The organism is Fibrobacter sp. UWB11, assembly GCF_900143015.1.
Classification (GTDB): Bacteria; Fibrobacterota; Fibrobacteria; order Fibrobacterales; family Fibrobacteraceae; genus Fibrobacter.
The window spans coordinates 346,029-403,699 of the sequence record NZ_FSRT01000003.1; the positions used below are offsets into that span (position 1 = coordinate 346,029).

General features: G+C 48.4%; 49 protein-coding genes and 1 tRNA gene (2 of these 50 cut by a window edge). 20 read left to right on the forward strand and 30 right to left on the reverse strand.

What is annotated here, in order from left to right; translation table 11 throughout:
• The 8 genes from BUQ91_RS13590 to BUQ91_RS13625 all read right to left on the reverse strand — a co-directional run.
• Positions 1-652, reverse strand: partial view of a fibrobacter succinogenes major paralogous domain-containing protein gene (locus BUQ91_RS13590; RefSeq protein ID WP_074209661.1) — the 5' portion only. Its footprint begins 1,685 nt before the window's first position; the window shows 652 of its 2,337 coding nt (coding positions 1-652); it begins with the start codon at positions 650-652; the stop codon falls past the left edge of the window.
• Between the two features lie 8 nt (positions 653-660).
• A complete protein-coding gene (locus BUQ91_RS13595; RefSeq protein ID WP_083601285.1) occupies positions 661-1,524 on the reverse strand; it encodes a TIGR02147 family protein in 864 nt (287 codons plus the stop codon).
• Positions 1,525-1,755: 231 nt separating this feature from the next.
• Positions 1,756-2,916, reverse strand: coding sequence for a sodium ion-translocating decarboxylase subunit beta (locus tag BUQ91_RS13600; RefSeq protein ID WP_014546278.1), 1,161 nt, complete (start codon positions 2,914-2,916; stop codon positions 1,756-1,758).
• A 14-nt stretch (positions 2,917-2,930) separates the two neighbouring features.
• Positions 2,931-3,293 (reverse strand): acyl-CoA carboxylase biotin carboxyl carrier protein subunit, encoded by a 363-nt coding sequence (locus BUQ91_RS13605; protein ID WP_074209663.1) that lies wholly within the window; start codon positions 3,291-3,293, stop codon positions 2,931-2,933.
• 48 nt (positions 3,294-3,341) lie between these two features.
• The gene (locus BUQ91_RS13610; protein WP_074209664.1) at positions 3,342-4,181 is read right to left on the reverse strand and encodes a hypothetical protein; all 840 of its coding nucleotides are present in this window, start codon (positions 4,179-4,181) and stop codon (positions 3,342-3,344) included.
• A 78-nt stretch (positions 4,182-4,259) separates the two neighbouring features.
• Entirely contained in the window at positions 4,260-6,377 is a 2,118-nt protein-coding gene (locus BUQ91_RS13615) for a histidine phosphatase family protein (RefSeq protein ID WP_254842368.1), read from the reverse strand.
• Between the two features lie 44 nt (positions 6,378-6,421).
• Positions 6,422-8,416 carry a histidine phosphatase family protein gene (locus BUQ91_RS13620; protein WP_074209666.1) on the reverse strand — a complete coding sequence of 665 codons (1,995 nt, stop codon included), beginning with the start codon at positions 8,414-8,416 and terminating at the stop codon, positions 6,422-6,424.
• A gap of 141 nt (positions 8,417-8,557) precedes the next feature.
• Entirely contained in the window at positions 8,558-10,045 is a 1,488-nt protein-coding gene (locus BUQ91_RS13625) for an acetyl-CoA hydrolase/transferase C-terminal domain-containing protein (RefSeq protein WP_074209667.1), read from the reverse strand.
• Between the two features lie 26 nt (positions 10,046-10,071).
• On the opposite strand from BUQ91_RS13625, the gene BUQ91_RS13630 reads away from it, so the two are divergent.
• Entirely contained in the window at positions 10,072-10,494 is a 423-nt protein-coding gene (locus BUQ91_RS13630; protein WP_072830718.1) for a GtrA family protein, read from the forward strand.
• On the forward strand, positions 10,487-10,609 hold the full coding sequence (locus tag BUQ91_RS15975) for a hypothetical protein (RefSeq protein ID WP_256375032.1): 123 nt from the start codon (positions 10,487-10,489) through the stop codon (positions 10,607-10,609). The genes BUQ91_RS13630 and BUQ91_RS15975 overlap by 8 nt, the downstream gene beginning before the upstream one ends.
• 262 nt (positions 10,610-10,871) lie before the next feature.
• On the opposite strand, the gene BUQ91_RS13635 is transcribed toward BUQ91_RS15975, so the two are convergent.
• Positions 10,872-12,974, reverse strand: coding sequence for an OmpA family protein (locus BUQ91_RS13635; protein WP_072830720.1), 2,103 nt, complete (start codon positions 12,972-12,974; stop codon positions 10,872-10,874).
• 12 nt (positions 12,975-12,986) lie between these two features.
• A complete protein-coding gene (locus tag BUQ91_RS13640) occupies positions 12,987-13,370 on the reverse strand; it encodes a hypothetical protein (protein ID WP_074209668.1) in 384 nt (127 codons plus the stop codon).
• 227 nt (positions 13,371-13,597) lie between these two features.
• On the opposite strand from BUQ91_RS13640, the gene BUQ91_RS13645 reads away from it, so the two are divergent.
• From BUQ91_RS13645 to BUQ91_RS13660, 4 genes are all read left to right on the forward strand, one after another.
• A complete protein-coding gene (locus BUQ91_RS13645) occupies positions 13,598-14,377 on the forward strand; it encodes an ABC transporter ATP-binding protein (RefSeq protein ID WP_074209669.1) in 780 nt (259 codons plus the stop codon).
• Positions 14,374-15,579 carry an ABC transporter permease gene (locus tag BUQ91_RS13650; protein ID WP_072830726.1) on the forward strand — a complete coding sequence of 402 codons (1,206 nt, stop codon included), beginning with the start codon at positions 14,374-14,376 and terminating at the stop codon, positions 15,577-15,579. Before BUQ91_RS13645 ends, BUQ91_RS13650 begins: the two co-directional genes overlap by 4 nt.
• 96 nt (positions 15,580-15,675) lie before the next feature.
• On the forward strand, positions 15,676-18,915 hold the full coding sequence (locus tag BUQ91_RS13655; RefSeq protein WP_074209670.1) for a glycoside hydrolase family 9 protein: 3,240 nt from the start codon (positions 15,676-15,678) through the stop codon (positions 18,913-18,915).
• A 94-nt stretch (positions 18,916-19,009) separates the two neighbouring features.
• Positions 19,010-19,651, forward strand: a complete 642-nt coding sequence (locus BUQ91_RS13660) for a bifunctional 4-hydroxy-2-oxoglutarate aldolase/2-dehydro-3-deoxy-phosphogluconate aldolase (protein ID WP_074209671.1) — start codon at positions 19,010-19,012, stop codon at positions 19,649-19,651.
• A gap of 107 nt (positions 19,652-19,758) precedes the next feature.
• Here the strand turns inward: BUQ91_RS13660 and BUQ91_RS13665 are convergent, their stop codons facing one another.
• Entirely contained in the window at positions 19,759-20,628 is an 870-nt protein-coding gene (locus BUQ91_RS13665; protein ID WP_074209672.1) for a GGDEF domain-containing response regulator, read from the reverse strand.
• Positions 20,629-20,675: 47 nt separating this feature from the next.
• Complete coding sequence (locus BUQ91_RS13670) at positions 20,676-21,497, reverse strand: menaquinone biosynthetic enzyme MqnA/MqnD family protein (RefSeq protein WP_074209673.1); 822 nt, start codon at positions 21,495-21,497, stop codon at positions 20,676-20,678.
• An 88-nt stretch (positions 21,498-21,585) separates the two neighbouring features.
• Between BUQ91_RS13670 and BUQ91_RS13675 the strand changes: the two genes are divergently transcribed.
• The 3 genes from BUQ91_RS13675 (at position 21,586) to BUQ91_RS13685 (ending at position 24,054) form a co-directional block, all read left to right on the forward strand.
• The gene (locus BUQ91_RS13675) at positions 21,586-21,876 is read left to right on the forward strand and encodes a hypothetical protein (RefSeq protein ID WP_072830736.1); all 291 of its coding nucleotides are present in this window, start codon (positions 21,586-21,588) and stop codon (positions 21,874-21,876) included.
• A gap of 48 nt (positions 21,877-21,924) precedes the next feature.
• Complete coding sequence (locus BUQ91_RS13680; protein ID WP_074209674.1) at positions 21,925-22,998, forward strand: glycoside hydrolase family 5 protein; 1,074 nt, start codon at positions 21,925-21,927, stop codon at positions 22,996-22,998.
• 222 nt (positions 22,999-23,220) lie between these two features.
• Positions 23,221-24,054, forward strand: a complete 834-nt coding sequence (locus BUQ91_RS13685) for a nuclease-related domain-containing protein (RefSeq protein WP_074209675.1) — start codon at positions 23,221-23,223, stop codon at positions 24,052-24,054.
• A gap of 155 nt (positions 24,055-24,209) precedes the next feature.
• Here the strand turns inward: BUQ91_RS13685 and BUQ91_RS13690 are convergent, their stop codons facing one another.
• The 6 genes from BUQ91_RS13690 to BUQ91_RS13715 form a co-directional block, all read right to left on the reverse strand.
• Entirely contained in the window at positions 24,210-24,668 is a 459-nt protein-coding gene (locus BUQ91_RS13690; protein WP_074209676.1) for a hypothetical protein, read from the reverse strand.
• A 152-nt stretch (positions 24,669-24,820) separates the two neighbouring features.
• The gene (locus tag BUQ91_RS13695) at positions 24,821-25,972 is read right to left on the reverse strand and encodes a glycosyltransferase family 2 protein (protein WP_072830745.1); all 1,152 of its coding nucleotides are present in this window, start codon (positions 25,970-25,972) and stop codon (positions 24,821-24,823) included.
• A complete protein-coding gene (locus BUQ91_RS13700; RefSeq protein ID WP_254842370.1) occupies positions 25,969-26,439 on the reverse strand; it encodes a thioredoxin family protein in 471 nt (156 codons plus the stop codon). The genes BUQ91_RS13695 and BUQ91_RS13700 overlap by 4 nt, the downstream gene beginning before the upstream one ends.
• A complete protein-coding gene (locus tag BUQ91_RS13705; RefSeq protein WP_254794501.1) occupies positions 26,439-26,762 on the reverse strand; it encodes a hypothetical protein in 324 nt (107 codons plus the stop codon). The genes BUQ91_RS13700 and BUQ91_RS13705 overlap by 1 nt, the downstream gene beginning before the upstream one ends.
• Before the next feature lie 13 nt (positions 26,763-26,775).
• Complete coding sequence (ftsY, locus tag BUQ91_RS13710; protein ID WP_072830751.1) at positions 26,776-27,696, reverse strand: signal recognition particle-docking protein FtsY; 921 nt, start codon at positions 27,694-27,696, stop codon at positions 26,776-26,778.
• On the reverse strand, positions 27,696-28,277 hold the full coding sequence (locus BUQ91_RS13715; RefSeq protein WP_072830753.1) for an ATP-dependent Clp protease proteolytic subunit: 582 nt from the start codon (positions 28,275-28,277) through the stop codon (positions 27,696-27,698). The genes ftsY and BUQ91_RS13715 overlap by 1 nt, the downstream gene beginning before the upstream one ends.
• 88 nt (positions 28,278-28,365) lie before the next feature.
• Between BUQ91_RS13715 and BUQ91_RS13720 the strand changes: the two genes are divergently transcribed.
• The 4 genes from BUQ91_RS13720 (at position 28,366) to BUQ91_RS13735 (ending at position 31,186) form a co-directional block, all read left to right on the forward strand.
• Positions 28,366-29,127 carry a type I 3-dehydroquinate dehydratase gene (locus BUQ91_RS13720; RefSeq protein ID WP_072830755.1) on the forward strand — a complete coding sequence of 254 codons (762 nt, stop codon included), beginning with the start codon at positions 28,366-28,368 and terminating at the stop codon, positions 29,125-29,127.
• 77 nt (positions 29,128-29,204) lie between these two features.
• Entirely contained in the window at positions 29,205-29,669 is a 465-nt protein-coding gene (locus BUQ91_RS13725) for a PTS sugar transporter subunit IIA (protein ID WP_072830757.1), read from the forward strand.
• Between the two features lie 44 nt (positions 29,670-29,713).
• Positions 29,714-29,788: transfer RNA gene (locus BUQ91_RS13730), tRNA-Val, on the forward strand.
• A 99-nt stretch (positions 29,789-29,887) separates the two neighbouring features.
• Positions 29,888-31,186, forward strand: a complete 1,299-nt coding sequence (locus BUQ91_RS13735) for a TolC family protein (RefSeq protein ID WP_074209678.1) — start codon at positions 29,888-29,890, stop codon at positions 31,184-31,186.
• A 207-nt stretch (positions 31,187-31,393) separates the two neighbouring features.
• Here BUQ91_RS13735 and BUQ91_RS13740 read toward each other — a convergent pair whose 3' ends face one another.
• On the reverse strand, positions 31,394-32,548 hold the full coding sequence (locus BUQ91_RS13740) for an NYN domain-containing protein (RefSeq protein ID WP_072830761.1): 1,155 nt from the start codon (positions 32,546-32,548) through the stop codon (positions 31,394-31,396).
• Between the two features lie 305 nt (positions 32,549-32,853).
• Here BUQ91_RS13740 and BUQ91_RS13745 point away from each other — a divergent pair, with 305 nt between their 5' ends.
• From BUQ91_RS13745 to BUQ91_RS13755, 3 genes are all read left to right on the forward strand, one after another.
• Positions 32,854-34,365, forward strand: a complete 1,512-nt coding sequence (locus tag BUQ91_RS13745) for a T9SS type A sorting domain-containing protein (protein ID WP_074209679.1) — start codon at positions 32,854-32,856, stop codon at positions 34,363-34,365.
• Between the two features lie 194 nt (positions 34,366-34,559).
• A complete protein-coding gene (locus tag BUQ91_RS13750) occupies positions 34,560-36,089 on the forward strand; it encodes a T9SS type A sorting domain-containing protein (protein WP_074209680.1) in 1,530 nt (509 codons plus the stop codon).
• Positions 36,090-36,291: 202 nt separating this feature from the next.
• Positions 36,292-37,764, forward strand: coding sequence for a T9SS type A sorting domain-containing protein (locus BUQ91_RS13755; RefSeq protein WP_074209681.1), 1,473 nt, complete (start codon positions 36,292-36,294; stop codon positions 37,762-37,764).
• A gap of 175 nt (positions 37,765-37,939) precedes the next feature.
• Here BUQ91_RS13755 and glmM read toward each other — a convergent pair whose 3' ends face one another.
• The 5 genes from glmM to lysA all read right to left on the reverse strand — a co-directional run bounded on the left by glmM (position 37,940) and on the right by lysA (position 43,032).
• Positions 37,940-39,280, reverse strand: coding sequence for a phosphoglucosamine mutase (gene glmM / locus BUQ91_RS13760; RefSeq protein ID WP_074209682.1), 1,341 nt, complete (start codon positions 39,278-39,280; stop codon positions 37,940-37,942).
• 21 nt (positions 39,281-39,301) lie between these two features.
• Positions 39,302-39,634 carry a cupin domain-containing protein gene (locus BUQ91_RS13765; RefSeq protein WP_072830770.1) on the reverse strand — a complete coding sequence of 111 codons (333 nt, stop codon included), beginning with the start codon at positions 39,632-39,634 and terminating at the stop codon, positions 39,302-39,304.
• Positions 39,635-39,695: 61 nt separating this feature from the next.
• A complete protein-coding gene (locus BUQ91_RS13770) occupies positions 39,696-40,466 on the reverse strand; it encodes a lysoplasmalogenase family protein (RefSeq protein WP_072830772.1) in 771 nt (256 codons plus the stop codon).
• A gap of 113 nt (positions 40,467-40,579) precedes the next feature.
• A complete protein-coding gene (locus tag BUQ91_RS13775; protein WP_139299753.1) occupies positions 40,580-41,479 on the reverse strand; it encodes a hypothetical protein in 900 nt (299 codons plus the stop codon).
• 293 nt (positions 41,480-41,772) lie between these two features.
• On the reverse strand, positions 41,773-43,032 hold the full coding sequence (gene lysA / locus BUQ91_RS13780) for a diaminopimelate decarboxylase (protein ID WP_073425305.1): 1,260 nt from the start codon (positions 43,030-43,032) through the stop codon (positions 41,773-41,775).
• 401 nt (positions 43,033-43,433) lie between these two features.
• On the opposite strand from lysA, the gene BUQ91_RS15980 reads away from it, so the two are divergent.
• Together BUQ91_RS15980 and BUQ91_RS13785 are read left to right on the forward strand one after the other, a co-directional pair.
• On the forward strand, positions 43,434-43,559 hold the full coding sequence (locus tag BUQ91_RS15980) for a hypothetical protein (protein ID WP_256382323.1): 126 nt from the start codon (positions 43,434-43,436) through the stop codon (positions 43,557-43,559).
• A 102-nt stretch (positions 43,560-43,661) separates the two neighbouring features.
• The gene (locus BUQ91_RS13785) at positions 43,662-46,862 is read left to right on the forward strand and encodes an InlB B-repeat-containing protein (protein WP_175566643.1); all 3,201 of its coding nucleotides are present in this window, start codon (positions 43,662-43,664) and stop codon (positions 46,860-46,862) included.
• Between the two features lie 86 nt (positions 46,863-46,948).
• Here the strand turns inward: BUQ91_RS13785 and BUQ91_RS13790 are convergent, their stop codons facing one another.
• Positions 46,949-47,383, reverse strand: a complete 435-nt coding sequence (locus tag BUQ91_RS13790) for a glycogen-binding domain-containing protein (RefSeq protein ID WP_074209685.1) — start codon at positions 47,381-47,383, stop codon at positions 46,949-46,951.
• Positions 47,384-47,451: 68 nt separating this feature from the next.
• Here BUQ91_RS13790 and rpe point away from each other — a divergent pair, with 68 nt between their 5' ends.
• Together rpe and BUQ91_RS13800 are read left to right on the forward strand one after the other, a co-directional pair.
• Positions 47,452-48,108: a ribulose-phosphate 3-epimerase gene (gene rpe / locus BUQ91_RS13795; RefSeq protein ID WP_074209686.1), complete on the forward strand. Its 657-nt coding sequence runs from the start codon at positions 47,452-47,454 to the stop codon at positions 48,106-48,108.
• Between the two features lie 512 nt (positions 48,109-48,620).
• Positions 48,621-50,084 (forward strand): bifunctional chorismate-binding protein/class IV aminotransferase, encoded by a 1,464-nt coding sequence (locus tag BUQ91_RS13800; RefSeq protein WP_254842371.1) that lies wholly within the window; start codon positions 48,621-48,623, stop codon positions 50,082-50,084.
• Between the two features lie 89 nt (positions 50,085-50,173).
• On the opposite strand, the gene BUQ91_RS13805 is transcribed toward BUQ91_RS13800, so the two are convergent.
• The 5 genes from BUQ91_RS13805 to BUQ91_RS13825 form a co-directional block, all read right to left on the reverse strand.
• On the reverse strand, positions 50,174-51,610 hold the full coding sequence (locus tag BUQ91_RS13805) for a hypothetical protein (protein ID WP_083601287.1): 1,437 nt from the start codon (positions 51,608-51,610) through the stop codon (positions 50,174-50,176).
• 135 nt (positions 51,611-51,745) lie between these two features.
• On the reverse strand, positions 51,746-53,506 hold the full coding sequence (locus BUQ91_RS13810; RefSeq protein ID WP_072830786.1) for a glycoside hydrolase family 9 protein: 1,761 nt from the start codon (positions 53,504-53,506) through the stop codon (positions 51,746-51,748).
• A 463-nt stretch (positions 53,507-53,969) separates the two neighbouring features.
• Positions 53,970-55,025 carry a glycoside hydrolase family 18 protein gene (locus tag BUQ91_RS13815; RefSeq protein WP_074209687.1) on the reverse strand — a complete coding sequence of 352 codons (1,056 nt, stop codon included), beginning with the start codon at positions 55,023-55,025 and terminating at the stop codon, positions 53,970-53,972.
• 17 nt (positions 55,026-55,042) lie between these two features.
• Positions 55,043-55,708: a hypothetical protein gene (locus tag BUQ91_RS13820; RefSeq protein WP_074209688.1), complete on the reverse strand. Its 666-nt coding sequence runs from the start codon at positions 55,706-55,708 to the stop codon at positions 55,043-55,045.
• A gap of 12 nt (positions 55,709-55,720) precedes the next feature.
• Positions 55,721-57,671, reverse strand: partial view of a hypothetical protein gene (locus BUQ91_RS13825; RefSeq protein ID WP_072830792.1) — the 3' portion only. 170 nt of this gene lie beyond the right edge of the window; 1,951 of the gene's 2,121 nt are visible here — the last part of the coding sequence; its start codon lies off the right edge, out of view; its stop codon occupies positions 55,721-55,723.

Here is a 57,671-nt window from a genome sequence, read left to right on the forward strand (position 1 = left end):
CCGTAAGCGTTTTCACATCGGCATCGCCTTGCATCAGCACGCTTATAGCAAGGAGAGTCGCATCGGCATCGCTTGTTCCAAAAATATCCAAATCTTCAAATTCGGCCGATTCACCAGCCATCCCGAATGCGGCAAGCACTTCCCTTTCAGCCAAATCCTTCGCCTCGTCAAAACTCTTGCCCTTTTCAGTCACATAGTACATCACGCGTTCGTATTCCAAGTTCGTAAGCAAGTTGACATTCACATGCGTACGGTCCTTGAGATTCGTCAACGCACGGAGCGTCAATTTGTCAGAGACCTTTTTCCCGGTCATTTCGCTACGGTATTCGCCCGTTACTTCAACAACAGCGCAAGTCGTTGACAAGTTCACTTTTTCAACAACAAATTCACCCATGTTGTTTTTGACTTCCCCCTCAAAAACCTCGTCCGTGAATTTCATTGTCTTGCAGTTGATTCCCTGCACCGTCACCGCAGAGCCCTTCACGAACGGGCCCTTTTGGGAAACGCCAGCAATATCCAAGTTCTTGATGGCGTAAAGGCCTTCGCTCTGTTCGTCCGTACCGGCCGTCTTATCACCAGAACAAGCCCAAAAAGACGTCCCAAATACAAGAGCCGCCAAAAGATTCCATTTCGTCATTGTTTTAGTGAGCATAATTCTAGTCACTCCCCTTTATTTTTTGATAACACATTCATATCGCCATATTCAATCTTTTCCGTCAGCGGGAAAAGCTGCATGTTCAAGCGGCAAACTTTTTCAATGTTCTTATCGGCAGAGACAATCGACACAATGCGCTTGCGGCACTCCGCCAATTCTTCCACCACCTTCTTGTAGCTTTCGGCGGTCATGCCCATCGTGATGCCGCTAAAGTGGCGTTCCGAAATAGGCAATTTATCCAAAGCGTCAAGCGCAAACTCGCCCATCTGGCGCAACAGCGAATGCACCGCCACGGCCACCACATTCAAATTTCCCGTCGAAAGCGAAGTACTCGTCTGATGATAATTCCCTTTGATATCGCGAGTCAAAAGCCCAGCCTTGAGCAAAAAGCGCAAGCTATCACTGACATCCGCAGCAGAAATCGCAGGCTTGCACATTTTGGCAATTTCGTTCGGCTTTGCGCCCGGCATAGCCACAGCCAATTCACGAACAACAGAATGCTTCCAAGTCTCGTAGTAAGTGTACATCTCGCTGCCGAGAATTTTCACGCGATTCGCTTCACCAAGCGCCTGCATTTCCTCAAAGCACTTCTTCTTTTCCTGTTCCGTCTTTGCTCCCTCATAACGTACCAGCAAAACGAAGTAATCCAATTCATAGCCAAGTAAGCCCATTGCAAGTGCAGTCTTTTTCGCTCCTTCTTCGCGAAGACGCGTCTTGCCATCACATACAAGTTTCAGGTACGAACCCGACGCAAATCCAGCCACCTTCGCAAATTCTCGCCACGTAAACGCAGAACAACGCTTGCGTTCCTTGTAGTAGTCGAGAATATACTCGCGATAGTTTTTGTATTCTGTAACCGTTTTCATGATATTAAAAATAGAAACACTGGATTAAGCATGCAATAGCATTTAATATTTTTTCAAAAACAAAAATGGCGATTTTAAGCATATTTCAGCACTTTTCAAAAGTGATTAAAGAAAATTCAAAAACATAAAACAAAAATTGAATTCTATAGAACAAAAAAAATCCCCCGGCAAAAGCCGAGGGAATTTAAAGGCGATCCCGGAACGGAGTCCGGGATGACACTGTAAGCAAACGACTTACGAAAGACGGCTGATCATATAACCAGCGCAAACTGCCGTACCAATCACGCCGGACACGTTCGGGCCCATAGCGTGCATGAGGAGGAAGTTCTGCGGGTCATACTTGGCACCTTCAACCTGAGAAACACGGGCAGCCATCGGCACAGCGGAAACGCCTGCGGAACCGATAAGCGGGTTCACCGGGTTCTTCGGAGAGCACTTGTTCATGATCTTTGCGAGGAGCAAACCGCCGAAAGTGGAGAAGCCAAAGGCAACCACACCCATAGCGATGATCATGAGAGTCTGCGGCTTGAGGAAGATGTCTGCAGACATCGTGAGACCCACGGACGTGCCGAGGAAGATCGTCACAATGTTCATGAGTTCGTTCGAAGAAGTCTTCACGAGGCGTTCAACGACACCAGCTTCCTTGAAGATGTTGCCCATCATAAGCATGATGATAAGGGCAGAGGCATCCGGCACGACGAGCACGCAAACGATCATCACCATCACGGCAAACACGATGCGTTCGGCCTTGGAAACCTGGCGGAGAGCCTTCATGCGAATCTTGCGTTCAGCGTCGTTCGTCATAGCGCGCATAATAGGCGGCTGGATGAGCGGCACGAGAGCCATGTAGGTGTAAGCAGCAACGGCGATGGGGCCGATGAGGTGCTTAGCAAGCTTGTTCGCAGTGAAGATGGACGTCGGACCGTCAGCACCACCGATGATACCGATGGAAGCTGCTTCACCGAGCGTAAAGCCACCGAGAGCGACAGCTGCAAACATGGTCATGAACACGCCAAACTGCGCGCCACCACCGAGGATGAGCGTACGCGGATTAGCGATAAGCGGTCCAAAGTCCGTCATGGCACCCACGCCCAAGAAGATGATGGGCGGGAAGAGTTCCAGATGGATACCCTGGCTGATGTAGTAGTAGAGACCGCCAGTCGGGCTGAACATACCTTCGATGCTCCAGCCACCGTCGTAGAACGCGACGGACGGGATGTTCACCGCAAGTGCACCGATAGCAATCGGCAAGAGCAGAAGCGGTTCGTATTTTTTGACAATCGCAAGGAACATCAACACGAAGCTCACGATCCACATGATTACCATCGGAACGGTAATCTGCGCGAATCCAGTGCTCGAGGCGAAGTCCGCGACTGAGTTAATAATTCCACTCATTGACTTTTACCTCATTAGGCAATGGTCATCAAGACCTGGCCATCAGTAACAGTGTCGGTTTCCTTGACGGAGATAGAAGTGACCTTGCCTGCGCACGGAGCGACGACCGGGTTTTCCATCTTGAGGGCTTCGATAACAGCCACTTCCTGGTTGGCAGCAACAGTGTCACCAACGTTAACCTTGAGCTTGAACACAGAGCCAGCGAGCGGGCTCTTGACTTCGGTGCCACCAGCGACGGCCGGAGCCGGAGCAGCAGCAGGAGCCGGTGCCGGAGCGGCAACCGGAGCAGCAGGAGCTGCAGAAACGGCGGAATCAAGAACTTCTACTTCGACGTCGTAGGTCTTGCCTTCGAAACTGATACGGACTGTTTTCTTCATTTTTATTTTTCCTGGCTTAAAAGCCTGTTAAGTTTTAAAAGTTGAACCTTACTTGACGATCGTCCAAGCAGGGGAGTTAATGTTTCTGTAAGCGGTCACGCGGCAGGGCTGACCAAGAGCCTGCGTTGCAGCAGCGGTAGCAATCACGAGGAACTGTTCGTTTGTAAGTCCCGGATGTTCTTCGAGAGCGGCGACAGCGGCAATGCCGAGGAACGCCTGGAGTTGCTTGTTGGTGAATCCCGGATGGATGCTCTTTGCATTCGGATCCCAGTCGCAGTGTGCCGGAGCACGAACCGCAGGAGCCGGAGCGGCAGCAGCTGCGGCCGGAGCAGCCTTCTTAGCAGGAGCCGGAGCCTTGACCTTGTCCAAGCCGAGCTTCTTCATGATTGCGCTCATGATAGTGCAGAGGACGAGGAGGCCAATGATCACAGACATCACGACGATGAGGCCTGTTGCCTGGAATTCGACGAGCTTGCCAAGGGTGAACTTCTGGACTTCACCATGGCACTTGCCACCTTCCATCTTGCCTTGGCAGTATTCGCTACCGAGCTTAGCCTTAGCAATCGGGAGCACGGCAGTACCGTTGGCATTTTCGACGGAATCGCGAATATCGCGGGCGCGAACGGACTGTTCGTATGTCTTATAAAGAATGGAATAGCCACCACCGTGAGTTTCCACAATCTGGAAAACAGTAGATTCATCCATCCACTTGAGCTGTTCCTTGAGCGGGGCAGCAATGGAGTCCGGCATCAGAGCAATCTGCTCGTCAAAACGGCCAACCTTTGCAGCCTTGGAAGCAGCAGGTTGAGCTACGATTTCAGACGCAAAGGCAGCGGAAACCGTTGTCACTGCGGCAAAGACCATAGCTTTCTTTAGTGTATCATTCATATCGGAATGCGTCCATGTTTAATTAAGTGAACTGTTTGATAAAAATCAACGCGCGTGAATATAGCAATTTTGACGAAATTACATCGTCATTGTGCCAGAAGGAAGGCCCTTCACAGGCACATAGCGAAGCGTTCCGTCAACACCCATGATAATTGCCACACCGGCAAGGTAATTGATCCACTGTTTCGTGTCGAAATAGCGCAAATTCACCTTTCCCTCTGTGCAGAACGCTGTCAGCGGAACCACGAGCATATCATGAGAAATCCAGACCGCCATTTTAGAAACCTTTTCAAAACGCGGCACCACCACTTCGGTCATAAATTCTTCGCCACGAGACTTCAGCGGATAGTACGCATCGCTATAATTTCCTTTGTATGCATATTCCGAAGTCACGACCCAACCGCCGCCATTGCTGTTCTTGTAATTTTCAAACTTGTCATTGTCCTTTACGAACCATTCGCCGTCCAGCTGCGGAATCGTATCGTTCCCCATTTCAGTAATTCCGGCACCCAGAGCCACGTTTTCGCAAGTCTCGTAGCTGCGCGTGTAAGTCGAGTTTGCAAAGTAAATATTTTCACCCTTGAACTTTTCGCCCACGGTTTGCGATTGTTTCTTTCCGTTACTCGTCAGGTGACCATTCTTACCAGTATCATCTGAACGCTCCGCATGGCGCAAAATAAAGATGACTTTTTCACCGGCGGCAACGGTCTTCAAAACATCGCCAACATCTTCAAATTCAAGAATCTCGCCCGGCTCGGGTTCACGCCAGGTCTTTTTACTCTGGTCATAAATGTAGGACTTGTCCTGATTGATTTTTCCGCTCTTAATTTGCCCATCATAATCACCAGCACCCAAGCCATACGTATCTTTTTCAAGGTCTGTCGCCACGCGCCAATTCTTAGTCGTCCTGTCGCAAATAAAACGGATCTTCGGGCCATCTGGTTGTTCGTAATAAGAGACAAAATATTCGCTCTGGCTGTTACCCACATGCTTTACCTGACCTGCAGTCATCGTGCCGCAAGATTCAAAGCCGTGAGTTTTCGTCCAGAAATTACGTACATGCTTTTCAAAATCAGGAACGTCACCGAGTCCCCAATATTCCATATTCGTGCGGATTTTTTCAAGGCCACCTTCAGCATCGAGCATCAAAAGTTTATCTGCAAGTTTTGCCTTCGATGAATTGTCGCCCCAGTTGCCATCGCCACGAATGTCATCAGCAATAAAGTCCGCAAACTTAAGCATATCGTTCACAGAGCCATAGCTCTGCATCATCACAGAAACCGCAAGGAGAGCGGCACTGTAATCATCAGAACCGAATAAACTTATATCTTCTGCGGATTTGCTCGACGTCGTAGATGTCTGACCACCACGGTTCCAACCGCCAAAGCCACCATAGCCTCCACCGCCACCAGAGCTACCAAGGCTAATTCCGAAAGACGAAAGCACATCCGTCAACGCACGCCCGCTCTGGCTCCCGATCGGCTGGTTATTGCCAGAATCTTCCACAAGTTTCCTCACACGCGGAGCCGTCATGTGCGTAAGCATGTTCACATTGAACGAATCACGCGAAGACAAGTCAACAACTGCATTGAGCGTCACAAGCGACGAAGAAAGTTCGCCCGTGAGTTCATCCATGTAAAAGCCATTTGCCTCAACGCGCACGTAAGGAGATACAAGATTGACACTCGGGAAATTAAACGAACCGTTCGATGTAACAATGCAGGTTTCGTGCGCACGTTCGGAATCCGCCAAGCGCTTGAGGCTGTCCAATTCGACAATCTTAACCGAAGTTCCATAACGGAAAGGCCCCTTCTCCGCAAAGCCCGAAATAGCAACGCCCGCTCTGCGGAAATCCGTCGCATCATCTCCCATTTCTACAATAGATTCTGCGGGAACAAGAACACCATCGTGACATGTGAAGGTTCCAGTTATCGTCGTATCGTTAATAGGTTTTTGAACGACTGAAGTATCTTTGCCAGAACCTTTGCTAGAACTGGAGTAAAAATGATGGTGACCCCTTTGCGAAGAAGAGCTGTTCAACGAAGAACTGCTCTTATTATCTTTTGGCGGTTTTTCATTCGAGGAGCTACCCTTCGAATCTGAGCTATCGATTTCCGATATAGTCTCGCAATCGTCGCCATCGCACGGAATAGCCCCGTACTTGACGGAATCGCAAGACGACAAAAGAAGCGCCAATATAAATAATATCCAAACCCGCATAAGGTGAATATTAGAAATTTCTAGTCAGCGAACCCAGACTTGAGGCCCCGAATCGCGATATAACGACGGTTTCCGGCCTTGTCAACGATAATTGCGACACCCGCAAGGTAGTTAATCCACTTGCCTCCATCATATTTTCTCAAATTAATCTGCAAATTTGAGCAATAGGCAACCAGCGGAACCATCAACTTATCATGGGAACTCAGGAGCACAAACTTTTCCTTGGTGTACTTCTTCAAAAGAACATCCTCGATGAGTTCCACGGAACGTTCCGCAAGATCATAGTACGCAGCGTCAGCACCCGTCGAGTAAGCACCTGTGTAGGCATACTTGGAAGTTACTTCCCAACCACCGCCACATTCGCTCTTTGCCTTTTCGACAGCTTCACTGTTCTTGGCATACCAGTCATCGTTCAACTGCGGAAGCGTATCGCGCGTGTCGTAAGATTGTCCGCGGCCTTTTGCAATCGACATCACCGTCTGGTGAGCACGCAAGAATTCCGATGCCCCAAGGACAAAGTCTTCCTTGAACTTCGTGAGTCTAGCACCGACTTCTTCGGATTGCTTTTTACCATTGTCCGTAAGCGTTCCACCCTTACTCGTATCGTCACCACGTTCCGCATGGCGCAACACAAAAATTACACGTTCATCATCCTTGACGTTTTCGTAAACATCCTGGATATCGACAAATTCCTTTACATTCGAAGCAAGGACAAAATAACGGTCCTTTTCAATAGCCGTAGACTTGCGCCATTCCTTTTTGGTACCATCATAGGTATAGAACTCGCCCGAGAATGCACCGCGACGCACATCGCCGTCTTCAGCCGTAGCCGTTTCCCCCATGAAGTCCTTCAAGCTATCCGGAATCGACAACCAACCTTTCTGCTCATCGCAAACAAAACGAGCTGTGGACTTCGACACATCATCGTATGTCGCAGCGTAAAATTTGCTGGACTTGTTTTTCACAAAGAAGATTTCGCCCGCATTTTCAGCATCGCATGTGGGGAACTCAAGTTCTGTCAAATAAAAACTCTTGAGGTACGGTTCAAATTCAGCAGCTTTGCCCAATTGCGCCACAAGCGTCTTACGAACGGAGGCATAACCATCCTTCAAGTCGTTCGTCAAAGCCCAGTCTGCAATTGACAAGCGAGCATTAGAGTCATCCCATTTGCCATCTTTTGCAATATCGTCAACAACTTCCTTGAAGAACTTCGCAAAATCATCACTCCCGCCTTGCAACAAGACTGTTGCAGCCAATAGCGCCGCACCCGATTCGCTAATATCAGAAACATGAATCATCTCGCTCACATCGTAATCAAAAGATTCCAGATGGAACATGTTCCATACTTCTTCGGCCGCTTTTTTCTTTGCTTCATCAAAAGAAAGTTTGTTCCCTTTCAAGAGCTCAAGAACTCGATGGGCCTCAAGCGTCGTCAGCATATTCAAGTTGAAAATTTCACCGGAAGTCACATCACCCAACGTCATAAACGAAAGACTTGCGTACTTGCCATCTGCAACTTTTTTGATGGAGCCATCAACGGTGAACTTTACATAAGGCTGTGTCAAATTAATTTTATTTATTTCGTACGCACCATTTTTAGCAACATTACTCACATAGAATGTTTTTGTTTCTTTATACGCAGAGTCAGCATCTAGCTGCACCATGCCTATTTTTGCATCCATCACGAAATAGTCCAGGGCTATCATCCCCGAAACAGTTCCATCGACAAAGACATAGACGACATCCAAACCGTCTTCTGTCGGAGGCAACTCGATTGTTATAGCACTAGAAGACGAGACCTTCCCTTTATTAACGCTACTCGATGATTTATTTTGCGAAACAACTCTTGAAGAAGAGCTATCTTCTTTTTTGCTAGACAGCTCGCTTGTTTTGTCGTCAAAGTGGCTAACAGGGTCATCACCGCATGCCGCTAAAAGCGATGCGCATAAAACAAAAAGTAAAATATGGGTGCATAAAGCACGGCCCTGAAAAACTTTCCGAGAAAAAATTCTCATAGAAAAGCCCTCTCCTATTCAAGTTCTTTGCCATTTAAACACCCCATAATAAAATTATAATTTTTACAAAAAAATAGCAACAACAAAAAACGAACAAAGCACCTTAAATAAGGTGCTTCGCAAATAGAACACAGCGTTTCGCTAAAGCATCTTACCCGTTTCAAGGAAACGGGTGTGCATTTCAAAGGCGCGTGAAAGCGCAAGCGGCAGATGGATACCCTTCGCATGCTTGATGCCATATTCCAAGACATCCGTAAGCTCAGCACGATAATCGGGATGGGCACAGTTCTTGATAATCAAGCGGGCACGTTCTTCTACCGGCAAACCGCGAAGGTCCGCAAGTCCCTGTTCCGTCACAAAAATCTGCGTATCGTGATCGGTATGGTCAACATGGCTCACGTAAGGCACAACGCTCGAAATCGCGCCACCCTTTGCAACAGACGGTGTCAAGAAAAATCCGAGAGCGCAATGGCGAGCAAAATCGGCAGAACCGCCAATACCATTCATCATGGCAGAACCGCAAACAAGCGAACTGTTCACATTACCAAAGATATCGACTTCAAGCGCCGTATTCATGGAAATCACGCCAAGGCGACGGATTACGTCGGGACTGTTGCTCACTTCTTGCTGACGGATAACAAAATGCTTTTTCCATTCGGCGCTATTTTCAACAAATTCTTTCTGGGCAGCCTGTGAAAGCGTAAGTGCCGTACCCGATGCAATTCCTAGTTTCCCTTTCTTGAGAAGCGGAAGAACAGCCTCCTGAATAACTTCGGTATAAAGATCAATTTGTCCCAAACGTTCATCATCGGCCATAGCGCAAAGCACAGCATTCGCGACCTTGCCTACACCGCTCTGGTAAGCAAGTCCCTTAGGGAGCCTGCCATGGGATTCTTCAAAGCGGATAAAGTCCAAGATGCGTTCACCGATGTTCTTCGAAATCTCATCCGGTTCTACAAACGGAGTCACTTCATCATATGCTTCGTTTTCGACAATAGCAATGACCTTATTCGGATCAATCTGTACAAATTCACCACCTACGCGGTCACCGGCACTGTAAATTGCAAGTGGTTTTGCATGTGGCGGAAGTTCCGGGAGGGCGTTATCGTGCATACCGATGCAGCTATCGCCCAAACGCGTATTCAATTCCAAGATAATCTTCGGCGCCATTTCCAAATAGCAAACGGAGTTTCCGCCCGAAGTCGAGAGACAAACACGACCATCTGGGAAAATTGCAGAGACCTCGACAATCGCAACCGTAGGTGCAGGGACAGCACCAGTACGCACAAGATAACCCATCTTGCCTAAGTGAGCGTCAATGTAGCGAATACTGCCGTCGTTAATAGCCTTGCGCAAGCTCGGATTAGACTGGTACGGCATACGGAGGTTTAACGCATTGGCACGAGCAAGCGCACCGTCACAGGAATCGCCCGTCGAGGCGCCCGCAAAAAGCGTTACTTTAAATTCTTCGCCCGATTCATGGAGTTTATCTGCACGAGCTGCAATTGCCAAGGGCACGGCTTTCGGGTATCCAGCCAAAGTAAATCCCGAAACGCCCAAAACATCACCATTACGAATCATTTCTGCAGCGTCTGCGGCGCTGCATTTCTTAGTTGTAATCCAGGTCATGCCGCAAAAATAGTATTTTTACCGCCGTGAAACACTTTATCAAATACAACGCCATCGGCGTAATGAACACATTAATTACGCTTGTAACTTTCTGGATTCTCCACGAAAACCTGAACTGGGACTATAGACTCGCAAATTTTCTCGGTTTCGTTGTTGGAGGCCTCAACAGCTACATCATGAACCGCATCTGGAACTTCAAGAGCACGAACAAAAAACGCACAGAAGTCATCCGATTCATTATCGTTTTCCTCTGCTCGTACGGAGTTAATTACCTTGTACTTAAAGGAGCAACGCACGTACTTACAACAGCTTCTTGGTGCGCAAGCTTTACCGAATTCATCTCTCAGTTCATGAAGCCGACCACGTTCGCAAACCTCATCGCAAACGTAGTATACGTGCTCGTAAGCTTTACGCTCTATAAGAAATGGGTGTTTAAGACAAATGCGTAAGGCGAGCGAAGCAGGATTGCTTGCAAGCCTAGTTCCGAGCCGAGCATTTAACGCCGTTGGCGTTCGTGGCTGCGGTTATGCCATATCTGAATACAAGTATTCAGTTGCGTCATAACCTTGCACACTATTGGCACTTGAACGAAGTGAACATACAACTAGGCTATTGCTGTAGGCAATATTAGCGGTTAGAAATTATAAAGGCGCACGGGTCAACTAACCGTGCGCCTTTATACTATCAGCGTTATTGCTCTGCATTAGGAACTGCGCAGTGTATTACGACATTGCGCAGTACGTTCATTGCGATTAACTCCATTCATCATATACAAAAAGGGCGTCCTTGCGGACGCCCCTTTTTAGTTCTCAGTTATGATCGAAGATTACTTTTCGAACGGAACGAGTTCAACACGGCGGTTGAGCTTGCGGCCCTTCTTCGTCTTGTTATCTGCGATCGGCTTGTCAGAACCGTAACCAACAGCGCGGAGACGTTCGCTGTCAATGCCCTTCTTGACGAGGTACTTGACAACAGCCTGAGCACGCTTTTCAGACATAACCTTGTTCTTTTCTTCAGAACCAGTGTCATCGGTGTGACCCTGGACTTCGAGGTTGACAGCCGGGAGCTTCTTGAGCAACTTAGCGATATTGTTCAAGGTCTTGTTGCTGCTTGCAGTGAGCTTAGCAGAACCGGTCTTGAACTGGATACCCTTCTTGAGCTTGTCGAGGTCCTGGTTCTTGTTCGGGCAGCCGTTCTTATCAACTGCAACGCCAACGAGGGTGTTCGGGCACTTGTCGAGGTGATCGGCAACGCCATCCTTGTCGGAGTCAACCGGGCAACCAACTTCGTCAACAGAGACGCCAGCCGGAGTATTCGGGCACTTGTCGAGAGCGTCAACAATACCGTCCTTATCGCCATCCGGGCTGCAACCATCAGCGTTAACCGGGAGACCAGCCGGAGTGCTCGGGCACTTGTCGAGGTAGTCAGCAACGCCATCGTTGTCAGAGTCAACCGGGCAGCCCTTGCCGTCAACAGCAATGCCAGACTGAGTATTCGGGCACTGGTCGAGGTAGTCAGCAACGCCGTCCTTATCAGAGTCGATCGGGCAGCCAGCAGCGTCGATAGTAGCACCAGAAGCAGTGTTCGGGCACTTGTCGAGGTAGTCAGCAACGCCGTCCTTATCAGAGTCAACCGGGCAGCCAGCAGCGTCAACAACTACGCCAGCCGGAGTTTCAGCGCACTGGTCGATGCCATCAGCAACACCGTCATTGTCGGAGTCAACCGGGCAGCCAGCAGCGTCAACAACAGCACCAGCCGGAGTTTCAGCGCACTGGTCGAGACCATCAAACACGCCATCGTTGTCACCGTCAACCGGGCAACCGTTAGCGTCAACAACAGCACCAGCCGGAGTGCCTGCGCACTGGTCGATGTTGTTTGCTACGCCATCATTGTCTTCATCAGCACCGCGGACGTTACCGAAGCGCCAGACGAGAGAAGCAGTACCTGCATAACGCGGAGTCGGGGTATAGCCGTACTGAACCTTCTTGCCATTCTTGTCAGTGTAGTAGAGCTGGTATTCAGCAGCATCCTTCATTTCGTCCTTATACTTCCAAGTGAAGTTGGAGAGAGCGCGGATGCCCACATCGAGACCGAGAGCGATGTCGATGTTTGCCGGGAGGTGGAAACGGAGACCCGGGGTAAGAGTGAACGGATCGTAACCCGGTTCACGATGATATGTACCCTTTTCTACACGGAATTCACCGTTAGCTTCAACGAAGATGTCCATCCAATCGGTCGGGAGGACGTTGATGCCACCACCATAGACCAAGGTGTTAGAACCCTTCGTCACGGTGCCGACGAAACCGACGTTACCGTTGAAACGGAGCGGAGCGCCAACCTTCTGGAGGTCGAGAGTGAGGATCAATTCACCGCCGAAAGCCATGTTGCGGAGGCCGTACGGATGGGTTTCACCACCGTTGGCATGCAAGAACCAAGCATGACGCGGACGAACACCGACGGCCTTGTCGCCAGTCGGGAAGTAGAACTGAGCAGCAATGGCAGCATTGAACATGCCATCGGTCATTTCATCGAACGGAAGCTTTGCCTTGGCCCAGAGTTCGAGGTCACCACGGCTAGCCTTCCACATGTCACCTTCGTCGTTCAAACGAGAGTTAGCATGATCGTAGTAAAGCGGAAGAGCAAGACCTACGTCAATGAAGTCCGTAACACCAGCAGCAAAGTTGATATTTGCAGTGACGCTACCAGCATTTTCGTAGAACGAGCCAGTCTTACCACCCTTAGTATACTGGCCACCGCGAGAGAGGGACCAAGCATCATAAGAAACCTGACCACCGAATCCGGCAGCAAAGCCACCTTCACCGAGGGTATTAGCGGTTTTCTGGTTGAGACCATCGGCTCCGCCCATCAGGCCAGACTGCGCAAAAGCGAAGCTACCGGCCAAGAGAGACATTGCGACTATTTTTTTCATCTATTCTCCTTGTTATTGGTTAATATTCTTGTGACAGCCATAATAGCCAAAAGTGCTACCATAGCCAGTCCCCGCAAAACATCCGCACATGTTGAAGGCAACGGCCTTCTGCAAAGGTGCTTCCGTGCTGCGGTCAAAAGTATTCAAGGCATCTTGGATGCTTTCAGTTGTTTGAGTTGTGTGATTCGAAACACACACCAAGTTCTTCAAAAAGCTTACAAATGCAGTGCTCAAATTAGCAATATCATTAAATAAACAGGTCAGACCATCGGTGGCAGTCAACAAGGAAATGAGCAAGAAATGAAACTTGCTTTTTAGATACAACAGTATCTCAAGAATGTCGATTTCGCCATCGGCAGACGTATTCGAAGCATTTTGAGTCATTTTCTTGTTCATCTAAAAAAATCTCCAAGGACACAGAACCAACCACCGAGCGTGGTCCAATTCGGAATATAAAATAAAAAAAATTTTATTGTTTATACATTGAAACATAATATTCATGTAATTTTTTGGTGTATTTAGAGTGGATAGCCTACCAAATCAACCAAATTACGCTTTCTTTCCGTGTAAAAGCAACCCAATCAAGGGGTTAAGGCATCCAAAGAGACAAGAAAAAGGTCCTTATGCAAACCGTACAACCAATACTTTCCGTTCAAAACTTACGTCGCGACTTTAAGATGGGCGATGAAATAGTACACGCCTTACGCGGTGTGAGCTTCGACATATTCCCCGGCGAATTTGTAACGATCATGGGCACATCCGGCTCCGGCAAGTCCACCATGCTGAACATTCTAGGGTGCATGGATCGACCGACTTCCGGCCACTATATATTAGATGGTCAACATACAGAAACTTTAAAACGAGATGCGCTCGCCCGCATCCGCAGCCAGAAGCTCGGGTTCGTTTTCCAAAGCTACAACTTGCTCAGCCGTACGACCGCTATCGAGAATGTGGAACTTCCACTATTATATAACTCGAAAGTTTCTGCCGAGGAACGTCACCACCGCGCCATCGAAGCTCTCAAGATGGTCGGGCTCGAAAGCCGCATGAATCACTTGCCAAACCAGCTCTCAGGCGGCCAGCAGCAACGCGTCGCCATTGCTCGCGCGCTCGTAAACGACCCGGTGATTATCTTGGCCGACGAAGCGACCGGCAATCTCGACACACGCACCAGTTACGAAATCATGATGATATTCCAGGAGCTACACCGGCAGGGCAAGACCATTGCCTTCGTCACACACGAACCGGACATAGCGACGTTCAGCGGCAGAACTATCACACTTCGCGATGGTTTACTGAAAAAAGATGTCATCAATGAAAAAGTGCAAGACGCCAAAGCCGCATTCGAAGCACTGCCACCACCAGAAACTTTTGAAGACGATGATGAAGGAGAAGTGGAATGAATCCGTTTACATTAGCTAAGATCGCACTCCGCGCATTGTTCCGCAATCGCATGCGCACATTTCTTTCTGTACTCGGTATCGTCATCGGTGTTGCAGCCGTCATCACCATGGTCGCCATGGGCGAAGGCTCCAAAAAATCCATCAAGGAACAGATGACCGCGATGGGCACAAACGCTATCACTATCATGCCGAACCAAAGCCGTCGAGGCGGCGTGCAGACCGAATCTTCCGAATCGCTTGAAGAAGAAGATGTCATCGCCATCCGTGAAAACGCGACCTACATCAACGGCGTTTCTCCCATGGTTACCATTGGCGGGCAAGCCATTGTCGGGAACAACAACTCTCCCACCACACTTTCTGGCGTTTCTGCAGACTACCTCAAAATCCGCAACTACGAAATAGAAGACGGCGTGATGTTTGACGACGAAGCAGACCGCATGGCAAAAGTCTGCGTCATCGGACAGACCGTAGTGAAGAACCTCTTTGCAGATGAAAACCCCATCGGAAAAACGATTCGCTATAAGAGCATCCCGCTAAAAGTCATCGGAACGCTCAAAGCAAAAGGCTCCGGTGATTTCGGGCAAGACCAGGACGACGTGATATTCACTCCATACCAGACTGTAATGAGGCGTTTTTCTGCAACAACGAACATCCGTCAGATATATGCAAATTCTATAGGCGAAGGCTATGCCCAAAAGGCAACCGAAGAAATCATGAACATCTTGAAAGAACGCCGCAACTGGACAAAACCGACTGATCCGTTCCGAGTATTTACACAAGAAGAAATGATCCAAATGGTCACAAGCACCTCCGATATGCTTTCGCTCGTGCTCACCGCCATTGCGGGAATTAGTTTGTTTGTTGGCGGTATTGGTATCATGAACATCATGTACGTATCTGTCACCGAACGTACCAAGGAAATCGGACTCCGCATGGCTATCGGCGCACGCGGTCGCGACATTCTTTTACAGTTTTTGTTCGAATCTGTCATCATCAGTCTGTTGGGCGGAGCTATCGGAATTGCACTCGGCATTGCCGCTTCAGAAACTGTAAAGCTCGCCATGAACTGGCCCATGAGCGTTTCCATGACTAGCGTTGTCGTAAGCTTTGGCGTGTGCTTTGCAACAGGCGTATTCTTCGGATGGTACCCGGCACGCAAGGCAAGCAGGCTTGACCCGATTGAAGCATTGAGATTCGAATAACAACAGACTAACAAATACTTTGGCTGCAATGCCATACACAATTCCCGCGAAAGCGGGAATTTTTGTATTATTAAGTTATTGTGACAAGGAGGAAATATGATTCACAACAAAAAAGCTAGGTTACTAGCATCCTTTACAACATTGGGAGCCATTTCCGTTTCTGCCGCTTTTGCAGCAACATCCCCATACGACTTGATTAGGCCCACATGGCCGTTAAGCTGGGATGCGAAGGTATTCGAAAAATTCGATACTACAGTCACCAAGAAAACCGGAATGCTCCCCAAAGCAACAACTCCCGAGAGTTTCAAAGCCGGCGAGCTCATACCCGACACATTGGACCAGGCCTATTTCGATGCCATCAACACCAAGATTTCGCCTATCCGCGTGAACCAGGCAGGTTACCTTGAAAGCGACAACGAACGACAGTTCTACTTTGTCGGTTCCTCCGCCGAGGAATTCGAAGTCGTCGATGCCTACGGTAAATCGCTCAGCAAAAGGGTGACTGGGACATTCACCAAAAGCGAAGCCGAAACAGAAAGCAACTGGACAATTGTCGCGGGCACAAGCGCAACCACCCCCGACCAACAACGCTACAAGGTGGAACTCACAGGACCTTCTGGCAAAATCTTTATCGGAAAAATTCCGCAAACAGTCCCTACCAACAAGCGACTCAGAATCAAAGTCGGCAATGAAATTTCAAGCACGTTCATTGTAAGCGACAATGTTTATTCCATGGCCAAAGATGCAAGCCTCAAATTCTTCGGCATCCAGCGTAGCGGCAATTCTGAGTCTTGGTTCCATGGCCCGAGCCACATGAAAGACGGCGGTGGCGCCATCGTGACAAACGCAGATGAAGCCGGCGGGACATTCGACGAATCGCGTGCAGGGTCTCTTGCAGGCGGTTGGTATGACTGCGGCGATTACCTCAAGGAATCGCAAACACAGGCATTTGCCTTTATGGCCTTGGCCGTAATGTCAGCCACTAACCCATCAAAGGATGTTGACCATTACGCTTACAACCAAGCTGATTTTGTAAACACCGATAAAGTGCCCGACGTATTACGCGAAGCAAAGCATGGTGCAGACTTTTTCTTGAAAGCTTACAATTTTGCCAAGGGCGTTATCGATGACATGCCCGTTTCCGTTGGCAATTTTGGCAGCGACCACGCTTTATGGACGCGCCCGGAAGCCCAAGATTATTTACCCACCGACAACTCTTCTATAGCAACAGACCGAGGCGGTCCAGCCTCTAGAACGGTCCGCCTTGGAGAACTCGGATCCAACATCGCAGGCGAAATCGCGGCAGGCCTTGCCATCTTGAGCAAGGATTACGCAAAATACGACAAGAAATTTGCGGACAGTTGCTTGACAGTTGCCGAAAAGATGTACGACTTTGCTAAGGCTCTTGCTCAAGGCAAATCGAGCTACGACGGCGACAAAAAGTTCAAGAACAACAAGAAAGCCACAGACTGGGGCTCTCTCGCCTACATCGGCAATAACGAATTCTATGACGACATGGCACTCGCCTCGGTAGCGCTCCTGTACGCCACCAGCAAAAAACAATATGCCGATGACATGTTCCGCACCAAGAGTCTTGTGCCCGGCCAGCAATATGGCAACGGAGCAGGTTTCTTTGAAGGTGGATGGTTCGTCACAGACAACAAGGCTTTCCTGAAAAACACGAAGAACACTAGCTGGGCCAATTCATACACTTACGCCCTATACGCTTTGTACAAATTTATTCTTGCTGACAAGACCAAGGCCACAACCGAATACGGACTTACCGAAGACGAACGACTCGCCGCTATCGAAGATTGCCTTGCGAACATGATTGCAAACCTAGGCGATATAGGCAATAATAATGGTGGTTCAGTAACACTCCCTGCTGGAGATATCAGCTTCAAGCAAAACAAGGTCTCATACGATCCCATTTGGTACAACATGATGACGGACCAGCTTTGGAATTTCAACCGCTATCAAATGGGCAATGTTTTCGAAGTGCTGGCATACTCCGATGTAGCAGCCGATATCGAAAAGCAAGGCATCACATTCCCCAAGATGGCTCAGACCGATTTAAAAGCTAACGAAATGAAGCAACTCGGCATCAACCAGCTGAATTACATGCTCGGCATGAACCCCTGGGATATTTCCTTTGTATATGGCATTGGCGACAAAAACGACGCCCACCCCCACCACAGGGCATCAAACCCCGAAGGAAGAAACACCCCGGGCATCAGCTACAAATACAATTGCCCGGTCGGAGCACTTTTCGGAGGCCCCACCCCCACTGAAAAAAATACCTGGGAGCCCAACGGAATGAGCTGGGAATACTATTTCTTCTCAGAAACTTGCCTTGACGCCTCTACCGTTCTTTTGTCAGCTCTTACCATCCTTAGCAATGGCGGTGACGACTATTATGAAAAGAAATGCGACAACTGCAAAACTGAAGCGACTCCAGCTTTAGAAGGAGCATACGCAACAGCATACCATTACACATGGAAAGAGGCCGACAACTTCAGCATCCGCATTGTCAACGAATCCCTTGAAAAACTGGATAGCATTACCGCGTATATATACTTCGATGCAACCGAAGACGATATAGAATCTTGCGGCCTTATGTTCGATATCGATATATGCACACTATATGATATTGCAGGATTCTCACAAATGTGCGCAACCAAGAGCAGCGAATTCCGCAATTATTTTAAAGAAAACGGCCCACAAAAAGTGGAAGGAACGGAAAACAAGGACAAGAAAACATACACATGGGCGCAAGCAATTCCTGTAGGATCTATTAACATCGGCAATAAAATCAGATTAGACGTTACAACTTCTTCGGGAATGAAATCTGGAGGAAAATGCGAAACACTAGCCCAGCCCGCCAAAACCAAGATTACCGACGGTTGGAGCTTCGCAAGCCACGCCGAGACCAAGGATGCTCCCGCATACGACGGTGCCCCCGACTGGGAAAAGGACTACGGCGATATCCAAGATGCCCCGAAAGATCCTTACATCGTCATTCGCGACAAGGGAAAACTCCTGTGGGGCTACGGCCCGGGCAAAACCACCAGCGACCGCGTTGGCTTCGTGAACGTTGCTAAAGTCAGCAAAGCCCGCATGCTGTTGAGCGACAACAGTCTCTTTGTCTTAGCGACCGCGCAAGGAACAAAGACCTTGAAGATCTTCGACATGCTCGGAAACCAGCTGTTGGAGAAATCCTTCGATGGCACTCGCGCAGAAGTAAACCTCGCAAATATCCCGCACCGCGGAACACTAGTTGCAAGAGTCATGCAAAACAACAAGGCCCTCTCGACAAAAGCGTTTAAAGTTCGATAAGCCTTTTACATATTTCGTATAGAAGCCGACTCGCCAGTCGGCTTTTTTTCATTTTTTCTTGTCACATTCCCTATTCAGAAGCTATTTTAAAGTCATGAATTTTCTTGAATTTTTACAGCCGATGCCGGTCGTGGGCATTCTCCGCGACATTCCTCAAGGCGCCGAAGAAGCGTGCGTGAACGCGTCTGCCAAATGCGGACTCAAGGCAATTGAAGTAACGATGAACACCGCTGCCGCAACTGAAATTATCGCAAAGCTTAAATCCTACGCCAAGCCTCTTGGCATTAAGGTGGGTGCAGGCACAGTACGTCACGGAAGCGATGTGGAAAAAGCAATTTCTGCAGGTGCCGAATTCATCGTCACACCGAACACGCGTCACGAAGTTATTCGACTTTCGAACACCGCAGGCATTCCGATTATCCCGGGCGCACTCACCCCGACCGAAGTACAGAAGGCTTACGATCTCGGTGCAACCGCTATCAAGATTTTCCCTGTGAATTGCGTTGGCGGTCCGGAATACATCAAGGCATTGCGCGGCCCGTTCCGCGACATTCCTTTAATGGCATGCGGCGGAGTGAATGCCGAGAACGCCGCAAGCTACTTGAAGGCTAGCGCGAATCTTCTTTCGTTCGGCGGAAGCATCTTCAATGCAGAACTGATGAAAGCAGGCAACTGGGCAACCATCGAAGCAAGGATGCAGAAGCTGTTGGATGCAGTCAAGGCTGCGATTGCGTAACAGTCCGGTATAACAATTGCGAAAAAGCCGCGGAAAATTCCGCGGCTTCTCTTTTAATTCCAAGAAATAATGGATCCTATCGCCTTCGGCTTCAGGATGACACAATCCTAACTACGTTCCGCACGCATCTTGCGTTTGCACTCGTACATGGATGCATCCGCACTGCGAAGCATTTCGTCCATGTCCTTATAGTCTTCAGCAGAACTTGCAATGCCATACGCAAAGGCAACCGTCTGGTCCACAATCGTAAGCGACTTTACAGATTCCTGCATTCTTTCGGCACAGACAAAAGCACCCTTCACATCTGTATCCGGGCAAATGACTAAGAATTCGTCACCGCCCATGCGGAACAGCATATCCGATTCACGGAGCAACTTGTTGCACGAAGTCACTACAGAACGGAGAAGCAAATCGCCAGCCAAATGTCCATGCTGGTCGTTAATCTTTTTCAGTCCATTCAAGTCAAAATAAACTATCGAGAAATTCGTTCCGTAACGTTTGCTACGAGCAAACAACTCACGGAGAGAACAAATCGCATGACGGCGGTTGTACGCGCCAGTCAAGTCATCCGTCAAGGAGATTTCGCGCAGGTTGCGTAACGAACGAGCCAAGCGCAAATGCACACCAATTCGAGCAAGCAAAATATCTGGCGCGGCAGACTTACATACAAAGTCCGATGCACCCGATTGGAAACCCTGCGTTACACTTTCTTCATTTTCCTGATTTGTGAGGAATATAACGGGCAAATCGTCCAACGGGAAATGCTTACGGATATTCAAGCAAACATCATAGCCATTCATTTCAGGCATATTGACGTCGAGCAACACTAGCTCTACAGGATTATTGAGCAAATATTCCAAAGCCTCGGCACCGGATTTACAACCGATAACTTCGTAACCTACTCCTTTGAGAACGTCCGAGTCTCTTTTCAACTCAGCATCGTCATCATCGACGATAAGAATCTTTTCCTCTACCATTTTGTCTCCTTACCATCCTAACACTCATTCCGGACTACAAAATAAAATTACTCGAGGTACTCTATCGGCGGATTCGATTCAACAAGCCCCATTTGAGACGCTAATTTGAAAAAAAGAGCTAACGACAGCTTGCGTTCATCCGTAAAATGGTAGTCCAAGACGCTAAAATAGTCTTCGATAAGGGGACGAGGTAAATTTACCGGATATTTTTCAAGCCACAAGTCCAACGCCTGCGATGGATTTTTCCGGAACTCCCGAATACCCGTTTCAAGCCGAGCCATGTAATCGACCAACACCGGTTTCAAACGCGGCTGCAGAGCATCCTTCGAAATCAGCCATGCGCCAAAGACAAAGGGGAGCCCTTGCCACTCTTGCCAAAGAGCACCCAAATCATAGCTGTACGCAAAACGATGGCGTTCATTTTCTTCAAGCGCCAAGTCGCCTATCAAAAGGCATGCATCATCTGTCGCTTCTGCTGCAAATCCCGATACGTATTCAGGCCGCAACCCATACCTATTTTCAAGAAGTATCCTCAATAACGTAACAGACGTTTTGCTCTGCGAAGTCATGCGGATACGCTTACCCGAAAGTTGCTCAATGGGATAACGCGAAAAAAGCTTGACCGACCGCACCTCAAAGGAACAGGACGTACAAAGCGAAGGTGACAGCACAAAGGCGCCCGGTTTTTGAGCAAAGGTAATGGAAGAGGCCGGAGAAAGATGAATAGAGCCATCTTTAAGGCCCGCACAGTGAGCGCTCGGCGGACCATCGACAAAGGCCACCTCGGGAAATTCGTTTTCGCGACCGACAGAATTAAAGAAAAACGGCGCACAGACTAAAAAAGGGATTCGACCAACACAGAGAGTCATGTAAAAAAGTTAAATTTTTGTGTGTGGCTAAATTGTATGCCACGTCAAAAACAATTCGATTAATTCAAAAGTTAATGGCTAAAGAATAATGGCTGTATTTCACGTGAAGAAAACCTCGCTCGGCGAAGACCAGACTAGTCTCGTTTTCAAGGGCAAGATTGTAGAAGGTCCCATCAGCAAGGGCATGACTATTGAAATTCCTGTAACGCAGGAAGCCGTCGTCAAAATGAAGATTTACGACATTGTCCAGTTCGACAAACAAAAGGACGAAGACAAGAAGGTGGGCCTTGTTGTAGATTTTTATAATCTTCCCGACGATATGGAAGTCATCATGGACCTAAACATCGCCGACGAAGATTTGAACATCGTAAACGAATAACCTATTCATTCACCGGCTGCTCCGGCAGCCAAAGTATGGGATACACGCATGAATAAAGAAAGATTGCGCGGAGTGAATTTGGGCGGATGGTTCAGTCAAGTTGACTGCATCGAAGAAAAGGACCCTGTCGGTTTTCCGGGAGTGGTCGGACACATCAAGACGTTCCTAGGAACAAGCGATTTCAAGCGCATCCACGATGCGGGGTTCAACCACGTACGCTTGCCGGTGGACTACTTTAATTTATTTAAAGGAGACGAACTCAAGCCGGACGAAGAAATCTTTGCGCTCTTGGACAAGGCTCTCAAGGACATCCAGGATGCCGACCTCGATGTGATTCTCGATTTGCACAAGTGCCCGGGTCACGACTTCCACCTCGCCAGCAATCACGAACAAGCTTTCTTTGCCGATGCGAACGCCCGCAAGGACACGCGCAAGATTTGGGCATACATGGCAGAACGCTACAGTTCCATGCCGCGCGTGATGATGGAACTTTTGAATGAACCGGCCGCAAGCGATTCCAAGGTTTGGGACAAAGTCAAAGACGAAATCTTCTGGGAAATCCGCAAGCACGCTCCGAAGAACACGATTGTCGTAGGCGCCAACAAATGGAACAGCGCAAGGGAATTTGAATTCTTGACACCGCTCGATGACGACAACGCCATCTACAGTTTCCACACCTACACGCCGGTGACGTTCACACACCAAGGCGCAGCCTGGATTGACGACCCGTTCTTCAATATTGAACGCCCGTGGCCAGGCGACTACGCCGCACCGGAAACAGACGGAAGAACGCGACTCCACGTGGAATACGGCAGATGGGACAAGGCTCAGTTGCAGGCTAGCATCCAGAACGCCCTTGATTTCCGCGCCAAGTACGACTTGCCCGTAAGCTGCAATGAATTCGGCGTTTACGTACAAGTTCCTCGCAAGTATCAACTTGCCTGGATGCGCGACTTCCTTGACATTCTTCGCGATGCCGACGTGGGTTACAGCTACTGGAACTACAAGAACTTGGACTTCGGTCTCGTCTCTAAAGGCGAATCGCTGCACAACAATTTACCGCAGTACAACAATCCCGAACGCCTCGACCGCGAACTCATGGAAATGATCGCGAAAGGGTAACGGCTTCGCCGCAGTAGACAGTAGGAAGTAGGAAGTTACTCTACCGTCATCCTGGAGGGAGCTTCGCGACCGATAGGATCCAGTCAATTTCTGATTTTGCAATGCCCGCCGCAAGCGGGCATTTTTTTGTTTTTTCAACAAATGATTTTTATAAAAACGCAATCATTAAAAATTTTGATTAGATTATAATTGATTTCAAGTCCAAATATTTAAAGGCTAAATATGATATCTTCTCTAATAGCTTTGTTAATAAAGGTTGCAATAGTACTTGTTGTTGTAGTAGTAATTAAGTCTTTGAAATCTTCAAGTTCTGACAATTCTTTAAATAAAAACACTTCTACCATCTCAGACAGAGTAAAAAGCTATGCTCAGGAAAATCAAGAATACTATGAATCTATCGTAAACAGCAGTTCCTTTAATTTCAATGACAGATTCAACATATGCCCAGACAAATCTGATTTAGGAGATTATGGTGAATTTCTAACATTCAAAGAAATTGTTAGATGGTCGAGTTGCCATAGTTATAATTACAAAATTTTAAGAAATATCAATATAGGGACTCATTGCGAAATAGACCTTGTATGGATTCACGAAACAGGGATATATGTTTTCGAAAGCAAAAATATTTCTGGACAAATATACGGAGACGAAAACAGTAACCAATGGTGCAAAATACTTAATAACAGAACAAAAAAACAATTCTACAATCCAATCTTTCAAAACAACGGTCACATTAACGCTCTTAAACGCATATTAGGAAATCATTATTCCTACTGTTCCATAATAGTTTTTAGTGAACGATGTGAATTAAAAGATATTCCCCCTAACACACAATCAAGAATTATTACAAAACGAAATTATTTACAATCAAAACTAACAGAAAGAATCGCAAGAGAACAAAGCAGACTTTCAATTGCGCAAATCGAAGCCCTATATCGAAAGCTTATTCCATACGCATACGCTTCGCAAGACATCAAACAAAAACACTCTGATTACATCAACAAGAAATATGGTTACAAAAATGGCAACGATGATGATGTAGATTTACCTTTCTAAGAATAAATTATTATTTGAGAAAATAAAAGCGTCGGCCAAGGATGGGGAGGGTGCAGGGAGGGGCCCGTGCGGCCTTCGCAACTCCGAGCTGGGGCCCCGCCCGCAAGATTTTCTTTTTGCATTAAAAAGAGCCACTTGGAGCGATAAGCCAAATTTTACATCTCTATGAGAATGCCGGCTTGCAAATACCAGTAGCCTTCACCGGAGTGATTCAAGAATTGATAGCCTGTCGAAAAAATAATGGACGAGTTGTCACCATTCTTAATGTCGAGTCCGCCACCTGCACGCCAAAACATTTGATCGTCCTTGCCGAACAGATAACCAAAATCACCTGTTGCAATAGGCAGCACAGTTCGGCCAATCGGTAAGCGAACCCAAAGACTTCCGGACAACGGCATAAGGCCGACATTATCTAATTCTTGATAGCCAATGCCAACACCAGCAAAAACCATCTGGTCAATCGGATACCACAGATGGCCATAGAAGCTCATGTTGAAATATCCCATGTGGCTCACGCGATTGCAGAAACCGCCCTGCGCATCCAACGTGAAAGCGCTCGCCGGAGTAGCGACAAACGCAAGCGCGAATATAATAGCAGTCAAAAACTTTTTCATATGCCTATACGCTAATATATAAATTCTTTTGCGCTACGAGAAGGAGATTCCCCATCAAGTGGGGAATGACAGTGCGAGAACTACTTCGGATGGAGATTCCCGCTCGGTGGCGGGAATGACAAAGCAAAGACCTAAAACCTAACCCCTATAAATTACTCGTCGCTGCGAGCTTCACGGGCCCAGCCGCCACTGCGTTCACGCTTGAATGCAAGGAAGAATCCCTTAAGCATAGCAAGGTTCATGAGCAAGAAGTAGTAAGCGCTCGGGAGGATTCTCGTCACCGCAACAATCAAGGCAAGCGTCATGCAGCCAAACGAAATCTGGTAGAACAAGCCCTTCGTCAAAAGCAATGCGTTTGCGACATACAAAAGAATCAAGATGTGCGGAGAGAACCAGCGTACAATCTTATGCGAAAAGAACAGGTAAGCAAGCAGCGGACGGAACGGATTCAAAAGCGGCAAGTAAGAGAACAAGTAATTAAAATTAGCGCGACCAATACGAACTTTACGTCTGTATTCACCGCTCGATTCTTTCGAAGTCTGTTCCGTACCAATTGCACTTGCAACAAACGTGCAATAGAATCCCTTTTGCAAAATTTTCGTCGTTACAAAGAAGTCGTCCATGACGCTCTTCTTGACCGGAAGTTCAGTATAAAGATTCTTGCGAATTGCATAAAGAGCGCCGTTGCCTCCAATCAAGCGGTCCAGCACGCCTTCGAACTTCTTGATTTCACTTTCCAAGTCCCAATAAGAACTTTCGCCTTTACCGAGTACGCTTCCGCTCTTGTCCGAAAGAATCAGGTGGCCGCAAGCGCATCCGATTTTCTTGTCCTTGAACGGATCGACAAGCTTACGCACAACATTCGGGAAAAACATCGTATTTGCATCGCAGAACAGCAAGATATCGTTCTTTGCAATTTTCTGCAAGCGGTTCAGCATTGCAGCCTTGCCTGCGTTCTTCGGAGCCTTTACCAAAGTAATTCCCTGGTCGGCATATCGCGCCACAATCTCTGCGGTCTTATCTGCAGAACCGTCATCGCCAATCAAGACTTCCAATTTTTCCTTGGGATAATCAATCTCAAGAATATTGCGAATCTTGCGTTCAATCACGGCTTCTTCGTTATAGGCAGAAATCAAAATCGACACCGATGGAAGTTCGGCACAACCATCCATCGACTTCTTTTTGCGCTTGAAAATTTCACTCACAAACGGGAGCGTCATCGGAAACAGCAAATAGCAATGTACAATCAGGAACAATAAAATCCAGAAAGCAATTTGTGCATAAAAGAGAATGTCTTCACTCATTTCGAAATCCACTCCTTCTCTTTTTCAAGAATCTGGTAAAGCAAATACTTCATTTCTTCGGCAGTAAAGGAATCCTTGATTGTCATAATCGAGAGCCCCTTCGGAGCAATCAAGACAAACGCAGGCAGCACGGTCAAGTTCCACACGTCAAAATAGCAACGCTGTACAGTCTTTCGCTTGCCATCACAGACAATCGTGTCTTGCGAATCCACATCAAGTTTTGTAGAAATGAATCTTGTATTCAAAAGCGATGCGACCGTCGGATCCGAATATGTATTTGCATCCATAATTCGGCACGGCACACACCAGTCCGCATAAAGATCTACAAAAATCAGTTTCTTGGAATTCTTCGCTTTTTCCAATGCTTCGGTGTAGTCCATCCAATGCACAAGCTTAGGCTTGGGAGGAGGCGCCGCAAACGCGGAAAGAGCAAGGCAAAATACAGCAATCCATACACTCGCTTTCATCACTTCTTATCCTTTTTTTGCACAGGTACAACTTTCGGGATTCCAAGCAAAGAATCAATCCGGTCCGAGACTGCCAACTGGAACGACATCCATCGTTTTTCGTCATCGAGAACTTTATCACAAGCCTTGATAAAATCTTCGCGGGTGTAGCCGTACTTTTTCAAGACCTCACGGCGGACAAGGCGCCCCATGGGGGATTCGCCACCATAAAGCTGTTCGGCAACACGCATTTCGACATACGCGGAAACAAGGCGTTTATCCGCTTTCGGAGCAGAATCCGTACAGGCACAAAGAGCTAGCGCCACTACACCGAAAAGAAACAAACGCCTCAAGAGACTACTCCCTATTTTCCAGAGCGTTTTCGAAAAGACCGTCAACGTAGTCGCGCTTATTGAATTCCACAAGCTGGTCGATGCGTTCGCCCATGCCGACCCAGCGGATCGGGATTTGCAAAGAACTAGCAATCGAAAGCACGGAGCCACCACGCGCGGTTCCATCGAGCTTGGTCACGACAAGACCGGTGAGTGGGAAACTCTGGTTGAAGATCTTCGTCTGGTTAATGGTGTTCTGTCCAGTGTTACCGTCAATCACAAGCCACATGTCGTGCGGCATGTCCGGACTCACCTTCTTGATGACACGCACAATCTTCTTGAGTTCTTCCATCAAGTAGTCTTTATTGTGCAAGCGTCCGGCAGTATCAATCAGCACCACATCGCAGCCGCGCGCAACAGCGGCACTGCAAGCATCAAACGCAACCGCAGCCGGGTCAGAACCTTCCTGATGCTTCACGAATTCGGCACCGGAACGTTCGGCCCATGTTTCAAGCTGGTCAATTGCAGCTGCACGGAACGTATCGCAAGCGGCAATCATGACCTTCTTGCCTTCGTTCTTGAGGCGGGCAGCAAGTTTACCGATAGTCGTTGTCTTGCCTGCACCGTTCACGCCTATCACGAGCACCACATGCGGTTTGCCCTTGAGTTCAAACGGAGGAGGATCCTTGAGCAAGCGTTCCGCTTCGTTACGCATGATGTCGAGCACCTGCTCTGTCGTAAGAGACTTGCCCAAAGCGTTTTCGCGAAGTGCATCCGTCAAAAGGAATGCAGCCTCGACACCAACATCAGCCTTGATGAGATGTTCTTCAAGTTCTTCGAGTGTCTCGTCCGTAATTTTTCCGGCGCCGACAATACCCTTCAATTCGCCAAGCAAGGCGTCGCGGGTCTTAGCAAGCCCGCTCTTAATTGCAGAAAATAAACCCATTAGATGATGCTCTCGACTTTATCCACGAGACCGTAAGACTTGGCTTCTTCGGCAGACATGAAGTTATCGCGTTCGGTGTCGCGGTCAATCTGTTCAATTGTGTGGCCAGACGTTTCAGCAAGAATCTTGCCCGTGATGCCACGGATGCGAAGCATTTCTTCGGCCTGGATTTGAATATCACTTGCAGGGGCAACAATTTCACCATGAATAAGCGGCTGGTGAATCATGATACGAGCGTTCGGCCATGCACAGCGCTTGCCCTTTGCACCGGCAGTGAGGAGCACGGCACCCATCGAGGCAGCCTGTCCACAGCAAACCGTCACGACATCGCTCTGGATTGCGTTCATGCAGTCGTAAATGGCAAGACCGGAGGAAATCACGCCACCCGGGCTGTTGATGAAGAAAATAATGTCTTCGTGATTCAGGGAATCCAAATACAGGAGCTGCTTCACAATGCGTTCGGCACTTTCATCATCGACACCACCCCACAAGAAAATTCTGCGCTTGGAGGCGAGGTATTCTTCAGCCTTTCTGAGCATGTCCGGGGTCTGTTTTTCTTTATTCTCGTTACAATCAGCCATAAATAATCCTTTTGTTCGAGTATAATTTAGAAAATTCAATATATTATCGTTCGTCAATAGTCGTTAGTCGATTGCTATATTTAAAACCATGCCAACAGATTCTCAGAAATACCTCGTCGGGCTAGTTGACCCCGAAACGCTTACCGCCGCTGAAAGCGAAGAGCTCCACCCGGCACGCATTGACTACGAAAGCTGCGACATCCTCGAAATCCGCTACGACTTTTTTGATGAATCCGACTGGCCATCATTAGCATCTCGCGTCCACAAAATCGCACCGAATACGATACAATTGGGCACCATACGACTCAAGCGAGATGGCGGAACATTCCCCAATGCACGCGCCACAGAACGCCCTGCCTTGTGGAAAAAGATTCTCGAAGCCGCAGACGTTCCGGAATGGCTAGACCTCGAACGCGACTGCCTCCATGACTTTGACGAACTCCGCGATATCGCCGCCCCCAAAGGCGTAAAGATTCTCGTTTCCGAGCATAACTTTACCCGAATCCCGAACGACCTCGAACTCAAGAACTACCTCACCGATGTCAAACGGGTCAAGGCAGACGGCATCAAAATTGCGGCCATGAGCAACTCCGACGACGACTGCACCAGACTCTACAAGTTTGCAAAAAAGGCAAAAGGGTTTAAATTCATCGCCGCATTCGGCATGGGCGAAACCGGAAAAATCAGTCGAATCTGGTCCCTGAAAGAGGGCGCAAACCTCACTTACGGCTCCATCGGGAAAGCAGCCGCCCCAGGTCAAATTGATGTTGCACTCATGAGAAAAGCCATCGACAGGCTCGAAACGACCACTTCACAGATAGAATTATCTTCTTTTTTAAACATATTTTAAATATACCCCTCTCCAAACAGCATTTTATTTTCTAAAATAGTTGTTTGATAGGTTCATAAAAAGGAAAAAATTACACCATGCGTCTATCTGAAAGATTTGTAGATAATTGCATCTTGATAAATTCTTCCAGTGAAACAAAGGAAGCCATTCTTAACGAATTGGTTGACACTCTCTGCAGCGCATACAAACTCGATCATCGTGACGAGATTTTCGAAGCAATCTGGACACGCGAACAAAGCCGCTCCACCGGCATCGGTTGCGGACTTGCCGTTCCGCATGCAAAGATTGACTACGTGGACCGCATGTGCATGGTCGCCGCCACCATCGAAAAGGGTCTGGATTTCCAGTCTTTTGATGGCGAACCGGTATTCCTGCTCATCCTCATCGTGAGTCCGGGAAACACCGTCGGCCCTCACCTCAAGGCGCTTTCTTCCGTGAGCCGCCTGTTGGCAGACGGAAACGTGCGCAAGGACCTCATCGCCTCGAAAACTCCGGCAGAGTTCCTTACCATCCTCCGCGCCGCCGAAGACAAGTACTTATAACCCTTGACAGCAAATAAATCCTTTTCTATATTTGCTCTCACTTCGGACGGTTAGCTCAGTTGGTTTAGAGCGCTGCTTTCACACGGCAGAGGTCACTGGTTCAAATCCAGTACCGTCCATTCGAAAAGGCTTCCACACGGAAGCCTTTTTGTGTTTGTACAAAATTTCTATCTTAAAAAACACGCAACCAAAATATACAGCTGGGGCATCTAAAAGGTATGAATTACAAAAAAGCAATCGTTCTCGGTATTTTTGCGTCAGCATCTCTTGTTTTCGCTGATGGTTCATGGACTTTAAGCGCATGTCTCAAGCAGGCAAAAGAAAAAAGCTTAAAGCTAGAATCTGCAAAAATCCGTGAACAAAAGGCAGATGTAAGCCTCGAGCAGGCTAAAGTCGGGAACTACCCCACCCTTTCGGCCAGCATCGGCAACTCCCTTTACGATTCCCCGTTCAGAGATGGTCCGCAAGACCATTACCGTCTCAGCGCAGGCATAAATGCTTCTTACACGTTGTGGGATGGCGGTTCTACGCGCCTTTCCATCAAGGCCAACGAACTGAACAAAGAAGCCACGCGCTTTTCGACAAAAGAAACCGAACGTTCCGTGCAAGAAAGCGTCCTGAACGCATACATGAACTTGCTCGCCGCCATCGAAAAACTGCACACCGCAGATGCTTCTGTTGAACTTGCCAAGGCTGAATTCGAGCACTACAACACACTGTTCGAAGCCGGTTCCATCACCAAGAAAGACTTGACCCAGTCGCAGGCAAACGTTCTGCAGAAAGAAGCAGCTCAACTCGCGGCACAATTGAGCGTCAACACTTCGAAGACTACACTTCGCCAGCTTTTGGAACTTCCCGAAAGCGAAACATTCGAGGTTACTGCTCCGGAAACAGAAATCCAGACACCGGATGCACTTACGCCAATTCCCTCGCTCGACGAACTTCAAAAAACCGCAACGGATAATTCCCCTAGCCTGAAATCCGACAGTCTTTCTATCCAGGTTGCACAGAAGAATACTGAAATTGCAGGCAAGGGCAAGTCTATCAAAGTCTCGCTCGGAGCAAGCGCAAGCACAGGCCTCCAAGCATGGGAATCCCAAAAATACGGTACCCAAATCAAGAACGGCTATTCGCATAGCATTTCGTTGAACATCAACATCCCGATTATCGATGGCGGAGCTACAGAAAACAAGGTGCTGCAAGCCCAGCTCAGCGAAACTGAAAGCGCGGTCGCCTTAAAGGAACAGGCTAAGTCCCTCGAAAATACTATCGAAAAACTTTACCTGAACGCCCTCAGCGCCGACATGCAGTGGAAGGCCGCCATTCTACAAGTCGAAGCAGAAAACGAAGCCTTACTGGTTGCCGAAGAACAGCGTAACGTAGGCGCCCTCACGTACACCGATTACCTTTCTCAAAAGAACCGCCTCGAAAGCGCGCAGTCCACGCTTACGAACGCCAAGTACACAAGCCTCTTGGCCCGCAATCTGCTGGACTTGTATCAGGGAAAGCTGGACTAAAAAAGGCGACCCCGTCCCCATTCGCGGATCATGACCACGTAAGAGCTGAATAGCATTCAAGGCGAGTGTCGCAAAATCAAGCATACTTGATTTTATGATCGAGCCGAAATTGCTGACGCGAAGCGTCAACCGCAAGTGGTCAAAGAGCACCATGGCCGGGGTGACAAACCAAAACGTGTCATGCCCCGCTCCGACGGGGCATTTTTATTACACCAGCTTTTCGGCTTCGCCTTCGGCGTACTTTCCGTACAAAATAGCGACAATGTCTTTCTTGGGAACCTTCTGACCGGTTTCCTTGAGGCTTACGCGAAGCCTGTCGAGCATGGCCTTGTCTATTTCTTTCCAATACTGGTTTGTTTCGGCAACGGTCCAAAGCTTGTCATCACCACCGCTGATGGTCACAAGTTTCGCCTTGAAAAAAGTTCCCAGAGCGCGGTTGATGATGCTGCTTGTCGTACCGGCAATATTCTTTGCAACAATTTCCTGAACTAAATCCTGCTTGTTCATCGGAACAAACGAAGTCAAGTCACAAGCTTCGGCATAAATCTTTTTGAGCATGTTGCGCGGGAACATATCCCAGCCCTTACGCTTGAGCGCTTTTGCAAGAATCATCTGCGCATCTTCTTCAACAGCGACTTTCTGCTCTGCAAGGGCAACCGTGTAAGAGCCGCCGCCCACATCCGTCATTTGCACAAAGTCCGCGGACTTTACGAAATCCTTGAACGTCTTGAAACCGAGGCGCTTTTCGTTAAACGCGTTATCGAGCCCGAGCATCTTGGGCTTGATTGCCGCAAGTGCAATCGGGCCATCTTCTTTTTGCAAAACGCTCCGGAGCATTTCCATGGAATCAATCTTTTCGGAGACAAGCCTATTTGCACGTTCCTTGGCATCGGACACTTCATCGCCGGAATCTTCATCGGCGACAGTCGCATCGTCAGTATAAATGTATCTGGAGCAAGAATTCTTGACGCACTCGCTCAACGGGGACTTGGGGCCCACACCAATCACTTCTTTACCTTGTTCGCGGAGTTTGCGGAACAGGGGCGAAAAATCGGAATCGCCCGTTGCAAGAACAATCCACTGCACCTGCGAATCGAGCGCCACTTCCATGGTATCGACTGTCATCTTGATGTCCGTCGAATTTTTACCGCTCACCGGATGGAATGTATGCACAAGTTCAAATCCGTTCTCGTTGAGCGCCGACTGCATTGGAATCAGCTGCGGCGAAGACCATTTGCCATACGCCTTGCGCACGACAATCTGCCCCAACGGCAAAAGTTCGTCCATGAGGGACTGCACGCCGTCGTGCTTGATCCAATTGGTAAGGTTTTCCGCGTCGATAAAAATTGCAATGTGGTTCATGGGTATATATATAGCATTTAGTTACTAGGCAATAGTTATTAGAATATGGAATTCAGGGCGTTGCGGGATGTGCCCGCTAGAAGGGGTGGTGAGCAACGAAGTGCGAGCCAGGGGACAACAGTACAACGCTTGCCCCTCGGAAATATTACAAATTTATTACAAACTCAATTAACCGCCCAGAAGCGTTGACAAATTGTCCATAACAAAATATTTACATTCTGTAATTATACCTCATCGGAAAATAAATTTGAATTGGGTTAAGAGGTCCAAAGACAAATTTTTTGGATTTTTAAAAGGAGTGTCCGATGAAAACGAAACGTCTTTCGTTCGTTACTGCAGCATGCGCTGCAGCTTTATGTTCCACATCATTTGCTTACACCATCAGCGGAACGGTTTCCGACGATAATGGCCAGGCCATCAAGGATGTCGATGTCAGCCTGCTTAAAGAAGGCAAGACTGCAAAAACTGATAGCCAGGGCAAATTCACCATCCACGAAGACGAAGAAGAGGTGGCAATCCACCCGGCTTACAAGAACTCCGTCGGATACGTCAATATCAACAACGGGATCCTTTCTTACTCCCAGAGCAGCACTTCTCCAGTCCAGGTGAAGATTTACAACTCCCTCGGCAACCAGGTTTTCGAAAAGAAGTTGCAGGGTTCCGGCACGTATGACTTGAGCAAGGGCCTCAACGCCAAGGGAACCTATTTTGCACAGGTCTCCGTCGGCAACGCAAAACAGAATTTCAAGTTCACGACCGAAGGCAACTACGGCAGTTCTTTCGGTACGGCTAGCGCTCTCATGAAGGACGCTCAGAAGGGCGAAGCCATCCAGTTTGTCGCAACAGACTACGACACGCTCACCATCGCGCTCAATACGCTTGACACGACTCTCAACGTGAAGCTCACGAAGACCGTGCCTCCGGCACCGACATTCAAATTCGGTTACGCATTGAAGAACGAACCGACCCCGAGTAAGGGCTGCGGCACGACATCAAAGTTGCAGAAGACCAAGAGCGTCGAAAACGGCGACCGCTTCGAAATGAGAGTCGGTAGCGACAACCGCGAATACTTCATCACGCTACCGAAGAACTACGACAACAAGAAACCTTACAAGTTGCTCTTCGCCATGCACTGCATGGGCTCTAACGCCGAAGACTTCGTCCACCACTATGCGGACCAGGACCATCCGTCTCCGTACTACGGCCAGCAGAAACTCGACACCGAAGGCAACTATATCTTCGTTTCTCCGCGTGGCGATACCGACGGCATGCCGTGGAGCGTATCTAGCGACAAGGACCACAAGTTCATCAACCAGTTGCTTACGACTCTCGAAGAAAACTACTGCATTGACACCAGCCGCGTGTTCATGACGGGCTTCAGCTTCGGCGCCATGGTCACGAACTCCATGGCCCAGGATATGCAAGACCGCCTCCGTGCAGTCGCAGTCTATGCAACCGCCGACTACAACATCTACCTGCCGAAGAACAAGGGCCTGCCTATCGCCTGGATGGCCGTCCATGGCAAGAATGACGGCACCTGCCAGTACAACCGCGCTCGTGACAGTGCACTCAAGCGCATTCTCAAAAACAACGGCAAGGCCGATGCAGAAGGCAACTTCACCGATGCCAGCGCCGAGAAGCCCAAGGAAGTCGGCGGCAGCGGCCACCTCTGCTACGACTTCACAACAGTCGACGAACGCTTCCCGGTCAAGTTCTGCAGCTGGAACGGTCAGCACCAGTGGACAGCCTACGACAACGGCAACTGGCAGAATACCTGGGTTCCTCAGGAAGTCCACAAATTCTTCGAACAGTTCTAATCAAGTTTCATAAATCAGCTCTCTACCAAAAACGACTTCCTTCCTCCGGAAGTCGTTTTTTTACAGTAAAATTCTTTTTATAGACAATTAGTCAATAAGCATAGCACTTGGCCACGCAACTTTGGACGCATCCGGATTTAGATTAGTTTATAGTTAGGTGTGTTGAATTAGGAGTCTTGGTAAAAGGAGTAAACATGAGTATCAAATCACCCAAGCTTTTCACGGCAGCAAGCCTATTGGCGTTCTGCGGATTTGCATCGGCATACACAATCTCTGGCACCGTTTCCGATGACCAGGGCAAGGCCATCAAAGGCGCCTCGGTAAACCTTCTCAAAGAAGACAAAACCGCAACGACCGATGACAAGGGCAAATTCACCATCCACGAAGAAGAAGTGGGCATCAAATCGGCCTTCAGGAATTCCGTCGGATACATCAGCATCAATAACGGTATTCTCTCTTATTCGCAGAGCAGCACTTCTCCCGTACAGGTGAAGATTTACAACTCCCTCGGCAACCAAGTTTTCAACAAGACTTTGCAAGGCGCCGGCACGTACGACTTGAGCAAGGGACTCAGCGCACAAGGCACGTACTTAGCACAAGTAACCGTCGGTAACGCAAAACAGAACTTCAAATTCACGACGAACGGCAACTACAATAGCGCCATCGGATCCAACGCAAGCGCCCTCATGAAAGACGCTCAGACAGGCGAAGCCATCCAGTTTGCCGCTGAAGGTTTTGACACGCTGACGGTTCCGCTCGGCACACTCGACACGACGCTCGATGTAAAACTCACGAAGACAGTCCCTCCCGAACCGACATTCAAATTCGGTTACGCACTTGGCAACAAGCCGACACCAAGTAAGGGTTGCGGCACAAATTCCACATTGAAAAAAGTCAAGAGCGTCGAAAACGGCGACCAGTTCCAAATCAGGGTCGGCAGCGACACCCGCGACTACTTTATTACCTTGCCCAAGAATTACGACAACAAGAAACCGCACAAGGTTCTCTTTGCCTTGCACTGCTACGGAAGCCGTGGCGAAGACTTTGTACACCACAAAGCAGATTATGACCATCCGACACCGTACTATGGCCAGCAGGTTCTCGACAAGAATGGCGACTACATCTTTGTTTCGCTGGATGCAATCGGCGGCGTATGGACTAAGGGACAGGGCGACCACGATTTCTTCGCCCAAACGCTTACGACTTTGAACGAAAACTACTGCATCGATACGAGCCGCGTGTTCATTACAGGCTTTAGCTTTGGCGCCATGTTCAGCTACTCCTTGATGCAGGACATGCAGAGCCGCGTCCGCGCTGCAGCCACCTACGCAGTCGCTGACTACAACATTTGGCTCCCCGAAGGCAACAACATGAAGAACTTGCCGATTGCCTGGATGAACGTTCACGGCAAAAACGACGGCAGATGCGATTACAACCGCGCAAAAAACAGCGCCCTCCCGAGAATCCTCAAGCGCAACGGCAAGGCCGATGACGACGGCAACTTCACCGATGCAAGCAGTGAAAAGCCCGAAGAAGTCCAGGGCAACACCGGGCACGTCTGCTATGACTTCAAAAATGTCGACGAACGCTTCCCCGTCAAGTGGTGCTCCTGGCCGGGTGACCACCAGTGGACTGCACACGACACCGGTAACATGGGTGTCGGTTGGAACTGGGAAAGCACCTGGGTCCCCGAAGAAGTCCACAAGTTCTTCGAACAGTTCTAAGAAAGCTTCATAAATTAACTCTCCTCGCCCAAAGGGCTTCCCATTCAGGGAAGCCTTTCTTTATTGTAGATCCCGCCCCCCCTTTCTACATGATTCTAAAAATTTTGTTTACAAAGACAAAGTTGTTATTTTTATTATTATTTTATTTTATAATAAACATTACCCAAATTTGTTTTAAAGGGATGTGGAAAAGGAGTGCACGATGAAGAAAGCAATACTTTCTGTTTTCTCTATTATCCTAGCATCATCATTCTCTACGGCATCTGCCTATACTTTAAGCGGAACCGTTAAAAGTGAATCTGGTTCACCAATTTCAGGTGCTTCCGTAAGATTAGCTATCGCAGGAGATTCTACCTCCACCGATAACGATGGCAAATTTAAAATTGAGAAAAAGGATAGCACAATAAGTATTCCCAAAGCCGGATTTACGCCCGGTTATATCAGCTACGAGAACGGAACACTTCATTTTGCACAAAGTTCAAACTCGCCCGTACAAGTAAGCATCTTCGACATGGCCGGTCACCAGGTTCTGAGCCAAACGTTGCACGGCACTGGACAAGTTCATTTGCGTGACGGCGTAAAAGCAGAAGGAAGTTACATCGCTCGCATTCGCGTCGGCAGTGCACAACAGGCAATCAAGTTCTCGACCGAAGGCTCTTTCAACCGTTCCTATTCTGCACAACAAGGGGGAGCGCTCCTTAAAGTCGAAGACGATTCCAAAGACACCTTGATTGTCACAGCAAATGATTACGATACACTCCGCGTTTACCTTTCCAAGCTAGACACTGCACTCGAGCTCACGCTGAAAAAGCCTGTCATTGAACAAACTCACAGCTTCGGCTATGCCATGGGCAATGAACCTACTCCGAGTAAAGGCTGCGGCAAGGACAACACGCTTAAGGACTACTTCAAGTTTACCGGCGGGGGCATTGAGCACGAAATTTACCTCACCATGCCCGAAAATTACGACAAGAACAAGCCCTACCGCCTTGTATTCGGCATGCATTACATGGGCGGTTCCGCCGAGGTTGTGGCAAAGAAGGAAAACTACTACGGATTTAGAAACCAGCCAGGCGCCAAGGAAAACACCATCTTTGTCGCACCGCATGGATATACAGATGAAAATGGCAGAGAAAATCCTTGGCGTTGCAACGACAACAAAGACCATCTCTTCTTTGACGAGTTCCTCACCTACCTGAACGAAAACCTCTGCATCGATACTTCACGCGTGTTCTCAATTGGTTTTAGCTTTGGAGCCATGTTCAGTAATGCGCTTGCTCAAGATTTCCAGCACCGTTTGCGTGGCGTGGTGGTGTTCTCGACGATGGATCAGGTGATTTACATGCCTAAGAATGTGGGCAAGCCAATTGCATGGATGGGTACTGTTGGCATGGAAGACAATCTTTGCACACCTAAGCTTGGACGCAGCGCCCGCGACAGGATTCTCAAGAATAACGGAATACCCGATGAAAATGGAGAATTCACCGACGCTCGTGGCGAAACCGCCGAAGAATATTCCGGCAGCGGCAACCACGTGTGCTACGACTACAAGACGGTTGATCCGCGCTTCCCTGTGAAGTGGTGTACGTTTAAGGGTGAACACACGTACAATCCCCGTGAAGACGGCAAGATTTGGACAATCGAAACCGGCTGGGAATTTATCACGCAGTTCTAAAAAACAACCCCGGCCAAGCCGGGGTGACGTTACCGCCAACCGAGCTAGGTAAAAAAGGCGATGCCGGAATAAAAGCAACCAAGGCGAACGCTGCGAAAATGCTTGCATTTTCATAGCTGAGCCGAAGGGCTTTGTACTTGTACAAATCCGGCATGACATCCACCGTCTACTTCTACTAGATTAGTTTTTCAACCTTAGAGCAGAGCGATTCGGCTTCTTCAGCAGTCGGTGCTTCGGCAATCACGCGGATCACGGGTTCCGTGTTGCTGGCGCGTACATGCACCCAAGACTTTTCGGAACCGAGCCAGAGACCGTCGCGTTCATCCATCTTCCAGCCGGCAAATTCAGCCTTGACCTTCGGAAAAATGTCAGCAACCTTCTTGTCGCCGAGTTCGAACTTTTTCTTCGGCATCACGTAAGCCGGATTTTCAGCCACGAACTTTTCTGGACCGCCATTGTGGTGAGCCATCCAGCTAAGCACAAGTGCTGCAGCCACGAGGCTATCGCGACCGTAGTGGAGAGCCGGGAGAATCACGCCGCCGTTGCCTTCACCACCGATAACGCAACCGTTCTCGATCATCTGGAGGCTAACATTGATTTCACCGACCTTCGCGCGGCTGAATTCGCAACCGTACTTGGCAGCAACATCTTCGTTCATGCGGCTCGTGGAGAGGTTCACGCAAACGCTACCCTTCTTTTGAGCAAGGACTTCGTCCGTCGCAATCGCAAGCGTATATTCTTCACCAATACTTTGTCCAAGGCCATCGACGAGAGCGCAGCGGTCTGCATCCGGGTCCACGGCAAAACCGACAGCGCAACCGTTATCCTTGACAGCCTTGCGCAAATCACCGAGATTTTCAGGAATCGGTTCTGCACCGCGCGGGAACGTCCCATCCGGGCTGCAATGAACGCGGACAACTTCACAACCGAGCTGTTCCAAGAGGCGCGGCACAATAAAGCTACCGGCACCGTTCACAGCATCGACAGCAACCTTAAAATGCTTGGCCTTGATAGCTTCGACATCCACGAACGGAATCTTGAGCGTACCATCAATGTGAATACCGTCGGCATCCGGGGCAACTTCGTACTTGCCCATCGTGCGGTAATCTGGATAACTGAACTGGTTAGCATCAGCGAGAGCAAAGAGCTGCTTCACATCATCCGGACCGAGGAAAAGACCCTTGTTGTTGAGGAACTTGAGAGCGTTCCATTCGAGTGGGTTATGGCTAGCGGTAATGATGATGCCCGCATCAGCCTTGAAATGCGTCGTCAAAAGTTCCACGGACGGAGTCGTCGAAAGGCCCACATCCACCACATCCACGCCAGAAAGGCGGCAAATACCAGCAACAAACTGCACGATGGCATCACCTGTCGGACGGCTATCGCGACCAATCACCACGCGTTTTGCCTTCGTGATTTCGAGGAAAGCACGCACATGGCTCTGCAAAATCTGCGGAGTAAGGGTATCACCAACGATTCCGCGGATACCAGAAATAGAACGCATAAGTTTAGACATATTTTCTCCAATAAATTAAACTTATCCAAGTTCCGGAACAGTAGCATAAAAGACTAAATCTTCCGGACCTTCATTAATCAAGCTATGGGAATGGCCCTTCGGACAGAAATGGCACTGGCCTGCTTCGACGTATTCAACTCCGTCATCGAAAAGCACCTTGCCCTTGCCCGAAACAAAGAACATAATTTCGCTGTTGGTTTCGTGCTTGTGGTAGCCGATGGAAGCCCCCTGTTCAAGCGTACCATGCATAATACGCGTTGTTCCATCAAAATACATCTTGGCCTTGTATTCTTTTTCGCCACCCTTAAAATTCGGGAGAACGGTCGTCTCCATGCCTTTTAAATCAATAATCATTATGACCTCTTTGAACGAGGAAATAATAGAATTTTAGGGAAAGAGAGCCAACCATATAAGGCTAAACGTTGCGGCGATATCCGCTCAAAGCAAGGAAAATAATGGCCGGGACGTAGAACAGCCAAATAAAGTTATTCGACACAACTGCAAGGATTTCACGGGTCGAATGGTCTGCGCCCGTAAGCAAAGATATTCCTGTTAGCAAGTCGCAGCAAACAAAGCAAATCATCCCAAGCATAATCCGGAACGCACTCCCTTTAGGGAATAATTTCTGTTTTGATGCCCTGCATGCAGCAAACAGCGAACAACTCAGCGTCGGAGCATAGACAAGAACTGCCATGAGCATCAGCGAATCCAGCACATGAAAATACGCAAGGAAAACCATCGAAAAAATTGCCGCTAGCGGAATACAATAAATCCACGGGAACGTCCAATCGGAATCACTTGTACGCGTATGGCGGTAAATAAAAATCATCTGTGACAAAAAGAAAAATACGATTCCAATCGTGATGAAATTTTCGCGGTTGTCCGCAGAACCAAAATAGTTGTACAATATCTTAAAACAAAAATCAGCACACAAAATCAAAGCAAAACTAGCCTGTACAAAGAAGCGGTCTCGCCTGCTTATGGCATGGCGCCCAATCATAAACGCAATCAACGTTGCAATCGCTGTTACAATAAACTTGGTTATATTCTGAAAATCACTCGAAGAGTCAAGACAAGATTGCACGGCGCCGCATTGATAAAGCACATACCAGTCGCGCCCAAAGAACGCGACAAACAAGACCGCGGCAATAGCAACAAGAATTGAGACTATCTTCGAATACACCATATATATAATATAGACTGAAACTCCCCAAAAAAGCAAATGAATTTTTAGCAAAAGAATGTGGAATTAAAATAACCGCAGCAAAGCCGCCAAATTAAAAGGCGCCTGATTCCGGACTATTTTTTCGGCTTTATCTTAGCAGTCATGTAACTGAGCACAAGGTTTTGCCATACAACATAGCAAGTCGGAGCGAGCGCCACCACCGGGCCAGCGTAAAGGCTAGAGACCCAAATGACAAGCGTCGTATTCTTTTGGCCCATGCTCTGCGAGCCTTCAATCGGACGGCGACCACGTTCGCAAACCCAGCCAAGCCAGAACTGCACAATGCAAAGGACCAGCGAAACACCAGCCATAAGCGGGAGCTTACCACTGTTCCACAAATCGGCAAAGCCCATCTCGCGGATATCAAAGCTCGCTTTCGACAAAATAATGAACACCGAGAACGTCCACACGAACATCGTGTACTTCTGGTATTTGGCGGCGCGGTCGGCAAGTTCCGGATAAAAGTTGCGCAGTCCAAACGCAAAAGCAAGCGGGATACTGATAATCGGCTGGATTGTATTGAAAATCTTCACCGCAATTTCGGAGAGATTTGCCTCGATTCCCGTCAGATACCCAAAGACAATCGGAATGCTAAAGCAGGCAATCAAATTTCCGCTGAGGAAAATCTTAAGCGCGAGTGATGCGCTACCACCAAGCATCTTCGCCATTGCAGGAGCGGCGTTCGCCGGCGGACAAAGCGCAATAATAGCACCACCCAAAAGAACCTCTCGCGGAAGATGGAAAAGTTCGACAATGCCCCAGAGAATCGCAATCATGATAAGGCTTACAACAAACGCACGAGCCTCGATTTTGAAAGTGTAGCCATGCGTCTGCGGCGGAATCTTCGTCACGAACGTAAGGAACATCATGATGCCGATAGTGAACGGCAAGAGCGGCGACAAAAAGTGCGCCTGAGGAATGAGGATGCCCGCAAGAATTGCGATGGGCATGAGAATCGCGCGTAAATTTCCCATAGTCTTATTTCCGGCGGCAAAGATAGAAATTTGATTTTTGAAAATCAAGAAAACACATTATGCGGGCGGGGCCCCAGCTCGGAGTTGACGCCTACGGCGTCAGCGGCTTCACTCGGTCATGAACGCCTGCTAGCAGTCGTTCGCGACTCTCGTTTTGCACGCTACTGCGAAGAAAATACCTTGGCCGACGCTCCATTCTCGCAACAACAACCATTTTTCACAACTTTACCACTTTATCTCTATATAAAGAAAGCGGAGCAATAGCTCCGCTAATCTTGATTATATCAAATCAACTACAATTCAATAATTCTGTCGTTCTGCAAGAGCTGTTCGAAAGTCTGGCGTTCACGAACGAGTTTGATTTCACCCTTCGTGTACATCGTTTCGGCTGCATAGCGACGGCTGTTGTAGTTGCTGCTCATGGCGGCACCGTAAGCACCGGCATCATGGAGAATCAACAAGTCACCGACCTGAGCCTTCGGGAGCTTGCGCGTCACGACAAAGCCGCCTTCTTCCTGCGTGAACACGTCACCGGATTCGCAGAGCGGGCCTGCGACAACGGCATCAACAGTTTCGTTGAGTTCACGACCGTCACGAGCGACCACAGAAATAGCGTGGTAGCTACCGTAGAAGCTCGGGCGAACGAGATCGGTAAAGCCAGCATCGAGCAAGTAGAACAAATTATTACCCTGCTTTTTCACAGCGCGGATTTCGGCAACGAGGTAGCCGCTTTCTGCAACAAGGTAACGGCCCGGTTCCACTTCGAGGTGGACATCGTGACCGATGCTCTGCTGGATACGCTTGCGGGCGTTGTCCCACAAATCGTAGTAGGCCTTCACGTCAATGCGATTGCCCTTTTCTTCTTCGTGATACGGAATCGGGAGGCCGCCACCAGCGCTAATCGTGCGGAGGTGAGAACCGAGGTGACGGCTAGCGTCAACCATGGCATCGCAAACCTGTGCGAGGTGTTCGAAGTCCGTACCGGAACCGATGTGCATGTGCAAACCGGTAATCCACATGCCGTTGCTCTGGGCAAGCTTGATGCAATCCTTAATCTGTTCGTGCCAAATGCCGTGCTTGCTGAGGTCGCCACCAGTATTCGTCTTGCGGGAGTGACCATGACCAAAGCCCGGATTCACGCGGATCGTGAGTTCAGACTTCACGCCGAAATCAGCGAGTTGCTGGATCATGTCCGGAGAGCCCACGTTCACGGCGATGTCGTACTTCTTCACGAGCTCGAGAGCATCGCGGTCGAAGATGTCAGCTGTGTAGACAATTTCAGGAACCTTGCCCTTCTGCTGTCCACCTTTGAAACCGGCCTTGAGAGCGCGTACAATTTCGCCAGCGCTCACAGCATCGACCACACAGCCGAGCTTACGGATGAGCGAAACGACAGAAAGGTTCGGGCAGGCCTTCTGAGCAAAGCGCACAGTGTCAAAAACCTGCACGTCCTTTACAGCACGTTCAATCGTTGCACGGTCATAAATCCAAAGCGGGGTGCCGTATTCACTGGCCGCTTTCAAAAGCACTGAATCAGGGATGGAATATTTCATACAGGCGCAAATTTAGCAAAAGTGAGCAAGGCGAACAAAGCGTGAAAACTTGTTTTCGCATTTTTGAGCCGAAGCCACGGACGCTAAAAGCGTCAAAAGGCGAGCGATGCGCGAGTCAAACTTGTTTGAACGAGCATATTCGAGCCGAGCTAAATGCGTGCAAATTGAGTTTTTTAGTCGAAAGACTAGAGACAAGAGAATGAACTAAAAATACAGCGTCTCCGTTTTTACAAAAACCGTAAAACGTAAAAGCCAGCTATCGTCGAAATTTATAGCCCATTCATTAATCACAAACTTAATCTTACAAACTTACTTTAATTCGTTGACAAAATTATAAGCAATTTGTATTATTCGATTTTTCATAAAACTGGGCATAAACGCCCAAAACCAGGAAAACAAAAATGAAAAAAGAGTTGGAACAAAAAAAGAATTACCAGGCCCCAAAATTGAAGGTCGTCAAGCTCAAGCGCCAGAGCAACCTGCTGCGAGCTAGCGAACCAGACCCGTACAAGGGCCCCCTCGGCTAGAAAAAAATTATTGCGTCGAACGCCTTGTTCGACGCTTTTTAATTACACAAGACCAGGAATGAACAAATGAAAAGCAACCAAAAAACACCTTTCACACGAGCGGTGTCAACATCGCTTGTACTCTTACTATCTGCAGCTTCGGCATGGGCAGCCACCACGATAGGCTCCATTGTTTATAGCAATGGTTACTACAACATTTCAAAGTCCTCCGACCTTGTCGACCTAGCAACATACGTAAATGGCGGCGGATCAACTTCCGGCTTAACATTTAAAGTAACCACAAACATAACCGCAACCGGAACCTACACCCCCATCGGCAACCCCAATCACGTCTTCAATGGAACGTTCGACGGAAACGGCAAAACCATTAGAGTTTACTATATATACGATCCGACCCCCACAACAGTTACTGTGGGAGGAGGCTATTCATACGAACTTACCGCAGGTCTTTTTGGTGTACTCGGCAGAAACGCTGTCGTAAAGAACCTTACCGTTGAACAGCCAGCTTATTCACTAGTTTCGACAAAGGCGAAATTAGGCGGAAATATTCAAATGTCCAATGCGGACTTCGGCGGCATCGCAGGCATTAATAATGGACAAATCATAGACTGTACAGCAAACAATTATTCGTTCACAGTAGAAGTGGATGCCTACTCTAGTAGCATCGGCGGTATTGTCGGTACAAATAACGGCACCATCAAGGGTTCTACATTCAATTATACTCTTACAACAAACCTAAAAAGCGGAGCTAACAATTATGTAGGCGGAATCGCAGGCTACAACACAGGAACGCTCGATTCCAACATAACTGAGTCCTATATAACAAACAATGGTGGCGATGCCTATATTGGAGGTATTGTTGGCTTTAATGCTGGCACCGCAACTAAAAACTTTGTTTCCAACTACAAAAAAAATTCAGGAAGCAAAGGCAAAGGCGCCATTGCCGGATATAACAACAAAACACTCACCCAGAACGGCTACTACAACCTCGGCACGGGAATCGGCACAAGCAGCGGCGATGTTACTAGCAGCAGCGGCGCAATCCCAGTATATAAAATCACAGCCGGCACAGGCGTCTCTGTATCAGGAGCAACAACTGTCACCTGGAACAAAACAACATACTACGCTTATAATTCAACTATCACTCTATCGGCCACAAGCGGAAACAATCCCAAGACCGGATATGCCATCGGTTACTCCGCAGATAACGGCATCACCGTCTCTTCATCCGGGACATTCACCATGCCTGCCAAAGACATCTCTGTCGCTAGAGCAGACAAGCCTATCAGCTACACAATCACATACAAGCTAAACGGCGGTTCAAACCCCTCTAGCGTTCCTACAAGCTACACTACCGACAAAGCAACAACGCTCCCAACTCCGACCAGAAACGGATATAGTTTCAGTGGTTGGTACACAACTCCTAACTTTAATGGTTCCAAATTCACTTCTATCGCAAAAGGAGCCTCCGGCAACAAAACGTTCTACGCCAAATGGACAGCATCATCCTACACCATCACATACTATCTGAATGGCGGTACAAACCCGTCGGGTGCACCCACAAGCTACACAGCAGAAAGTGAGGCCATCACACTCCCGACCCCAACCCAGACAGGTTATTCCTTTGCGGGCTGGTACACAACTAGCACATTCTCTGGTACCAAGGTGACCACAATTCCTAGCGGTTCTTCTGACAACAAGAGTTTCTTTGCCAAGTGGACCCCCAATACATACAAAGTCCAATTCAACGCCAACAACGGTACAGACGAATCAACAACCCAACAGTTTACCTACGGCACCGCAAAGAATCTCGATCTAAATACGTTCAACCCACCCCAAGGTAAAGGCGGATTTTCGAAATGGACGACTAACGCTAACGGAACCGGCACCAGCTATGCCGACGGCCAAAGCGTTCAAAACCTCACAACAACGTTGGGTGAAACAGTCCAGCTCTACGCCCAATGGAAAAAGCATATCGCTTACACAAACGACTTCTATTTCTACGATATTGATGATGAATATTATACAGGAAAGGCCATCGAACCTTCTGTCACTATCATCAAGGATGCAGTTGATGTTTCCGATGATTTCATTATTAGCTATTCCGACAACATCAACGTCGGCGAAGCTACCGTGACAATCACCATCGATAGCAAGAAACACCCCGATTACGACGGTTCCATCACAAAGCACTTCAAGATTAAAAAAGCAAAACCGACCATTACAGTTCCGACAGCAACCAAGTTTAAATACAATGGCAAAGCCCAAGCTCTTGTAACAGCAGGCTCCACCAATGTCGGGTTCATGCTCTACAGCCTTGACGGAACGAACTATAGCGATGAAATTCCGACCGCAGTGAACGCCGGGAATTACACCGTTTACTACAAGGTCGCAGAAACTGAAAACTACAGCAGCGTCACGGGCTCTGTTGAAGTAAAAATCGAAGGAACTTACACAAAGAACGAATTTATCGAAATCAACGAAGTCGATGGCAAGAAGCACGTCACTATCGACGGAAACGCTTCCAGCGACAAGGCTTTCGAAATCAAGGACGATGTCGTTGTCGAAGATGTCAAGCTCACGCGTGAATTCACATTCGGTGAAGGCTACTCCACCTTGGTCTTGCCCTTCGAAGTAAATACCAACCAGCTCACAGGAGTCTCCTCGATTCTTGAATTTACAGGCATGGGCTTAAACGACAAAGGCATCAAGCAAGTCGAAATGAGCACCCTTTGGGACGAAACAAAGGCTCACACAAAGATTCAAGCCAACAAGCCGTACTTGATCAAGATGGCAAGCGCAACGCTCGGAGTTGTAGGTTCTGTTACCCTCAAGAAGACAGAAACACCGATTGCAACCGTACCTAATAGCTCCTGGACATTCGTAGGCACCTACTCTTACAAGGAATGGACTTCGGACGATCCGGAACTCGGACGCGCTTACGGCTTTGCCGGACAGGCCAAAGAAGGAGTCGAAGCAGGAGAATTCGTGAAGGTTGACGCAGGCGCCTATATCAACCCGATGCGCGCATACCTGTTAGCACCGGCCAAGCCCGCAAAGGTAAGAGCCGCAAACAATGTCACCACAACAGCCTCTATCCATAACGACTACCCCGAAACAATCGAGATGGTCATTGTTGACAAGGAAAACAACCAGACAACCGTCATCGGCACACTCAACACCCACACAGGCGAATTCCGCTGGAACAAGACCAAGCGCACGTTCGACCTCAAGGGCCGTCACGTAGGCAATGGCAACAAGGCCCGCAGTGCTTATTACGGAAAAACCGAACTGAAGAAATAAGCTAAAAACACAGCAAAAAACGCCGGATTAATTCCGGCGTTTTTTTATTTCTTTAAAGCCGCAAAGCGGCGATTTCATTGTTTGAATTACACGTGCTTAATCTTGTTGTCGCCGGCATCCCAGTTCTTGCCATCACAAACAAACTTGTATTCGTAATCGCCCGGAACGAGGGAAATCTTTGCGACCCAAAAACCAGTCTTCTTGTCCTTCTTGAGCATATCGACATCGACAGCCCAGTCATTGAACGTACCAGCAATGGAAACAGTCGTTGCAAGCGGGCAATCGGCGATAAATTCGACAGCCACTTTTTTCGGGGCGGCAGCCTTCACAGACTTCGTAGCCTTCTTTGCAGGGGACTTTTCAGCCTTCACGTCGGCCTTCGGGGTTTCAACAACCTTTGCGGTTTTCTTTGCCGGAGCAGCCTTTGCTTCAGCCTTCTTGGCAGGAGCCTTCGGAGCCTTAGCGGCAGCGGTTTTCTTTGCAGCAGGTTTTTCAACCACAGTTTTTGAATTTTTAGACATAATTATCTCCTCTTATTCTTGTACTTGAAAATTTAGTAAAAAAAATTTTATTTTGCTATATTTGAAATATGCTTAAACAAATCATCGCTCCTAGCGTCTTGAACGCAAACTTCCTCTCTCTCGGCGATGGTCTCAAGGCCATCGAAAACGGAGGCGCAGGCCTCGTTCACTTGGACATCATGGATGGGCACTTTGTCCCAAACATCAGCTTTGGTCCGGGAATTTCCGCTTGCGTCAAAAAAGGCACCAAGCTCCCGCTCGATTGCCACTTGATGATTGAAAATCCAGAAAACTACGTGGGCGAATTTGCAAAAGCAGGCGCAAGCATCATCAGCGTGCACGCCGAAACCACAAATCATCTCGACCGCTTGCTGCACCAGATTGCAGAACTCGGCGTAAAGCCGGCAGTCGCCATCAATCCGGCAACCCCGCTCGAAAGCATTAAGTACGTTCTTGACATTGTCGACATGGTGCTTATCATGTCTGTAAACCCCGGATTCGGCGGCCAGAGCCTCATTCCGTATTGCCTCGACAAGATCCGTGAACTCCGCGCTCTTAAGCCGGAACTCAACATTCAAATCGATGGTGGTGTAAAGCTCGACAATATCCTCGCCTGCAAAGAAGCAGGTGCAAACATTTTTGTTGTCGGAAGCGCTATTTTCGGGAAGCCGGATCCAGAAGCCGTCTGCCGCGAATTCGTGAACTTAGTAGACAACAATAAGTAGAGAGCAAGAAGAAACGGCATTGCGAGCCTAGCGAAGCAATCTATTCTTACTCCTATAAAAATCACGCAAAAAAAAAATTAGGTCCCTTACGGGGCCTTTTTTTTCATATAACCTTTGTATTCCCCCTAATATTTTCCGCTACATCGGTGTCGATGCAGTAGAAGCAAAAAGAGCAGAAACAAAAACTATAGAAAGAACGATTATAAGATACCAGTTTTGCATGCCTGTAATATATACTGAAAACTCGTCCATAATCTACACATTCACAAAATATTACAATTTTACTACAAAGTAAAGTTTACACAGCACGTTTTATGTTTCAGGAAATTAACAATCTATGACAATAATTAAATTTGCGCCGTAAAAAAACGCCCACGATTATGCAAATTTACGCAAACAAAAAATTTGTCACGCCCATAGAAACAATTGAAATCTTCGAGCCCAAAGAAATCAAATCCGTTCTAGACAAAATCGAGTCTTTACAAAAGAAAGGCTATTATCTCATAGGTTATATGAGATACGACCTTAAAAATTCAGCAGGCGGCGCACCTCTCATTTATTTCGAAGCATTCGACTCCTTCCAGCCGTTCGAACCGCAAACACCCGACTACAAGATTGGCACCATCGTAAAGCCACGTATTTCCAAAGAAGAATACGCACAAAAAATCAACTACATCAAAGAGCAAATCAAAAACGGCATTACATACGAAGTCAATTACACTTACCCTTCAACGCTAAGAACAAATGCAAGTGAATTAGACTTATACCAGTTCCTATTGCAAAATCAAAAGACACCCTACAACGCCTTTTTGCAAAACAAGTACGAGACAATCTTATCATTTTCGCCGGAACTGTTTTTCGTGAAGCGCGGCAACAAGATTTTGACAAAGCCCATGAAAGGCACGCTCAAACGCGGCAAGACATCCGAAGAAGACAACGCGCTACGAGAATTTTTGCACAACGACTTAAAGAACCGCACCGAAAACGTCATGATTGTAGACTTGCTACGCAACGATCTCGGGAGAATTTCAAAGCCGGGAACCGTACGCGCAGACAAGCTCTTTGAAGTCGAACAACATAAAACAGTTTTCCAAATGACTTCCGAGATTTCATCGGAACTGAAAGACAGCACAACGCTTTACGACATCATCAATGCGATTTATCCGTGCGGTTCCATCACAGGCGCGCCAAAAATTTCTACAATGGAAGTCATCGCAAATGCAGAACCGTTCCCGCGAGAAGTGTACTGCGGAGCCATCGGCTACATCCACGGCGACGAAATGATTTTCTCCGTCCCTATCAGAATCCTGCAGAAAAAGCAAGGCGAATCCGAATACAGATACGATGCCGGTGGCGCAATCACATGGGCCTCTACCACAGACGACGAATGGAACGAAACAATGACTAAGGCAAGTTTTTTAAATACAGAATTTTCGCTGATAGAAACGGGCATCAACGATTTCGAGATGCATCTTGAGCGCTTGAGAAATTCCGCACAAGCACTCGGCTTCACCTGGAACAGCGACCTTGAAAACATCAAATTTGATAAGTCCGTTGTCAATAGAATTGAGCTTTTCAAGGACGGTCACTTTGAACACACGACAAGACCAATTCCCGCACCCAAGCAAGATCCAAAAATCAAGATTGTGCACAAAGTCAATTCCTCTAACCCATTCCTGTATCACAAAACGAGCATTCGCCTCCCGTTCCCGAAAGACGTCTTCGATGAAATCTGCGTGAACGAGAAAGGCGAAATCACCGAAGGAACGTTCACGAACATCGGCATTTTGCAAAACGGCATTATCTACACGCCGCCTATCGAGTGCGGACTTTTAAACGGCATCACAAGACAAAAGCTTTTAAACGAAGGCAAGGCCAAAGAAAAAATCCTGTACCCGAGCGACCTCAAAATCGCCGAGAAAATCTACTGCTTCAATTCCGTCCGCGGCGTTGTAGAAGTGACCCTTTGTGAGTAATTGCCCTATAAAATGGCGATGCCGGCACTAAGGCCGGCATGACAATTCCAAAAGGCTTCATTACAATCACAATTGGGCGCATTCAAAAACTAGAACTGCGTAATAAATTCCCAGCCAATGTCTGAGGCCCAAAGCTTGCCATTTTCGCGCATATCCCACTGGTGGCCGCCATTGAAGGTGCACCACTTCACAGGGAAGCGCGGATCGACCGTCTTATAGTCATAGCAGACGTGATTGCCACTGGTGTATTCGGTAGCCTTTTCGCCAGTGCAGTCGGTATGGCCTTCGGGACCATTGTTCTTCAGAATCCTGTCACGGGCGCTACGTCCCATGCTCGGCGGGCAGGTACCGTCGCCTAAACCCACGGTTCCCATCCAGGCAATAGGCTTGCCCACATTCTTCGGAATGTAAATCACCTGGTCGGCAGTCGCGAACACCACGACACCGCGGAGACGATGCTGGAACGTCTGAGCGAGCGAATTTGTATACATAGCACCAAAGCTGAAACCGGAAGAGAACACACGAGACGTATCCACGCAGAGGTTTTCGTTCAAGTGCGTAAGAAGTTCGTCAAAGAACAGGTGGTCTTTGTTATCGCCACAGCGCCACGGCATTTGGTCGGTGTAACCGTGCGGAGCCACAAAAATGGTGCTCTCCTTGGCGCCCTTCTGGTCGCGGTAACCATAATAGTGTTCGTTTTTAGCAACGTTCTGTGCGGAACCGCCCATGCAGTGCATACCGAACACCAAACGATACGGCTTGTTCTTATCGTAGTTGTCAGGCACGTCGAGATAGACTTCGTGCTCGATACCGCCACCCGTGAACTTGAAGTAGCTCTTGAGCGTATTGTCCTTGCCGCAGCCCTTACTCGGCGTAGGATCGTTGCCCATGGCATAGCCAAACGCAAACGTCTGCTTAGTGGCCGCCTTGCTGAGTTTCAAATCGAGAGTCGTATCAAGTTTCGACAGGGGAACAAACAACGTATCATAATCTTCTGCAACGACACGCAGCGTATCAATAACATCGCCTTCCTTATGAAGCGCCTTCTTTTCTGCGGAACCCAAAGACCCAGAAGCATAGCCATAAGTGCTAAAGCGAACCGTTTCTTGCGCGGATCCCATCTGCACCTTTGCAACAAATGTCCCCGGCGCCTGGATCGAAGCTGCAAGATCAACCGTCCCAGAACCTTGCAACGTTTTCGCAAGTACCTGGTTACCCGTCATGTCAAATACCTTGACCTGCACAGGAGTGCTACCGCCCTGCGTAAAATTCAGGATTCCGTTAATCAAGCTGAAATGTCCAACAGCGGCACGTGAACCGTGTAAGGATACTTCCTCTTCATAAATGACAAAATTTCCAGATCGGTCCGTTTCAGTTTCATTGCCCTTTTGGAGCAATTTCACGGTCGCCGCAATTGGCGAAGAATCGTCTTTATCTTTAACGGTTCCTTTTAGGGTGTAGGCAGATGCCGCAGAAAAAGCGGTCGCCATAACAATGGGAAATACAGAAAAGAATATTCTCTTCATCCACAGTCTCCTTTCCCACGACACCACAATCCATATTGTAATATAAATTAAAGGCCAGCAAAAATTACCGAGTAAAAATAATTTTCAATCGGAGTCCGGGGTGACAGTGAAAACGGGATTGACGAAAACAAAGAATTACTTCACGACGGCGTTGGCGTGGCCGCTGTAAATGGCCTGCAAGGAACCAACGAGGTATGCAAGCGGAGCATTCCAGTTGATTGCCACTTCGTTAGTCGCGTAACTGCAACGGTTATCAATGTAGGCAAGTGCCGGCTTATCGGCCGAAGCGTAGTTCGGGCACTTCCAAAGTTCCTTACCATCCAAATTAATATCTTGCTTGCCCAAGTGCGGACCGCCCACAAGCATGCCCGGCACCGGATCATCAACAAAGTCAGATTCGCTTACGCGGTGGTGCGGGAAACGCGGGCTTCTAAAGCCGTATCCAGTCACGTAAGAAATTTCCATCGGGTTCTTGCCGAGCAAGTAATCCAAGCACTGCTGTGCCCCATCCAAATAGCTCTTGTCGCCCGTGAGGTAATAAGCGTGCAACAATACAATTCCGTTATTCGCCATGGCACTGTTACTGCCCCAGTTCCAGCTAGACGGAAGTGCCGGGAGCCTGTAAGCGCTCGTATCGCCAATAGCACGGAGTTCGTTCGCGACCTTGAGCAAGGCCTTGCGAGCATCGCTACCAAGCTTTGCGCCATATTCCGCAGAATCAAGCGCCACACGGTAAACGGCAAGCATATTCACGTCGCCCCACCAGGCACCATCCGGACGGAACTTGTACTGTTTCAAGTCCTTGAGGTAATCGGCCTTTTTCGTAGCACGATAAAGTTCTGCCGCAGCAAAGGCAAATTCATCCTTGCCGTTTTCTTCGCCATACGTATAGTTACCCGTTTCAACATCAGACGGTTGTTTATACAAAGTTTTCGGATGACGCTTAGCCCAATAGTAGGCGACTTCAGAAGCCTTCAGCATGCGCTTTGAAAATTCGCTGTCAAACGGAGCATACACGCGAGATGCCTGAGCCATTACCGCTGCAAAATCAAGCGTTGCAGTCAAACTCTTTTCAATCGCATAACGCAAGGCGCCATCAAGTTCAGGCATTGTGCTAGAACCGAACTTGAGCGAGGTGAGTTTGTGATAAACACCGCCATCCTTGTCTTGCATCGAAAGCATCCAGTCAAGATTCCAGCGGATTTCTTCCAACAGTTCCGGCATCTTCGGGAATTCACGCGGAATGTCCCAGTGGAGCGTATCTACAAATGTCGGGAAATGCTCGTACATTTCCAAAAGCGTAAACACGGTAATGCCGGAATTCACAATATACTTGCCATAGTCGCCCGCATCATACCAGCCGCGCTGCGACTTGATAATCTTTGCATCGGCCTTCTTGGGTTCGGGCTTGCCATTTGCCTTTGCAACCGTCTTTGCCGTTGGCAAATCCGTACCATAAACTATCACGCTATCATCGGCATGGCCCATTGCACGTGCCCACTTGCCCGCATAACGCGTATCGAGCGCCATGCCCGCACGCTGGAAATAGAACCACTTGAGCGCAGCCTTTGTCACGTCAACATAAACATTCTCGCCCACCACGACCGGATTACCGATATAGCCGTCCCTGAACAAACGATAGGTGCCAGGTTTCTTGATTGCAGAAATATCGTATGTCTGGACTTCTTCACCGCTATATTCCCAGTCATAGACCATCGGGGCTTCGAGCGTGAGCACCACCTTCCCCGCCATATCGCGAACTTCAAGCGGATTTGCATCATTGCCGGGGATGACAACAATCTTTTCAGATTCAGGAGCAAAACCAAGCTGGTTCACCAAGGGAATGGCAAAAGACGGAACTGCAATCGCTAACGCAGCGAGCAAATGTTTACGCATTTGAAACCTCACTTTATAAAAGACGCCCGTATTCACGGGCTTCACATCGTAATATATAAACCGTAATTACGATATAAAGATACCTTTAATTTTATGAAATTGTATTGAGCCAACTCACTTTAATGTTTACCATAGGTAACACCAAGTGTATCAAGTGTATCGCAATTAGGCATTGACTATTCATTGTCATGCCGGCCACTGTGCCGGCATCGCCTTTTCGTATTACGAGATGGTGACCCCGTCCCCATTCGCGGATCATGACCACATAAGAGCTGAATAGCATTCAAGGCGAGTGTCGCAAAATCAAGCATACTTGATTTTATGATCGAGCCGAAATTGCTGACGCGAAGCGTCAACCGCAAGTGGTCAAAGAGAACAAGTCCGGGGTGACAGTAAAAAAATCCTCGGCGCGGGTGCGTCGAGGATTTTTAAAAGCGTTTGTAAGTCTCGCGAACTTCGGGAATTACTTCTTCTTGCCACCCTTGTAGTTGATACCTGGACGGAGTTCGAGACCAACAGTCACGAGGAGCGACACAACCGGTTCATAATGATCCTGAGAAAGATCATACACGGCAACGCCAGCCATGCCTTCGCTCTTCACGTGCTGAGCAACAGCCTTCACAGACGGAATGCCCATGAACACGATAGATTCGGATTCGCTCACAGCCACTTCGGACTTGGAAGCTTCATCGAATGTCACCGTGTAATCTGGAGTATCGAAGCGGTTCATGAGTTCTGCGTACGGGAGGTAGCCTTCATTGCCACTGCCTACACCTGTGTGACTAGAGCCGAGGCCCTTGGCACCAGCAAAGGACTTACCGTAGAGGAACACGACCGGAGCAAGGAGATCCTTGTTCACACCGGCAGCAGCGACTGCATCAAGCGTTTCCTGCACAGAGTTTGCGCTCTGGTTCGGAACGAGGCTGCTTTCGCTTTCGTTCATAAGGTCAGCCATAAACACGTCAACGTAAGCGGCACGGTTCAAGGCTTCGGCCTTGTAGGCATCCATGCCTGCGGCCGGGTAAATCACGGCCGTCACCGTAGAGCCCGAAAGACCATCGACCAAGGCGTTCAGCATCTTGGCGTAATCTTCGGAATCGTCCGTCGTGAGGTTCTGCCAATCGAGTTCAACACCGTCGCCACCGTTTGTCGAGAGCCATTCCTTGACGTTCGAAACGAACGTGGAAAGCGTTTCGTCAGAAGAAGCGATAGCCTTGAGGCTCGATTCAGCTTCCATGCCACCCACGGAAACAATCAGCTTCACGCCGTTTTCCTTGGACATGCTTACGAGGTTCTTGAAGTTGTCGGCATCGTATTCGTCGGCAAAGGCAACCGTACCTTCTGCAGTCGGAGTGATAGACATGTAATGGATGTCGGTCACGAGATTGTAGCGGATATCCTTTGCATAGAACTGTGAATACTGACTCCAATACGGATAGAAGCCAATCACTTTGTCAGCAGCAGCCTGGGCCATTGCAGCGCCCATGGCGAGAGCTAATGTAATAACTTTAAAGTTCATTTTGAATACCTCTTATCCTATTGAATCAGACGATCAACGCCAAGAGCGTCACGGCAGTAATAACCAGAATCTGCTATAAATGCTCCGTCTTTTTCAGCAATATTCAATTGTTGCGCGAAAATCGGCAAAGAGTTACGCGGCGTATTAGCAGCTTCTTCCGGGCGACATGCACGGTATGCCCAACCATGGTCCCTACCATAAATGTTGAATTGCTGAGCAATAGCCTGATAGTCCACAGGAACAGTCAACAACATCCCTGCATCATCGGCAACACCGATAAAGTTGAATTCAGTCAAGCCACTACGTGTTTCCCTGCGGAGAAGCGACGTATCGGGCAAAGACAAATCCTTAATAACATCTGCCCATTGTTCTGCATTATGGCCACCAATTTGCGGATGCGTGTAAATAGCCATAACCACATCCATATTGGCGAGGAAGGCTTCGTCATCAGCTTTCTTTGTGGCATCGTAATCTTTACCAAGATTAACCTTAATCTGGCTATTATAATCAGCCACAAAGTCCTTAATTTGACGAACACGCAACTCCGGATGAAGAGCCATATACTCTTGAGCATTGAAATCTGCCGGAAGAGCTTCTGCATAAGGGTCACTAACACTCATCGATCCGCAAGCGCTCAAAACGCCTGCCACGAGAATCATCATGTACTGGTGAAGTTTTTTCATTTTCAGCACCTCTTAGAAATTCACCGTTACATCGGCAAGGAGAACGAGCTTGCTGATGGAAATTTTGTTAGTAGGAAGACCCGGAATGGTATATTCGAGTTCGTTCTTAAGCATACCGCCCTGGAGGGAGACGTAAGAAAGCGGAGCAAGCTTCACACGGGCACCACCGAGAGCGAGCATTTCTGTTGCCTTGCTAACAGAAGCAGCGGCAACACCGAAACCATTTCCAAATTCCTTCGTGTACATCTGGAAGCCACCGAGCAAAGCAAACGGACCCCAGACATCAGCAGTAATACCACCCACAAAGCGAGAGGTCTTACGCTTGAGGAATGCGCTTTCAGAACCCATGGCCACAGAACCCTGAATGAGAATCTGCTGGTAGTCACTCAAGAAGCGACCTGCATCAACACCGATGCCCGCTCCGAATTCCGTATACTTATTTTCAGACACAGCCATGGTGGTGTAATCGATGGAATTGGTTTCAGTCACCATGTTAAAGCGAGCATTGAAGAACACCTTGTCAGCCCAGTTCACATCGGCCTTAGCGGTAATACCCTTGCGGTCCGGAGTAGCAAGGCCGAGCGGCAAGGCAAGACCCACAGACGGATCGATAATCATCAACGGGTCGAGTTCCATCTTCTTGGCCGTGACGCCAGAATAACCGTTACGGTAGAAGTGGCCGTTCTTGTAGTTGTTGAACAAGCGAGCGTACATGTTTTCGCTTTCGTCCTGATCGCTCAATGCATTCGAAAGGTTCTTCGAAGTCATCAAGTTCGTAGCCTGCAATGTCGAGGAGTTGTAGACATTGAAGTAGAGGTTTTCAAGACTTGAACCACCGAAGGTAGCGAGAACAAGGCTGTCTGCCGAATTGCCATAGAAAGCGTTCGAGTTAAAGATGGTCGAACGGCCCTGGTAAACCGGAGAAGAAGCAAGTTCAGACCAGAATCCGGAATCCGTCTGGAAGTAACCAGCGTTTACCTTGAAATCGATGTCGCTGATATTGCCCTTCACGAAGAGGTCGGCATAGAAGCTCTTGCCATCTTCATCAAGGTAATCTTCATTCTTAACGACAGTCGGAGTCGAAGTAACAGGTTTCAGGTAGACGAAGAATTTGTGGTCTTCCTTGGCCTGGACTGAATTATAAGACGTCTTGGTTTCCGTCGTATTGAAATCACGGTCAACCTTCCACTTGGACATGGCAAATTCGCCGTTCAAGCCGAACGTAACCGGAAGTTCCGGCATGAGCTTCTTGGAATCGAAAGCAGCTTCGACAGAAATGACCCTGTTGTTATCGTAGTAGACGGTATCGGTATTAGCAATGCTTCTAGAACGACGGGAGAGTTTACGATCCATCAGGTTCACGAAGTTCACGCCAAGATGAGCACCGTAAGCATCAGCACCGACTCGTGCACCCAAGAGGTAACGGTCCGAGAAGTCGAAGTCGAAGAAGATCTGGTCCAACTTCTTTGCCGTATTGCGGAGACGGGCGCCAGTAAGCTGAGCAGTGATGTTATCAACCACACCGGCTACGTTACCGCTATTGTAAACGACATTGATACCATGCAACAGGCGACGGCTCGTTGTATCGAGATTGCGCTTTTCAAGAGCTTCACGACGCTTTTCTGCGAAAATTTCCGGTTCCTGGAGAATTTCGGTCTGCGGAGTGAAAATGGTGAGCGGCGTATAACCGACACGCATGTAACCCAAGTTGAAGTCTACATGCTTATTGAGGATGGTACCATCGTAGCTGAACCAATGACCGATAACCGGGTTATTGTTTTCATCGAAGGCACTCTGCCAATCCTTGTGCAAACGCAACTGGACATCGATCATGGTCTCGGAGCTCGGACGAGCAGTCAAGCGCAGGTTCACGTCCGTGAAGGCCTGGTTTTCTTGAGTCGGAGATTCCTTGGCAAACTGATCGGAAGTCGCAAAAGAAGCAACCGCACCGGCCTTTGCCGTA

Excerpts from the sequence above, each read along its gene's own strand:
- BUQ91_RS13600 (WP_014546278.1), bottom strand. The coding sequence starts at position 2,916 with ATGAGTGGAATTATTAACTCAGTCGCGGACTTCGCCTCGAGCACTGGA.
- BUQ91_RS13605 (WP_074209663.1), bottom strand. The coding sequence starts at position 3,293 with ATGAAGAAAACAGTCCGTATCAGTTTCGAAGGCAAGACCTACGACGTC.
- BUQ91_RS13610 (WP_074209664.1), bottom strand. The coding sequence starts at position 4,181 with ATGAATGATACACTAAAGAAAGCTATGGTCTTTGCCGCAGTGACAACG.
- BUQ91_RS13620 (WP_074209666.1), bottom strand. The coding sequence starts at position 8,416 with ATGAGAATTTTTTCTCGGAAAGTTTTTCAGGGCCGTGCTTTATGCACC.
- BUQ91_RS13625 (WP_074209667.1), bottom strand. The coding sequence starts at position 10,045 with ATGACCTGGATTACAACTAAGAAATGCAGCGCCGCAGACGCTGCAGAA.
- BUQ91_RS15975 (WP_256375032.1), top strand. The coding sequence starts at position 10,487 with ATGCGTAAGGCGAGCGAAGCAGGATTGCTTGCAAGCCTAGTTCCGAGC.
- BUQ91_RS13635 (WP_072830720.1), bottom strand. The coding sequence starts at position 12,974 with ATGAAAAAAATAGTCGCAATGTCTCTCTTGGCCGGTAGCTTCGCTTTT.
- BUQ91_RS13640 (WP_074209668.1), bottom strand. The coding sequence starts at position 13,370 with ATGAACAAGAAAATGACTCAAAATGCTTCGAATACGTCTGCCGATGGC.
- BUQ91_RS13645 (WP_074209669.1), top strand. The coding sequence starts at position 13,598 with ATGCAAACCGTACAACCAATACTTTCCGTTCAAAACTTACGTCGCGAC.
- BUQ91_RS13650 (WP_072830726.1), top strand. The coding sequence starts at position 14,374 with ATGAATCCGTTTACATTAGCTAAGATCGCACTCCGCGCATTGTTCCGC.
- BUQ91_RS13655 (WP_074209670.1), top strand. The coding sequence starts at position 15,676 with ATGATTCACAACAAAAAAGCTAGGTTACTAGCATCCTTTACAACATTG.
- BUQ91_RS13660 (WP_074209671.1), top strand. The coding sequence starts at position 19,010 with ATGAATTTTCTTGAATTTTTACAGCCGATGCCGGTCGTGGGCATTCTC.
- BUQ91_RS13665 (WP_074209672.1), bottom strand. The coding sequence starts at position 20,628 with ATGGTAGAGGAAAAGATTCTTATCGTCGATGATGACGATGCTGAGTTG.
- BUQ91_RS13670 (WP_074209673.1), bottom strand. The coding sequence starts at position 21,497 with ATGACTCTCTGTGTTGGTCGAATCCCTTTTTTAGTCTGTGCGCCGTTT.
- BUQ91_RS13675 (WP_072830736.1), top strand. The coding sequence starts at position 21,586 with ATGGCTGTATTTCACGTGAAGAAAACCTCGCTCGGCGAAGACCAGACT.
- BUQ91_RS13680 (WP_074209674.1), top strand. The coding sequence starts at position 21,925 with ATGAATAAAGAAAGATTGCGCGGAGTGAATTTGGGCGGATGGTTCAGT.
- BUQ91_RS13685 (WP_074209675.1), top strand. The coding sequence starts at position 23,221 with ATGATATCTTCTCTAATAGCTTTGTTAATAAAGGTTGCAATAGTACTT.
- BUQ91_RS13690 (WP_074209676.1), bottom strand. The coding sequence starts at position 24,668 with ATGAAAAAGTTTTTGACTGCTATTATATTCGCGCTTGCGTTTGTCGCT.
- BUQ91_RS13695 (WP_072830745.1), bottom strand. The coding sequence starts at position 25,972 with ATGAGTGAAGACATTCTCTTTTATGCACAAATTGCTTTCTGGATTTTA.
- BUQ91_RS13700 (WP_254842370.1), bottom strand. The coding sequence starts at position 26,439 with ATGAAAGCGAGTGTATGGATTGCTGTATTTTGCCTTGCTCTTTCCGCG.
- ftsY (WP_072830751.1), bottom strand. The coding sequence starts at position 27,696 with ATGGGTTTATTTTCTGCAATTAAGAGCGGGCTTGCTAAGACCCGCGAC.
- BUQ91_RS13715 (WP_072830753.1), bottom strand. The coding sequence starts at position 28,277 with ATGGCTGATTGTAACGAGAATAAAGAAAAACAGACCCCGGACATGCTC.
- BUQ91_RS13720 (WP_072830755.1), top strand. The coding sequence starts at position 28,366 with ATGCCAACAGATTCTCAGAAATACCTCGTCGGGCTAGTTGACCCCGAA.
- BUQ91_RS13725 (WP_072830757.1), top strand. The coding sequence starts at position 29,205 with ATGCGTCTATCTGAAAGATTTGTAGATAATTGCATCTTGATAAATTCT.
- BUQ91_RS13735 (WP_074209678.1), top strand. The coding sequence starts at position 29,888 with ATGAATTACAAAAAAGCAATCGTTCTCGGTATTTTTGCGTCAGCATCT.
- BUQ91_RS13740 (WP_072830761.1), bottom strand. The coding sequence starts at position 32,548 with ATGAACCACATTGCAATTTTTATCGACGCGGAAAACCTTACCAATTGG.
- BUQ91_RS13745 (WP_074209679.1), top strand. The coding sequence starts at position 32,854 with ATGAAAACGAAACGTCTTTCGTTCGTTACTGCAGCATGCGCTGCAGCT.
- BUQ91_RS13750 (WP_074209680.1), top strand. The coding sequence starts at position 34,560 with ATGAGTATCAAATCACCCAAGCTTTTCACGGCAGCAAGCCTATTGGCG.
- BUQ91_RS13755 (WP_074209681.1), top strand. The coding sequence starts at position 36,292 with ATGAAGAAAGCAATACTTTCTGTTTTCTCTATTATCCTAGCATCATCA.
- glmM (WP_074209682.1), bottom strand. The coding sequence starts at position 39,280 with ATGTCTAAACTTATGCGTTCTATTTCTGGTATCCGCGGAATCGTTGGT.
- BUQ91_RS13765 (WP_072830770.1), bottom strand. The coding sequence starts at position 39,634 with ATGATTATTGATTTAAAAGGCATGGAGACGACCGTTCTCCCGAATTTT.
- BUQ91_RS13770 (WP_072830772.1), bottom strand. The coding sequence starts at position 40,466 with ATGGTGTATTCGAAGATAGTCTCAATTCTTGTTGCTATTGCCGCGGTC.
- BUQ91_RS13775 (WP_139299753.1), bottom strand. The coding sequence starts at position 41,479 with ATGGGAAATTTACGCGCGATTCTCATGCCCATCGCAATTCTTGCGGGC.
- lysA (WP_073425305.1), bottom strand. The coding sequence starts at position 43,032 with ATGAAATATTCCATCCCTGATTCAGTGCTTTTGAAAGCGGCCAGTGAA.
- BUQ91_RS15980 (WP_256382323.1), top strand. The coding sequence starts at position 43,434 with ATGAAAAAAGAGTTGGAACAAAAAAAGAATTACCAGGCCCCAAAATTG.
- BUQ91_RS13790 (WP_074209685.1), bottom strand. The coding sequence starts at position 47,383 with ATGTCTAAAAATTCAAAAACTGTGGTTGAAAAACCTGCTGCAAAGAAA.
- rpe (WP_074209686.1), top strand. The coding sequence starts at position 47,452 with ATGCTTAAACAAATCATCGCTCCTAGCGTCTTGAACGCAAACTTCCTC.
- BUQ91_RS13800 (WP_254842371.1), top strand. The coding sequence starts at position 48,621 with ATGAGATACGACCTTAAAAATTCAGCAGGCGGCGCACCTCTCATTTAT.
- BUQ91_RS13805 (WP_083601287.1), bottom strand. The coding sequence starts at position 51,610 with ATGAAGAGAATATTCTTTTCTGTATTTCCCATTGTTATGGCGACCGCT.
- BUQ91_RS13810 (WP_072830786.1), bottom strand. The coding sequence starts at position 53,506 with ATGCGTAAACATTTGCTCGCTGCGTTAGCGATTGCAGTTCCGTCTTTT.
- BUQ91_RS13815 (WP_074209687.1), bottom strand. The coding sequence starts at position 55,025 with ATGAACTTTAAAGTTATTACATTAGCTCTCGCCATGGGCGCTGCAATG.
- BUQ91_RS13820 (WP_074209688.1), bottom strand. The coding sequence starts at position 55,708 with ATGAAAAAACTTCACCAGTACATGATGATTCTCGTGGCAGGCGTTTTG.